Here is a 57671-nt window from a genome sequence, read left to right on the forward strand (position 1 = left end):
CAAGCTTCATCTTAAGCTCATCCAACTGATCGTCCGGCGTTACGGATGCGGCAATAACAAGGGGGGATTCCCGAGGATGAAGCTCAAGCATTGAATGATATGAGGTGCCATGAAAGGCGACAATGCCTTGAACTTTGCCTGCGAGCGGCCGGTCAACGTCGGACATGCTGATCGCAGCTCGGATTTTGTGCAGCATCAACCAGGCGGTTTTGTAAGTGACCCCGATGATCGAGCTGAGGTAGACAGCATTGATGCCCCTGTCAGAGCGGGAGACAAGCCAGAATGCCGTAAGCCATTTCCACAGGGCTGTGCGGCTGCCTTCCATGACCGTACCAGCGGTCAGTGAGGTCTGATGGCGGCAGGCACGGCACTCGTATAGAGGAAGCCGACGCGTTTGAATGACGTAGGCATTGGTGTGCTGACAGCGTGGGCAGACGAAGCCATGCGGCCATTTCATATGAAATACGAAGGAAACACATGAGGATTCCGTATGAAATTTACGCTTCAAATCCTCCAAAGTATCGATCGATTGCCAAGCCGTCATTATAAGTCCTCCTTTAAACTCTACTTGTAGTTCAATTTTTCATTGGATAGAGAACAAACGTTCTATACTTCGATTATACAGAACATAAGTTCTTATTTCAAGGATTTCTTCCCTTTAAAATGTGGTTTTCTTATGCAGTGCGTTTCTTACATAATATCGTTAGAACAAGCATCTCGTTCTGAGTTGTGGGGAGGGTGATGCAAAGGGCTTGTTAAGGATAGGAATGTAGCCTAGAGAGAGGCGAATTAATGACAATTTACTCATGTATAAGAGATAATTTTAGACCAAAACAGTCTCGGAGTATCCGATGTGTGAAGTAAAAGTCAATAGATACAATCAAATTTTATGAACTAAGAGTGGGCATGCAAATTGTGTTCGCGTGTTTTGGGACTATATGTTCATCGGGAGCATAAATCAATAACCTTATATTGCGAAAAAGATATAGATGACGATTTGTAGCCAATGACTGCTATTATCATGCTTGTATGCGTGTGAATAGTGAAAGAAAATAAAACAGGTCCATTTTCACATATATTTACGTATCTGCCGCAATTATAATGAAGTCACTTGTTCATTCCTGTCGAAATGTTGTCGAAGGGTGCAGGTGATTTTCTTGTTGCTGCCAAGAAAATAAGTCGTTTTATTATTCGGTCCATTGCTCAAACTGCATGATTGTCAGAAAAGAACGGAGGGATAGGATGGACAGACTTGCTACGCGTGCCGGCCTTCTGTTGCTGACGCTCGCCGCCGTATTCATGGTTGGTTTTTCTAAGCCAGAAGAGCCCAGGAAAGCAATCTGGATTTGGCAAGCTGATCGAATCGAGAACGAGTCGAATCAATTGTTGTCTTTTGTGAAGCAGAACGAGGTGAATTTGTTATATTTGCATGTTGATATGGACATCCCACAATCATCTTACCGTGAATTTATACGGGAAGCCGCTGCATCCGGCATCGAGGTTCATGCGCTTGCTGGACATCCCGCATGGGCGCTTGAATCGCGCCGGGACAGAATGATGAAGCTAATCCAGTGGGTTAAGTTGTATAACGGCAACGCATCGCCGGAGGAACGAATTCGAGGAATTCATTTAGATATCGAGCCGTATGTTTTGCCGGAGTGGGAGACGGATCGGGAAGCTCTAGTCACTTCGTGGATGGGAAATATGGAGTACTTTCTCCAGACAGCAAAAGAAGAGGTAAACGTTGAAATAAGCGCAGATATGCCGGTCTGGTTCGATTCGATTGTCGCCGCCGATATGCCCGAGGGTTCGCTTGCAGAGTGGATGATTAAAAGGTTCGACCACATCACGTTAATGGCTTATCGTCATGAACTGGAAGGCGATAATGGCATTTTGGAACTGGTCAAACACGAGATGGAGGTGGGTGATAGGCATCAAGCCAAGCTGCTCATCGGCGTGAACGCCAAGCCGATGGAGGAGAAGCATACCACTTTTTATGATAAAGGGACGACGGCAATGAAAAAGGCATTGCAAGAAGTGACGCAGAGGCTCGGAACCCACCCTTCCTTTGCAGGGACGTCGATTCATGATTACCGGTATTGGCAAAGCATGGAGGAGCGGGATACGGATTTACCGCCTGAACCAGACCCTGATCCGAATCCAGATCCGGTTCCGAATCCAGATCCGGTTCCGGACCCTGATTGGGTTCCTGTCCCGCCACCAGTCGAGCGCAATGGGCCGGTTGTCGCCACTTATGTGTGGCGTGCGGAGCTTGCCATCGAGCAACCGGACGAGATTATCTCCTTTGCGAAAGAACAAGGAATCAATCTGCTCTATGTCCGCCTTGATTTGGAGCAGTCGTACGATGCTTACCGTTCATTTGTGAAGAAAGCCCATGAAGCAGGTATTGAGATGCACGCGATGGGCGGACATCCTATATGGGCGCTTAGCGAGAATGAGCCGCGCATCCTGCGGCTGGTGAACTATGTTAAGCAGTATAACCGCTCGGTGGAGCCGGATGAGCGATTCCACGGCATTCATCTGGATGTGGAGCCGTATGTGCTGCCGGATTGGCAAAGCCGCAAGGATGACGTGTTGAAGCAGTGGACGGCCAATATGGACATGTTCGTACGGGAAACGAAGCGGAATTCAGACTTGTTGACGAGCGTCGATTTGGCCGTATGGCTCGACCGGACGTATGTGCCGGATCGACCGGACATGACGATTAGCGAGTATATGATAGGTCTGATGGATCATGTGTCTTTGATGGCATTCCGCAATACAGCAGAGGGATCGAACGGGATTGCCGCTGTCGTGAAGGAGGAGATGAAGATGTCTGACCGTCTAGGCAAGCAGCTTGTCGTCACAGTGGAAATGAAGGAGAACTTTGAGGGTAAGCATATTTCGTTCCACGAGCTAGGGGCCGAGGAAATGCAAAGACAACTGGAAAAACTGCCCGAACTGCTTCAGGACCATTCTTCCTATATAGGAAACGCCGTACATGCATATGATTATTGGCGTGATGCTATTCAATAATAAAAGTAATGGGGCTTCATCGTTTGTGGGAGTGGTTTTATGTAGTTGCCACGAATGGTGAAGTCCTTTTTTATATGAAATATAATGATTGATGGGAAGGACGTACATAATCAAAATCATGAGGTGTTTTTATGAAGAGATACAGTATTGGAGGGTTAGTTGATGCAACTGAATTTTATGATGAATTATATGATTGGGATGAGCATGTGAAAAAAGTCATTCTGTTCGCTGGGAGTGTCAGTAGCAGTGATTAGCTGGAATTCGATGAGGTAGGAGAAGAAGGATAAGATCACAAGATTGAAAAGAAAGTGGTCTTTCCTCCGATATCCGCTTGTAATCCGTTAGGGCATATGCTAAAATAACCTTTGTTGTTTGGAATACGGTGGTCCTCTACATACGATGAGGCTGACGCGCATTCGCGTCCTGAGATGTATGAACACCTGTGTGGAAGGAGGGAGTCCTAGATGAATATCGTACAAGCGATTACGCAAGAACAGCTTCGCAAGGATATTCCAAGCTTTCGTCCCGGCGATACTTTGAAAGTATTTGTAAAAGTTATCGAGGGATCTCGCGAGCGTATCCAGTTGTTCGAAGGTGTTGTTATTAAGCGTCGTGGTGGCGGAATCAGTGAAACGTTTACGGTTCGTAAAATATCCTACGGTGTAGGTGTTGAGCGTACGTTCCCGATTCATACTCCGAAAATCGATAAAATCGAAGTGGCTCGCCGTGGTAAAGTGCGTCGTGCGAAGCTTTATTATCTTCGCAGTCTTCGCGGTAAAGCAGCGAGAATTAAAGAAATCCGTTAAGGAACAACCGGGGGCTTGCTTAACCTGCAAGCCCCCTTTTGCTATTTGTACCCTGTTCGATTATGCGGAATTCGCATGACGCGAACTTCGGATACGCATCCTAGGAGAAAGCGGGGCACAGTCGATGGATCAAAACGATCAAATGATGCAACCGAATGCGCCGGAAGAGCCAAAAGAGAAGATGGTACGCTCGAAGAGTGAACTGTTGGAATGGATCAAAGCGATTGCAATAGCCGTTATCCTCGTTGTTATCGTGCGATGGCTGCTGTTTGCTCCGTTTATCGTTGACGGTCCTTCCATGGAGCCGAACTTCTGGACAGGTGAGCGTCTTATTGTTAACAAGATATTGTATGAATTTAGAGAACCTAAACGCGGTGAAGTCGTCGTCTTTCATGTGCCGCAAGAAAACCGGGATTTAATTAAACGGGTTATTGGCGTTGCCGGAGATACGATAGAGTATCGCGGGGATGATCTGTTCGTCAACGGACAAAAGGTGGAGGAGCCTTACATACAAGAGGCGCTGGATCAAGCTCATAAGAACGATGAATTGTACAATGACCGTAATTTTCCGAATGATTTGATACAGCAAAATAAAGTGCCGGAAGGTCAAATTTTTGTTATGGGTGACCACCGTAGTAACAGTACGGATAGTCGTATGCTCGGATTTATTCCGTTATCCGACGTCATTGGTCGTGCGGATGTTATATTCTGGCCGATCTCACATGTAAAGCTGATTCAACATCATTAATCGAGCTCAGGCTGAAATAGGAGGTGGATAGCGATGTCAATCCAATGGTTTCCCGGTCATATGACGAAAGCTCGTCGACAAATCCAGGAAAAGTTAAAGCTGATAGATGTAGCCATCGAACTATTGGATGCGCGTCTGCCGATGTCAAGCCGCAATCCAATGATTAACGATATTTTACACAATAAGCCGCGGCTTATTGTGATGAATAAGTCTGATCTCGCTGATCCGGATATGAATGCGCGATGGTTGAAGTTATTCCGTGGCGAAGGGCATGCTGCGATTGCCGTCGATGCGTCGACAGGCAGTAACGTATCCCAAATTCCGGTGGAAGCGCGCAAGCTGCTGGAAGAGAAGATTCAACGCCAAATTGCCAAAGGCATGAAGCCGAGACCGGTGCGGGCGCTTATTGTCGGCATCCCGAATGTGGGCAAGTCGACGTTGATTAACAAGCTTGCAGGACGTAGTGTCGCTGCAACGGGAGATCGTCCCGGCGTCACGAAAGGACAGCAGTGGATTCGAGTCGGCACGGAGATGGAACTTCTGGATACACCGGGAATTTTGTGGCCGAAGTTCGAGGATCAAGAGGTCGGTTATCGCCTTGCAGCTACGGGAGCAATTCGGGAAGAAATATTGAATGTGGAAGATATCGCGTTCTACGCGCTTAAATATTTGGCATCTCAGTACTGGGATCGGCTGGCGGAGCGCTATAGCTTAGAGCAGCCTCCTGTCGATATGGACAATCCGGATGAGATCCTGAACATCATGGAGGATATCGGTCGCAAACGCGGATGCTTGATGGGTGGCGGAAGAATTGACCTGGAGAAGGCTTCGGGCATTATTTTACGCGAACTGAGAGCTGGGAAGATGGGCCGTATTACGCTGGAAGAGCCGTATTCTTTCATGGTGGAATAATGTTCTAGGGAATCGGGTAGCGCCGTACGCCATTATGGCGTGCGGCGCTATTTTTTTGTTGTTCCTAAGGGTTGGATGTGTGGTATGAATAAGAGTAAGGACGGGATGGCGCAAGGTATACCGGAGAGGGGATTTTGCCATGGGGAAGAAAAAGGTTGAAGACAAGTCGGCGGAGTCTGTCGATTTGACGGCATGGGAGCGCCGGTATTGGGGAGAAGGGATTTGCCATATTGCGGGCATTGACGAGGTTGGACGCGGATGTCTATTCGGTGATGTCGTCGCGTCAGCCGTCATTTTACCGGAGGCGCTGATTATTGAAGGCATTAATGATTCTAAAAAGCTATCGGAGAAGAAACGCGACGAGTTATATGATGCGATTATTAATCAGGCTGTCGCGTGGTCAGTCGCCCGCGTCGACGCGAATACGATCGATCGAATAAATATTAAGCAGGCCGCGCGGCTAGCGATGAAACTGGCAGTGGAACAGCTCCATGTTCAACCGGAAGTGCTCCTTATCGACGCGGAGAAGGTGGATTGTCCCATCCGGCAAGAATCCATCATTAAGGGAGATGCGAACAGTCAGTCGATTGCGGCAGCGTCTATCGTTGCGAAGGTGACGCGGGATCGGCTCTGCATTAATGAGTGGGATGCGCTGTATCCAGGTTACGGCATGGCCGTACATAAAGGTTACGGTACTAAGCTGCACCGTGAACAGCTTCTCACTCTTGGGCCGACGCCGATGCACCGCCAATCGTTCCTGAGCTCTTTGTTTCCTGAGGAGGAACAATTGACGCTGTTCTAACGAGGTGTATCCTTAATCGGCGCCTCAAATTCTATTCGACGTGTGCCGATATAGTAATATAGCTGTCGGAATGAACGGAGGGTGGATCATTGAATATTTCACAAATGGTACGCGGGTTGGTCGGGGAGGCGAGACCCGGCGATAAGCGCACTCTGGAATTGAAATCAGGACAAGTCGTACGGGGAACGATCGCAAGTGTGTCCGAGAATGGACGTGATGCTGTCGTAAATATTAACGGCGTACCGGTACGTGCCGTATTGGAAACTCCGATGCAGCCGGGACAGACGACGTGGATGCAGGTGCAGGGACAGCAAGCCGACGGCATGGTGATAATGAAGCCGGCAGACGGACCGACGATGTCCGCGCTTCCCTCCATCGAGGAAGCGCTCAAGGAAGCGGGGCTGCCGAATGAAACATGGGCACGCCGTTTGCTGCATGATTTGCAGAAGGCAGGCATTCCGATGACGAAGGAGCTGACCACCAAGCTGGCGCAAGCATTGTCGCTAAAGCCGCCGAATGTCACGGCGGAAGAGTGGATGCAGGCGACAGGGGTGGCGATTCGGCGCCAACTGCCGCTGACTGCCGATTCGGTGCGCGGCTTGCAGCAGGCGCTGTTCGGCAAGCCGCTAACCGACCTGCTCGCGTTATTTGAGCGAGCAGGGGATGAGGCGCTGGGAACTGGCACCGCCTCATCTGTTGGCCGCTATGCGGCCGAAGCTGTGCGCGGCGCCGGATGGGCGGCACCGCTGCGGGAAGCGCAAGCGCTTGTGCGCGCGCTTCTGGCGGAGCTGCCGCGCGCGGAGGGGCTCCCTGGCACAGGGGGAGCCCCAGCGGGGGCCGCTTCGGGCGCAAGCGGCAGCCACGCCCAGGCGGCCATGGGCGGCAGCGTGAACGCAAGCGCCGCCGCTGGTGCGGGCGCCAGCCTGAATGGCAGCCAAGCGGCGGCCGCAGGCAATGCAGCGTCCGCAATGGCTGGCGCGGCAGAGCAAGGCGCAAGCGGCTCAGCCCAAGCAGCGCCTGCACCGCTTGCAGGTGGTGCGTGGATTGGCCGCATGCTTAGCCTGCTCGGCGTATCGCATGAGCAACAGCTGCACCGCGCCGCCATCTTGGACTTGACGCAGAGCGGCAAGGAACCGCAAGCAGCGGCCAATAGCGGGTCCAATTCGGCAGGCACAGCGACGGTGAGCCATGGACAAGCGGGGGCGAACGCCGCGTCGAACCAGGCACCAACAACAGCGGGCAGTGGGGCATCCGTAGCTGCAGGCCAAGCGGCTGCGACTTCAACGGCTGCCGGCAGTGTGAGCGCTAGTACGGTGCCGTTGGCTGGCGGTGCATCTTCTTCGCCGCCATTCTCCGTGACTGATGACGCGGCAGGCACAGGTGCTCGCGGTCAGCAGGCGCAAGAAGCGCTGAACGCGAATCAGCCGCAGGCGCAGCGCCTGTCCCAAGAGAGCCAAGCCGTCACTAGCCGGGCAGTTGGCGCGCATGCGGGACACGAGCCCGCTGCGGCCATGCCCCCGCATCCGGACGCTGCCCAACCGGCGGCGCCAGCGGAGTCGCTGAAGAGCACGCTGCTTCAGCTTCTCCAGAGCGACAACCTGCCGCCTGCCGTACGCGAGGCGGCGCAGCAGCTCGTGCAGCATGTCACGGGCCAGCAGCTGCTCCTCGCTTCAGACCGGCAGGCGCCGTTCTCGCACATCACCTTGTTCGTGCCGTTGTTCACACCGGACGGCAAGCAGACGGCTGCCGTCCACATCCAATCGCGGCAGAGCCGCCGCGGTGAGTTGGATGCCGACAACTGTCGCCTCTGGTTCGACTTGAACATGCGAGTCATCGGACGGACCCTCGTCGATGTCCAAGTCGTGGATAATGCGGTCGCGCTCAATATCCATCATGCCGATGAACGGCTGGGCGAATGGATAGGCGGCTTCCGCGCCGAGCTCGAGGCAGCAATAGAAGGAATCGGCTTCCAATTGTCGGCCTTCCGCACGCTTTCTCTGCCGGAGCGCGAGACGTTGGATACGAATTCCGTGAAGGAGCTCGTCGATATAGACGATTATGCAGCAAAGCCATATAAAGGAGTAGATATGCGGATATGAGAGACCCTGGGGAATCGACTCAACAGACAGGGCCGTATCAGCGGAAAAAGGCGGTCGCGCTGTCCTATGATCCTCAGCAAAGCGATGCGCCGGTCCTCGTTGCGAAAGGTCAAGGACAACTCGCGGAACGCATCCTCGATAAGGCGCGTGAAAGCGGGGTTCCAGTGCAAGAGGACGCCTCATTGGTTGAAGTATTGTCCAAGCTGGACATCGACCAGCAAATCCCTTCGGAGCTATATCACTTGGTGGCAGAAGTACTGACATTCATGTACCGAACAGATCAACGTGCCGAGAAGGGATGGATGAAGCATGAATGAAGCTGAAGCGAACAAGCCAAGTGTAAGCAAAGCATCGCTGCCGCCTTGTAAGTCTGCCGCTCCATCCGCCGGCACTCCTCGCTCACACACTGGAAGCAATCGGCGGGCGAGGGGAGCGAAGGCAGAGCGCTTTGCTCAAGAACGGCTTAAAGAATTGGGGTACCGTATCATCCACACGAACTGGCGCTGTAGAACGGGAGAAATCGACATTGTCGCCCGCCATGGAGCGTATTGGGTGTTTGTTGAGGTGCGGAGCCGACAGAGCCGCCGCTTTGGAACGGCTGCAGAAGCGTTCGACAGACGCAAGCAGCAGCAAGTTCGCGCTACGGCGCAAGTTTATTTGCATCAGCACGCGAAGTCGGACGTCCTGGTGCGATTTGACGCGGTGGCGGTTACGTTCCGCGAAGATGATGACCCCGAACCGGAGATTGTCATATATGAGGCGGCATTTTGATTGACCGCTTTATGAAAGCGCGTACAACTGAGCGCTGCAAAGAAGCCCCTTGCTTTGTCACTCGTGGGAGCGAGTTAAACCAAGGGGCTTCTATTCATACCTAGCTATAATGCTTCCGTATCCCATCTTCGATCCAGCGTGCGATAGCGTATGGCCTCGGCAATGTGGGCCAGCTCAATCGCTCCGCTGTTCTCCACATCTGCGATCGTGCGTGCCAGCTTAAGCAGCCGGTCATGGGCACGAATGCTTAAGCCAAGCTTGTCATAGGCTTGCTGCAGCGTCGATGCGGCTTCGGCAGTAATCGAACAATAGCGCTTCAAATAAGAACCGGACAGCTCGCTGTTGAAACGAATCGCTAGTCCGGCATAGCGTTCTGCCTGCTTCTCATGCGCACGCATCACGTGATCATGCATGTCCGATGAACTGAGAGAATTGCCCGTCCATTCTGCTAGCGGAGCACGGGGGACGTCGACCTGAAGGTCGATGCGATCGAGCAGCGGTCCCGAGATCTTGCCGCGGTATTGCTCTAAGCGTCTAGGGGAGCAGCGGCAGGTACCCGTTATGGAACCGGCAAAACCGCAAGGACAAGGATTCATCGAAGCAGCCAGCATCACATGGGCTGGGAAGCGGAATACGGCGCGGGCGCGGCCAATCGTTACACTGCGTTCCTCCAACGGCTGTCTAAGCACCTCCAGCGCTGTACGTGGAAACTCGGGGAACTCGTCGAGAAAAAGCACGCCGCGATGGGCCAGGCTGATTTCCCCTGGCTTAGGAACGGAACCTCCGCCGATAAGACCAGCCGGTGATATAGAATGATGCGGAGCACGAAACGGTCTGTGCCGCAACAGTCCTTGGCTTGCCTGCGTCCACTTTCCAGAAATGCTGTAAATTTTCGATACTTCCAACGCCTCTTCATCGTTCATTGGGGGGAGGATGGTCGGAAGCCGGCGGATCAACATCGTCTTCCCTGTTCCGGGCGGCCCGCTCAGCAAAATATTGTGCATGCCTGCAGCGGCTATCGTAATCGCGCGTTTCACGTGAAGTTGGCCGTGGACATCAGCGTAATCCTCAATGAACGAGGGTAACTCGTCCAAGCTGGAGTATCGGTCATCCGCCGCAGCTTCCTCCATGTGAAGACGTGGCAAATCCGCTGAGGTGCTAATCTCGCGAAGCTCCTGTAAATGCCGCATAGGGAAGATGTCGACTCCTTCGACAAGCTTCGCTTCGCCTGCATTGTCCGCGGGCACCATCACCTGCTTGAAATGTTCCCGTTTGGCTTCATCCACCAAGGACAGAACTCCTGGAATCGCTCTTGTTGATCCGTCCAATGCCAGCTCACCGATGAACACCATATTCTGAAACGGTTCACTAGGAATCTGCCCGCTCGTGCATAACAAGCCAATTGCCATGGCCATGTCAAATGACGTGCCTTCCTTGCGCAAATCGGCTGGAGCCAGATTAATGGTGATTCTCTCCAACGGGAACGTCCAGCCGCAGTTGCGGATAGCCGCACGCACCCGTTCTACGGATTCGCGTACCGCTGCGTCTGGCAAGCCGACAATTGTCACTTGCGGTAAACCAGGCGAAATATCAATTTCGACACGAATGAGTCGTCCTTCCACTCCATAAATAGAAGCGCTCCATAAACTGCCGTACATAACAAATAACACCTCTCCTTCCATCATTCCAGGCTCTGTGGCCAGAATGCGAGGGAAAGGTGCTTCCTTATCTACCGTCGCAAAGCGAATCACCTCATTTTAGAGGCTGTTCAAAAAGTTTCCTTTTGATTACGAAGTTCATCTGGTGCCATTTCGAAATCGAATCTTGCAATAACCCTTAAAGAGCTTATGCTTCTGAAGAAGTTTTCTTGCGAAACTTGTACTTCTAGGTGCCGAAAAGTAGTCTTTTGAACACACACTATTATAGATAAATAGAGAGAATTCGTCAATTTTTCAGCAATAAAAAGCTGGAAAAACGAGCATCGCTTCCTATTAATCTCAAAAAGAGATGATAATCATATCAAAAAAATGTACATTCTTGACGAAAATGAGAGGAAAGCGTTTTAAATTCATGATAGAATGTATTCGGATTGTATATATTTTCCGTTGTTCAAGGTGTGTCGAAGCAGAGTAAGCGCTTCCCAACCTTCACGGACGCTCCGCAAAGGCAAGAAGAGGATTTGAAGCGACTTTCGAATCGTCCTTCACGCTGTGCTTCACGTCGGAAACGGCCTATGAGGCAAAGAATCGGATAGGGGGATGCACAATGAATATTCATGAGTATCAGGGCAAAGAAGTATTGAAGCAATATGGCGTTGTTGTTCCGAACGGTAAGGTTGCTTTTACGGTAGAGGAAGCCGTCCAAGCGGCTGAGGAATTGGGAACGTCCGTTGTCGTTGTGAAGGCGCAAATTCATGCAGGCGGCCGTGGTAAGGCGGGTGGCGTTAAGATTGCCAAGAGCTTGGATGACGTGCGCTCATATGCGCAGGAATTGCTGGGTAAAGTGCTCGTGACGCATCAAACAGGTCCGGAAGGCAAAGAAATTAAACGCCTATTAATCGAACAAGGCTGCGACATCAAGAAAGAGTATTACGTCGGAGTCGTCGTTGACCGTGCAACAGGTCGCGTCGTTATGATGGCTTCTGAAGAAGGCGGAACAGAGATCGAAGAAGTGGCCGCAGCTACGCCGGAAAAGATTGTGAAGGAAGTGATCGACCCGGCAGTCGGTCTTCAGGTGTTCCAAGCGCGGAAGCTGGCATATGCAATCAATATTCCGTCCGAACTGGTCAACAAGGCGGTCAAGTTCATGCTTGCCTTGTACCAAGCCTTCGTCGACAAAGACTGCTCGATTGCAGAAATCAATCCCCTCGTCGTTACTGGTGACGGTCAAGTGATGGCGCTTGACGCGAAGCTGAACTTCGATTCGAATGCGCTGTTCCGTCACAAGGATATTCAGGCGCTGCGTGATTTGGATGAAGAGGACGAGAAGGAAATTCAAGCTTCCAAGTTCGATCTGAGCTACATCGCGCTTGACGGCAATATCGGCTGCATGGTAAATGGTGCGGGACTGGCGATGTCTACGATGGATATCATCAAATATTACGGCGGCGAACCGGCCAACTTCCTTGATGTAGGGGGCGGTGCGACGACGGAGAAAGTTACGGAAGCTTTTAAGATCATTTTGTCGGATGAAAACGTAAAAGGTATCTTCGTCAACATCTTTGGCGGCATCATGCGCTGCGACGTCATTGCGAACGGCGTAGTCGAAGCTGCTAAGCAAATCGGATTGGACCGTCCGCTTGTCGTGCGCTTGGAAGGGACGAACGTAGTTCTCGGCAAAAAGATCCTGAATGAATCCGGTTTGAATATCGTGGCAGCGGATTCAATGGCTGACGGAGCGCAGAAAATTGTCGCATTGGTTCAATAATTTCGCTGACGAGAGGATGAGTGTGCGATGAGCATCTTAATCAATAAAGATACGAAAATCATTACTCAGAACATGACTGGCGCTACAGGTATGTTCCACACAAAAGGCGGTCTGGAATACGGATCACAGATGGTAGCGGGGGCTGTTCCAGGCAAGGGCGGAACGACCGTTGATATAACGCTTGATAACGGTGAAGTGGTTACTTTGCCAGTTTATAATACCGTGCTTGAAGCAAAGACTGCGACAGATGCGACGGCAAGTGTTATTTATGTGCCGCCTGCGTTTGCGGCAGATGCCATCATGGAAGCGGTGGATGCGGATTTAGAGCTTGTTATCTGTATTACAGAAGGCATTCCGGTACTCGACATGATTAAAGTGAAGCGATATATGGAAGGCAAACGCACGGTTCTTATCGGACCGAACTGTCCTGGTGTCATTACGCCAAACGAATGCAAAATCGGCATTATGCCGGGTTACATTCATGCACCGGGCCACGTTGGGGTCGTATCCAGAAGCGGAACACTCACATATGAAGCCGTACATCAATTGACGACGCGCGGCATCGGTCAATCGACGGCAGTCGGAATCGGCGGCGATCCGGTTAAAGGTTCTGAATTTATTGATATATTGCATCTATTCAATGAAGATCCGGATACGCATGCCGTTATTATGATCGGTGAAATCGGCGGTACGGCAGAGGAAGAAGCGGCCGAGTGGGTGCAAGCGAATATGAAGAAGCCTGTAGTCGGCTTTATCGGAGGAGCAACAGCGCCTCCAGGCAAACGTATGGGTCACGCGGGAGCAATTATTTCCGGCGGTAAAGGAACTGCAGGGGAGAAGACGGCTAAGCTCGAATCTTGTGGCATCAAGGTAGCGCCGACTCCTGCGGAAATGGGCAGCACGCTCGTATCCGTGCTCGAAGAGCGCGGTTTGCTTGAGAAGTGCACCACTCACGTTCATAAGTAATAACGCAAGGTAAGCAACCTTTCGTACACCTACAGGTGTTGGAAAGGTTGCTTTTTATTTTTTTACCATTCATGTCATTAATTTCAATGGATTATATACTTGACGCTTGCAATCTGCGGGCATCTCAAGCAAAATAAGGGAAGCGGAGACGCGCTTCCCCACAAGGAAGGGAAGAATAAGATGGGCGATTGGACGGAACAACAACTATTGTTTGCTTTGCACGAAGCGCAAGGTATTGGATGGCATACGATTTATTCGCTACGCGAGAGAATAGGCATGATTGCCTTACATCATTGGCTTGACCGCTCCGTACAGCATTGGTTCGATTTGGGGTTGAAGCCCAGTATCGCCGAACGATTGGCTGCACAATTTCGCTCGGAACGATTGGAGCAAAGATTGATAGTAACAGAACAGCAAGAGATCGAATGGATCAGCATTTTGGATGACGAGTACCCATTTCTATTGAAGGAAACCGCTCAGCCTCCTTGGATTATTTACGGAAAAGGAGATTGGGACATACTATCCGAAACTTCAATCGCGATGGTCGGAACCCGCAACCCGACCGTGTATGGCAAGAAAGTAGCGGGGATGTTGGCAGAACAGTTAACGCAAGCTGGATTCATCGTAGTGAGCGGACTGGCAAAGGGGATCGACGCAGCGAGCCATGAAGGCGCTCTCAAGCAAGGTCGGACAGTAGCGGTAATGGGTACGCCATTTACCCATATTTATCCTCCTGAGCATCGAGTGCTTGCAGAGAAGATTGCCGCGAACGGTATAGTCATATCGGAATATCCACTCGATACCCCATCGCATCCAGGCTTATTCCCGCGGCGCAACCGCATCATTGCAGGTCTGACACTTGGTACGGTCGTCGTAGAGGCAGATGACAGAAGTGGAGCGTTAATTACTTCAGATAGCGCGCTTGAAGCATCCCGGGACGTATTTGCCGTTCCCGGCCCTATAACATCCCCCAAGTCTAAGGGCACGTTTCGACTGTTGAAACAAGGTGCCAAGCCGGTCGCAACGGCCAGTGATATCGTGGAAGAATACTCGGGCTGGTTGACAATGGTCCCTTCACCGTACAATAATGAAACGGTCGACTCTATATTGGAAGAACCACTTACGGATGAAGAGCAGCGAATGTATGAACTCATTAGTGAACAAGAAGCTTCTTTTGATGAACTTTTGCTTCGCAGTGGAGTGCCATTTGCAGAGCTGCATCATATTTTGTTATCCTTACAGTTAAAAAAGCGAATCCGAGAGGCCCAAGGGGCCGTATATTGTTCAGTATGGATGTAAAGGTGTGTTGGAGAGGAGGATGCGCCTATGGCGGATTCACTAGTCATTGTCGAATCGCCTGCGAAGGCCAAGACAATTGGTAAATATTTAGGCAGTAAATATATCGTAAAAGCGTCGATGGGGCATGTTCGCGATTTGCCAAAAAGTCAAATCGGCGTTGAAATAGAACATGACTTTGCGCCGAAGTACATTACGATAAGAGGAAAGGGCAGCGTCCTGAAAGAACTGAAGGACGCCAGCAAGAAAGTGAAAAAAGTCTATCTTGCAGCTGACCCCGATCGCGAAGGTGAAGCGATCGCGTGGCATCTGGCTCATGCTCTTGATTTGGATGAGTCGGAATCATGTCGTGTCGTGTTCAATGAAATTACGAAGCAAGCAGTGAAGGATGCATTCAAAACACCGCGTCAAATTAACATGGACCTCGTTCATGCACAGCAAGCAAGACGGATTCTTGATCGGCTGGTCGGTTATAAGATTAGCCCGCTTCTATGGAAAAAAGTAAAGAAGGGCTTGTCTGCAGGACGCGTGCAGTCGGTGTCTGTCAAGCTGATTATTGATCGGGAGAACGAAATCGATGCGTTCATTCCGGAAGAGTACTGGACGATCACTTCAAAGTTATGTGCCGGTAAATCGACGTTTGAAGCAAGGTTTTATGGGCTGAACGGAGAAAAGAAAGAGCTTAAGAACGAGTCTGAAGTAAACGAAGTGTTGGCTGCGATTAAAGATCAAGACTTTGTAGTTAGCGAAGTGAAGGAGAAAGAACGGCTCCGACATCCTTCTGCGCCGTTCACGACGAGCTCCTTGCAGCAGGAGGCGGCCCGCAAGCTGAACTTCCGTGCTGCAAAGACGATGTCCGTCGCTCAGCAGCTGTATGAAGGGGTAGACCTCGGTAAAGAGGGCACAGTAGGTTTGATCACGTATATGCGTACAGACTCAACCCGGGTTGCTCCTAGCGCTCAAGAAGAAGCGAGTGAGTACATTAAAGAGCAATATGGCGCAGCATTTGTACCTGAAACACCGAGACAGTACGTGAAGAAAGCTGCAAATGCGCAGGATGCGCATGAAGCAGTACGTCCAACCTCGATACTGCGTAGTCCAGAACAGATGAAGTCTTTTCTGAGCCGCGACCAATTTCGACTATATAAGTTAGTTTGGGAACGATTCGTAGCCAGTCAGATGACTTCAGCCGTTATGGATACGATGACAGTGGATATCAAAGCTGGAACGACGACGTTCCGTGCTAATGGATCCAAGGTTCGTTTTCCTGGTTTTATGAAAGTGTATGTCGAGGGCAGCGATGATGGGGCTGTGGAAGATGACAAGTATCTGCCGCCGCTTGCTGCTGGAGACAAGATGAAGCAGGACCAGATTGAACCGAAGCAGCATTTTACTCAACCGCCTCCGCGGTACACGGAAGCGCGTCTCGTCAAGACGCTGGAAGAATTGGGCATCGGCCGTCCGAGCACATATGCTCCGACGCTCGAAACGATCCAGAAGCGGGGCTATGTCGCCATTGAAGAGAAGAAATTCGTTCCGACAGAATTGGGAGAACTCGTCATTCAGCAAATGGAACAATTTTTTCCTGAAATATTGGATGTAGAATTTACTGCCCATATGGAGGAAGACCTTGACCATGTGGGAGAAGGACAGCAGGATTGGGTAAAGGTGCTTGCTGAGTTCTATGAGTCGTTCGAGAAGCGGTTGACCGTCGCGGAAGAAGAAATGAAAGAAATTGAAATTGAAGACGAGGTTTCGGACGAAATTTGTGAGAAATGCGGACGTCATTTTGTTTATAAAATGGGACGGTTCGGTAAGTTCCTTGCTTGTTCCGGGTTCCCGGATTGCCGCAACACTCGTCCGATTGTGAAGGATACAGGCGTAGCATGCCCGAAATGCAATGAAGGAAAGCTCGTTGAGCGCAGAAGCAAGAAAGGCCGTGTCTTCTACGGCTGCGACCGCTATCCGGATTGCGACCACGTCATGTGGGATAGACCTTCGCTTAAGCCATGTCCTGCCTGCAGCAGCTTGATGATTGAGAAGCGAAGCAAGCAAGGCACGAAGCTGCAGTGTACGCAATGCGAGCATTCGGAGATGGTGCAAGATTCTGATGATGAATAACGTAAGACGAGCATAGTGAAATGCATGTCCAAACAGGCCACTTTTTGAACTACCTACAAATATAATGGTTGGATGTTGCATCCAGGTTAAAGTCAACTGAGGGGGAAATAAATAAGATGGATAAGCCGAGGGTAACCGTCATCGGTGCCGGCTTAGCTGGTAGTGAAGCGGCATGGCAAATTGCAGAACAGGGTGTTGCGGTAACGCTGTACGAGATGCGGCCAGTGAAGCAGACACCTGCTCACCATACGGATCGCTTCGCAGAGCTGGTATGCAGCAACTCCTTGCGTGCGAATGGCCTGACCAACGCGGTCGGCGTATTAAAGGAAGAAATGCGCATGATGAACTCGCTCATTATGAAGGCAGCCGATAAGCACGCCGTTCCTGCGGGAGGCGCATTGGCTGTAGATCGGGAAGGCTTCTCCGACGAAATCACGCGTACGCTGAAGGAGCACCCGCTCGTTGATGTGCGGCACGAGGAAATGGGGGACATTCCGAGCGAAGGCATTACCGTAATTGCTACCGGGCCATTAACGTCACCATCGCTGTCGGAAAGCATCAAGGCACTGATGGGCGAAGAGTATTTTTATTTTTACGATGCCGCTGCCCCCATCATTGAGAAAGACACGATAGATATGAACAAAGTGTACTTGGCTTCACGTTACGATAAAGGCGAGGCTGCTTATTTGAACTGTCCTATGAACGAGGAGGAGTTCAACGCTTTCTATGAGGCGCTCATCACAGCGGAGACAGCCGAACTGAAGGAGTTCGAGAAAGAGGTCTATTTCGAAGGCTGCATGCCTATCGAAGTAATGATGAGCCGAGGCAGACAGACCGCTTTGTTCGGGCCGATGAAGCCTGTCGGTCTAATCGACCCGCATACGGGCAAGACACCATTTGCCGTGGTGCAGCTTCGTCAAGACAATGCTGCAGGTACACTGTATAACATGGTCGGCTTCCAGACGCATTTGAAGTGGGGCGAGCAGAAGCGTGTGTTCCAGATGATTCCGGGATTGGAGAATGCAGAATTTGTGCGATACGGAGTCATGCACCGCAACACCTTTATCAACTCACCTAAACTATTGGACCCGACATACCAATTCAAAGGGAAACCATCTCTCTTTTTCGCCGGACAAATGACCGGGGTGGAAGGGTACGTGGAATCAGCGGCATCGGGATTGATTGCCGGCCTTAATTCGGCACGCTATGCATTGCAGCGTGATGGTCTTCTCTTCCCGCAAGGAACGACCCTAGGGAGCATGGCGCATTATATTACGACGGCGGATTTCAAGCATTTTCAGCCGATGAATGCGAACTTCGGACTGTTCCCGCCGCTTGAGAAGCGTATTCGCAACAAGAAAGAGAAGAATGAAGCTATCGCTCATCGTGCGCTGGATATGCTGCGCGCGTACCAAGAAGAGCAAGGCATCATGTCGAAATAACAGCTAGACGAGGTGAGGAAGCAGCGGCCGATAATGTGCACGTCTGTTTCCTTTCCATTTTCATAAGACAGGAGGTTGAAGCATATGGAATATCAATTTCATGCGACAACGATTTGTGCGGTAAGACATAACGGTCAAGCTGCGATCGCTGGCGACGGACAAGTGACGTTTGGGAATAACATGGTGATGAAGCAGCATGCGCGCAAGGTTCGCCGTTTGTTTCGCGGTCAAGTGTTGGCTGGTTTCGCGGGTTCGGTCGCCGATGCCATAACATTATTCGAAAAATTTGAAGGCAAATTAGAAGAGCATCATGGCAACCTGCAGCGGGCTGCTGTAGAGTTAGCTAAGGATTGGCGCCAGGATCGAGTGCTGCGCAAGCTAGAGGCGCTCATGATTGTGATGGACGGCAGTCATATGCTGCTTGTATCCGGCGGCGGCGAAATTATTGAACCGGATGATGACGTCATCGCGATCGGCTCTGGAGGCTCATTCGCATTGGCGGCGGCTAGGGCGTTGAAGCGTCATTCTCCACAGATGACGGCGCGAGAAATGGCTGAGGCCTCATTGCATATTGCGAGTGAAATATGCGTGTACACGAACGATAATCTGGTGATTGAGGAACTATAATACCGTGAGGATGAAACGAGCGGAGGGATAACAATGAATCAACAAGCATGGACACCACGACAAATTGTCACGGAATTGGATAAGTATATCGTCGGCCAGAAAAAAGCGAAGCGTGCAGTTGCCATCGCACTTCGCAATCGCTACCGCCGCAGCTTGCTGGACGAATCGATTCAAGACGAGATTGTGCCAAAAAATATTTTGATGATTGGGCCTACCGGAGTCGGGAAGACAGAGCTTGCCCGCCGTCTGGCAAAGCTGGTTAATGCTCCTTTCGTGAAGGTCGAGGCGACCAAATTTACCGAAGTCGGCTATGTGGGCCGAGATGTGGAATCGATGGTGCGCGATCTCGTAGAGACTGCTATCCGCATGGTGAAGCTGGAGCGAACGGAGAAAGTGAAGGATAAGGCCGAAGAAATGGCCAACGAGCGTATCGTCGATTTGCTTGTTCCATCCTCCAGCACGAACAAGAACGGGCGCAACCCGTTCGAGATGCTATTCGGCCAGAATAATCAGAATCAAACAGCAGAACAAGAAAAACAGCCGGATCCGAACATACAAGAGCAGCGCCGTAAAGTTCGTTTTGATTTGTTGTCGGGAAATTTAGAGAACGATACGATCGAAATCGATGTCGAAGAAGCGGCTCCTAACATGTTTGATTTCCTCTCTGGACAGGGTAATGAACAGATGGGGATGAATATGCAGGAGATGTTCGGCAACTTGCTGCCAAAGCGGATGAAGAAGCGCAAGCTGACCATCAGAGAGGCTCGCAAAGTGTTGACCCAGGAAGAGGCCGCTAAGCTGATCGATATGGATGATGTCATTCAAGAGTCGATTCGCCGTGCGGAGCAATCCGGGATTATTTTCATTGACGAAATCGACAAGATCGCCTCCAGCGGTCGCGGCTCAGGCCCTGACGTATCCCGTGAAGGCGTACAGAGGGACATATTGCCAATAGTTGAAGGCTCCACGATAATGACTAAGTACGGGCCGATTAAGACCGACTATGTGCTGTTCATGTCCGCGGGTGCTTTCCATATCGCGAAGCCGTCCGATCTCATTCCTGAATTGCAGGGGCGCTTCCCGATTCGTGTCGAATTGAGCAGCTTGACCTTGGATGATTTCGTTTCTATCTTGACGGAGCCGCAGAACGCTATGACGAAGCAATATGTGGAACTTCTTAAGACTGAGAACTTACATGTTGAATTTACAGACGAAGCAATCCGGGAAATCGCGCGGACGGCAGCTGCGGTAAACCAAAATATGGAAAATATTGGTGCGCGACGTCTCCATACAATTATGGAGAAGCTACTTGAGGATTTATCCTTTGAAGCGCCTGAACTTACGTTGGAACAATTCCAAATCACACCAGAGTATGTACGCGAGAAATTGTCAGATATTGCTCAAAATCGAGATTTAAGTCAGTATATCCTTTAAATTTTTGTGAAAAATGTGACGAATTTCATAGAAGTTTGTCGTCGACAAATTGTTCGACAAACTATTCGAAAAATGCCCTGACTTTCAGACTGAAAGATAGGGCTTTTTTCTTATTGTGTTATAACTCAAAGTTTAAGATGATAGGTATGGCGTTAATTATCTTCTTCTGTCACATTATGAAGAACGTTAAATGTTTTTATCAGAATATGATTTTGCGAACATACAAGGCCCTTAGTCTCATGTAAAAGAAATAAATATTTTGTCGAAAAAGAAGGAGAAACGTCAGAAAAGTGGAATAGTTTTTTTAGTTGCTTTAAATTTAAACTAGATCAGGAGGGGTCATCGTGAACTTATTGAATGGCGTTCATGCGCAACGGTTAGAAGGGGCCATTCAAGCTTCCGTAGCAAGGCAAAATGCGACAGCTAACAACATTGCGAATGCCGATACACCTTATTTCAAGCGTTCAGACGTTCAATTTGAATCTATTTTGCGTGATCAGATGAGCGGCGGCAGCCTCCAGGGACGTCGCACAGACGAGAGACATTTTTATATCGGTCCTGTTCAGTCGACACCGACCCCACGGATCGTTCAAGATCAGATGACGACAATGGGGAATAACAGGAATAATGTCGACATGGATCGGGAAATGTCAGCGCAGGCGGAGAATCAGTTGAGATATTACACGTTTGTCAAGCAATTGAACCACCAGATTAATATGGTGAGAACCGCTATGGACGTTAGGAGGTAGACATAAGCCATGCAGATCAGCAATAGCTTTCAAATTAGCGCGTCCGGCTTAACCGCCCAAAGATTGCGTATGGACGTAATCTCCTCTAACATTGCCAATGCAGACACGACGCGAGCACAATTTGTAGACGGGAAGTTCGTGCCATATCGCCGCAAGGTCGTAGTGATGTCACCAACGGAATCGTCATTCAAACAAACTCTGCAGTCTGCTATGGAAGGGCAATCCGCAACCAGAGGTGTCAAAGTGACGCAAATTAAAGAAGATGCATCTGATTTTAAACTGGTATACAATCCGACCCATCCTGATTCAGATGAGAACGGCTACGTCTCTTTGCCAAATGTCGACATGGCGAAAGAGATGGTCGATATGATTGCGGCAACACGCTCTTATGAAGCGAATGTGACGGCGCTCAATGCGTCCAAGTCCATGGTCATGAAAGCATTGGAAATAGGCAAAGGATAATTGACTACTAATGCGAGTTGAACAACCTCTGCTAACAACGTAAAGAGCCGTTCATCACCATAGGAGGAGAAGAGAATGATACAGAATACGATGCTACCATTGCAAATGATAACACCTACTACATCCTCTGCAGCAGCGTCATTGACCAATAAAGCTGCTACACCTGCAGAAGTGACAAAGTCCTTTGGGAATTTTCTTTCAGATGCTCTTCAGCAAGTCGATACTCAGGAACAGCAAGTACAGGCAATGAATGACCAGTTTATTCTTGGTGAAGTTGATGTCGATCAACTCATGATCGCCTCAGAGCGTGCGCTTCTAAGTTTGCAGCTGACAACGCAGGTACGCAACAAGGTTATCGAAGCGTATCAAGATATTATGCGCATGCAGATGTAACGGCGTTTTGTCTTACATAGTTTTGGTGGGGTGACGTGGAGTGAGTGAAAAAGTGAACCAATATCGAGAGCGAATCTCGCAATATTGGACTCAATTTAGTAAGAAACAAAAAATATTACTGTTTTCGACCGTTGGATTTCTGATTTTAGCTGTTATTATTTTAACTTATCAGTTTTCTAAGACTGAGTATGAACTTGCTTTCAAAGATTTGAATTCTAACGATGCGGCTGGCATTATCGAATATTTAAACGGCAACAGCATCCCGTATCAATTGAGTACCGACGGATCGCAAATTTCCGTTCCAAGCGCCTCAGCAGCGAAGGTAAAAGTGGATGTCGGAGCCCAAGGGATTGTGAAGAATGGATCGATTGGCTTCGAATCGTTCGGTGCTGACGGATTAATGGGCGGTATGACGGACAACGTATTCGATGTTCGCTACAACAATGCCCTTAACGGTGAAATTGAGCGCTTGCTTCGTCAAATGCAAGGGATACAGGACGCAAAGGCAATTGTAAACCTGCCTAAAGAAACCGTGTTTGCGACACCTGATCAAGAGCAAGCTTCCGCTTCGATTGTGATGAAGTTCAAACCAGGATATCAACCGAACCAAGCTGCCGTAGACGGCTATTTCAATCTCGTAAAGACTGCGGTTCCACATCTCGCCATTGATAATATTACTATCTCTAGCGATGAAGGCCCTATCTTTGCCTCGGATACTATCGGAGGCGGTTCGAAGAGCATCTTCGGAGAAGTAGACGAGCAGCTAAAGATACAACGTAAATTTGAAAACGACATACGCATGAAAGTGCAAGATTTCTTGAATGGATTTATTCCTTCAGACAAGATCAGCGTGCTTGTGTCGGCAAAATTGAACTTCGACAAAGTTGTCAAGCAAGAAGACCTGGTCACTCCTGTGAATACAGAAGAGATGAAGGGTATCGAGATAAGCGTTCAAGAGCTTCAGGAATCATACAGCGGCAAAGGCGCACAAGAAAGCGGAGTTGCCGGTGTTGGTGACGGAGAAGTGACAAATTATCCGTCAGCTGCTGGAAGCGGAGACGCGACATCCGAGAAATCTCAGCGCACTATTAATTACGACGTGAATCGAATCAAGAACACGATTGAAGCTAGTCCATATGCTGTTAAAGATTTAACCATTCACGCCGCGGTTGACTCCGTTGACGTGAGCGCCGAGCAAATCCAAGCGATTGAAAAAGTGCTGCGAAACATCGTTGGCGCACAATTGAAAGATTCCGGCACTACATATACAGACGTTGATCTAACGCAAAAAGTTTCTGTTATGACTCAAAATGGTGCTAAAGATGGAACAGTATCGGACAATAAGAGCATCTCCAACTGGGTATGGTATGGCGCGGGTGCGCTTGCATTACTAGCAGTTGTGGGAGGAATTGCCTATGCGGTCGTACGTCGACGCAGACGTGAGGAAGAGGTCTACGAGCCAGATCTGTCGCTGCCGACGCACGTAGAGCTTCCATCGATAGATTTGGAAAATGTAACAGGCGAGCATCAAGTGCGCAAACAATTGGAAGGCTTGGCAAAGAAAAAGCCGGACGAATTTGTCAAATTGCTGCGTACATGGCTAGTTGATGAATCGAGGTGAGCACAATGGTCAAAAGTAGTTACGGCTTAACGGGCAGACAGAAAGCGGCGATTTTGCTCATCACGCTCGGGCCGGAAGTGTCAGCCCAAATATTTAAACATTTGAGAGATGAAGAAATAGAGCAGCTGACTCTGGAAATAGCGAATGTGCGTAAAGTCGACGCGGCTGAAAAAGAATCCGTGATGGGCGAATTCCATCAAATTTGCTTGGCACAGGAATACATTTCGCAAGGCGGCATCAGTTACGCGAAGGAAATATTGGAGAAGGCGTTAGGGCAGCAAAAAGCGGTTGATATTATCAATCGCCTTACTGCAACGCTGCAAGTGAGACCGTTTGACTTTGCCCGTAAAGCGGATGCGTCACAAATTTTCAACTTTATTCAGAACGAAAATGTTCAAACGATTGCATTGGTGCTGTCTTACTTGCAAACGGAGCAGGCTTCGACCATTCTATCTTCCTTGTCACCGGAGAAACAAGCGGATGTCGCTAGACGGGTGGCACTGATGGACAGCACATCGCCAGAAGTCATCAATCAGGTCGAACGCGTGCTGGAGCAGAAGCTCTCCTCTACAGTGACGCAAGATTATACGAGTGCCGGCGGCATCGAGTCTGTCGTTAAGATTTTGAATGGTGTCGACCGTGGTACAGAACGGACGATTTTGGATTCTCTCGAAATTCAAGATCCGGAGCTGGCAGAAGAAATCAAGAAGAGAATGTTTGTATTCGAGGATATTGTCAATATCGACAATCGCTCAATACAGCGCATTATTCGTGACATTGATAATGCAGATCTTCAATTGGCGCTTAAAGTGGCAAGTGAAGAAGTTCGCGAAGTTATTTTCCGCAATATGTCGAAACGTATGGCGGATACCTTCAAAGAAGAAATGGAATTTATGGGTCCTGTACGGCTGCGTGATGTGGAAGAAGCACAGACCCGTATCGTATCTACTATTCGCCGCTTAGAGGAAGCAGGCGAGATCATCATTGCGCGTGGTGGAGGAGATGATATCGTTGTCTAACGTCATCAAATCATCTCAGTATGTCCCTGTAGAACAGATGAGAATGCTGGAAGCGGTTCGTCGCCATCAGCAACAGCAGGTGGCGGATGACGTTCCCGCTCCCCAACCACTGACGGAAGAAATCGTCCTTAATCAAGATGAAGAGCTGGCCAACCTGCGCCAATCGATTTTGGATGACGCGCAGTCGTTTGCCGAAGAACATCTGAAGAGCGCTACGGAAGAAGCCGAACGCATGTTGGAAGAGGCGCGTTCTGAGATCGATGCCTGGTGGGAAGAACGGCGTGGAAGTGACGAGGCGTTAGTAGAGTCGAAGCGGGAAGCAGGCTATGCGCAAGGTTATCAAGAAGGAATGCAGCAAGCGGAGCAGGAAATTCAGCAGGCTTATGAACGCAAGCTGTCCGAGGCGCAGGCTGTATTGGAGCAAGCCTATAAGGCGAAAGAACAGATTATTCAAGAGGCGGAGCCATTTGTAGTATCGCTTAGCTGTTCGGTAGCTGAAAAGGTCATTGGGCGGCAGTTGGCATTGGAACCCGATATTGCCGTCGAAATGGTCCGCAAGACACTCTCCCGCAAACGGGAGAGCGGAACGATTACTGTATGCGTGTCGCCTCAACAATTCGCTTACGTTCATGCGGCGCGCGAAGAGTTGAGTCTGGCAGTGGATTCGCAAGCGGAACTGCAAATTATTCCGGATTCCAGTGTCCATGATAGCGGATGTGTCGTACGTTCAGCATTGGGCAGTATTGATGCACGAATCGATACGCAGCTTGCCGAAATCAAAAAGGCGTTAATGCAGGTTGCAATGCAGCATGAGGAGCGCGACGGCGATGAGTCTTGATTACAAATGGAATTCAAACAAGTACATAGATTATTTGCAGCGCATCGATCCTGTCCGCGTAAATGGCAAGGTGACGCAAGTAATCGGCTTGATGGTGGAATCCGAAGGACCGGACGCCAGCGTAGGTGAAGTCTGTCACATCTATCCAAGCAAGGGCAGTGAGCCGTTGCTGGCCGAGGTGGTTGGATTCCGGGATAACAAAGTGCTGCTTATGCCTTTGGGAGATCTGCAGTCGATCGGTCCCGGCTGCGACGTAGTCGGGACCGGAAAGCCGTTAAGTGTCTCCGTCGGTTCGGAGCTGCTTGGTAAAGTGCTGGACGGATTAGGGCAACCGTTGGACGGCTCGTTTTTGCCGACACGGATGCCGCACTATTCGACGACGAATATCCCTTCCAATCCGCTCCAGCGCCCGCGTGTTCGCGAACCTATCGGTGTCGGCGTACGAGCGATCGACGGACTATTGACGATTGGCAATGGTCAACGTGTAGGTATCTTTGCCGGCTCTGGCGTGGGAAAGAGCACGCTGCTCGGCATGATTGCCCGCAATACGGCTGCCGATGTCAACGTCATTGCTCTCATTGGTGAACGCGGCCGCGAAGTGCTTGAATTTATCGAGCGGGATTTGGGTCCGGAAGGGTTGGCTCGTTCGGTCGTCATCGTCGCTACTTCGGACCAGCCGGCTCTCGTGCGCATTAAAGGGGCGCTCATTGCTACGACCATTGCCGAGTATTTCCGGGATCGGGGCATGAATGTCATGCTCATGATGGATTCGGTCACTCGGTACGCGATGGCCATGCGCGAAGTCGGACTAGCTGTCGGTGAACCGCCTGCAACGCGGGGATATACCCCTTCCGTATTTGCGAGCTTGCCTAAGCTGTTGGAACGTTCCGGAACGGGCCCGAGCGGTTCGATTACGGCGTTCTATACCGTATTGGTGGACGGAGACGATATGAACGAACCGATTGCCGATGCAGTGCGTGGAATTTTGGACGGTCATATCGTGCTGAATCGCAATATCGCGAACAAGGGACACTTTCCGGCGATTGATGTACTATCAAGCATCAGCCGGGTCATGAAGGATATCGTACCACAGGAGCATCAGCTTGCGGCTGAACGGCTTAAGCGACTATTAGCGGTCTACCGCGAATCGGAAGATTTAATCAATATCGGCGCCTATCAGCCGGGCAGCAATCCGGCAATTGATGAGGCCATGCAATATATCGAAGACATTCATGCCTTTACGAAGCAGCGCATTGAAGAGCGTGCTCCGTACGAAGAGACAATCGAACGACTACTACTGCAATTTCCGGGGAGTTGACTAGACGGTGCGGGCTTTTCAGTATTCGTTTCAAAAAGTTCTTGATCTAAAGACAAACGAAAAAAAGCAAGCGGAATGGATTTTGTCAGAAGCGATGGGACGCTTGCAAGCGGAAGAGAAGCAATTGCAGCATTGCCTTCTGGAAATGGAGTCAGTCAGGAAGAAAATGCAGCAAAGCATCGACGCATGTGCGCCGGCTGCGGACATACAAGCATGGCAGCAGTACATATCTCACCTGGAAGGTCAAGTTCATCTTGCTCGCAAGCGGGTCTATTCGGCTGAAATACAAGTTCGTGACAAGCAAAGCAAGCTTGCCGAACGAATGACCGATGAAAAGGTATGGACAAAGGCTCGAGAAAAAGCGGAGACAAACTTTAAACGTCAAATGGCGTTATGGGAGCAAAACGAATTGGACGAACTCGCTACCGTCCGTTATCATATGGCCGCTCGCTAGAACAACGACGGAAGACGGTTCGACCCCGCCGCTTCAGCAGGAGGGATGACGGTGTCAGAGATGAAGACAGAAGAAAAGGAAAGCAATTATTCGGGTTTTGAACGGTTTTTGTTCTTTGCGACCCCCATTTTGTTTACGATTGTGCTCATAGCTGTGCTGCTTACATTGTTTAATGCGAATTGGCGCAATCATGTGCTGTCCTTAGCTGAGCAAATTCCAATTGTGAACGAATGGATCTCCTCTGATCAAGATAAGTCCGACGATAAGAAGGATGAAAAGAAGGATGAAAAGAAGGAGAAAAAAGAGAAGAAAGACGTGGAGAAGGAACAAGCCGAACAAATTACGGAATTAAAAGCGTTATTGGCCTCGAAGGACGCGGATTTACGCAACTTGGCAGACGAGCGCAAGTCGCTTGAAGGCAAAGTGGGCGATTTGTCCAAGCAACTGCAAGAGGTGAAGCAAAAACGCCAAGAAGAAACGGCTTCATCTGAAGAGTACGATCGGCAAATTAAAGACTTAGCGAATATGTATGCGAAAATGATGCCGAGCAAAGCCGCTCCGGTATTAGAAAATTTGTCGAAAGAAGAGCTCGTTCTCGTCCTTGACGCGATGAAGCAAGAAGACCGCGTGAAAGTGCTGGAGAAGATGAATCCGAAGGTGGCTGCTGAAGCTTCCATTATGCTAAAAGACGTAAAGCCAGCTGACGATTTGAAAATTAAGGCGCTGCAGTCAAGGCTGAAAAAGAATGAGACTGCGAAGCAAGCCAGCACAGGGCTGGATCGTACGCAACTTAGCCAAACGTTTGCTAATATGACGCCAAAGAGCGGTGCCAGCATTTTGTTGGAAACGGCTAAGATCAGCCCGGATAAAGCATTGGCGGTGTTGAACGCTGTAGACGATGCAGCGCGTTCCAGACTGCTTAATGCGATGACCGATGCAGACAAGGAAGCGACGGCCAAATTGGTGTCGAAGCTGCTGCCTAGCAATTAAAAAGCATTAACGGAAGGAGGTGAAATAAATATGTCAGGAGCAATATCCAACGTGTCAGCCAGCAATGCGGCTTCGTTTCTCGGTGGTGTACAAGCCAAAGGAACCGGAGCAGGTGAGGGGAACTTCTGGGTTTCCTTGTCGCAATGTATGAATGGCACTGGAGAGCAGGCTGCTTTCGCTAACAATTCCAACGGGTTATTCGTCACGCAAGAAGGATTGGGCAATCTGCTTCAAGGGGAAACAGAACAATTAGCAGCTGCGTTGGACCAATTATTTGCCGAACCGTTGAAGTTGGCGGATGAGCAGCTGGAAGCAAACCCGGAGTTATTGGCTGCGCTGCAGCAATGGGTGCTTCAGGCACAGCAATGGCTATCCGCCCAACCATCTGCAGAAGCAAATGCAACGGGTAATATTCAAACGCTGACGGAGCAGCCTGAGACGATTACTCTTGCTGTCCGCGATGTTATGCAACAGCTGTCTGAGCTTATGGCCCAAGGAGAAGGTGAAGACGGACAATCCGTACAACACTTGCTGAATGGAACATTAACCGCAGCTATTGTGAGCAACGAGCATGCATCTGGTTTAACTCAACGGAAAGACCAGTCTGCATTGCAGCAAACGAATGACGAAGGCTTTGAACCGCTCGTTCAAGCTTCTATCACTAATAATGGACATGTTGGACGTTCGGCCGAGGCAGTTAAGTGGATTCAGCAGCTGTCCAACGTATTGAATCAAGCTGTGGGAAGCAACACTAGCACACCTGTGCAAGGCACGACCTTTACAGCTCATCTCAATGGCGTACAGAATAACATGCTCGGAACTGTATTGAACGCCCCGGCTGTACAGAGCAATGCATTGACGGCCGATTCAAGCGACAGCACGGCAGACGTGGAGCTTCAGGCTCATCCTAACCAGGTCACGACAGCAGGCCAGTGGGCGCTGCGCCAAGAAGGGATTAACACTGCGAAGCAAATCCCAGTCGTGCACGCAGATCGGTTCGCCGACGAAATGGCTGGCTTCGTGGTGAAGCAGCTTCGCTTCAGCAAGCTGGGTAATGTGTCGGAAGCGAAAATATCATTGTACCCAGAGCACTTAGGTCAGGTTGATGTCCGCCTAACGATGCAAAACGGTCAATTGACGGCACGCTTCATGACGGAACACGGCATGGCCAAAGATATGCTTGAACAGCAAATGTCGCTCTTGCGCGGCGCTCTTCAAACCCAAGGCATTCAAGTAGACAAGCTTGAAGTGTCGCAGCAGCCGGCTTCTGCTCTGTCATCCTCGATGTTCCAGGAACAGAGACAGCCGAATGCCAATCGTCAGCAAACCTCTGAGCGAAGCTCGAAGCAACGCAAAGCATCGGAAATCGATGAACTGAATGAAGCGCTTGAAGGTAAAACTCAGCAAGATTTGCATGAGAACTCAACGTTTACTGCCAGCGTGTAAATGAACACATGCGCTGCCATTCAAGAAACGGGTAAGGAGGTGTAGGATGGCTTCTGACGTTACATTCAATAAAGTCACCTGGCCGAACTATAGCGTGGAGAACTCCAAACTAGTCAAAAAGAAGGACGGCAACAACACACTGGGAAAAGACGAGTTCCTGAAGATACTCATCGCACAGCTCCAAAACCAAGATCCGATGCAGCCGATGCAGGATCGGGACTTCATTGCGCAAATGGCGCAGTTCAGTTCGGTGGAGCAGCTGATGAACATTCAAAAGCAATTGGGCTCGATGCAGCAGGCGCTCGGGATGTCTTCCAGTTTGATAGGCAAAGAAATCACATGGATTGCATCGGAGAAAGAATCGATGACCGTCAAGATCGGAAACGGCCAGAACAAGCCGAAGGAAAGCGTAAAGACGGGCATCGTCGAATCGATCATTGTCCGAGAAGGCATCACTTATGCCAAGGTAGGAAAAGACGAGGTCGATTTGAACACCATTTCCGAAATTCGGACACCGGAAACAGAGGGCAACCCGGACGAAGGCAACAATGAAGTACCGCCTGCTCCGGAACAGCCAGAGCAGCCGCAGCAGCCGGAAGGAAACGCATGAACATCCACGGGGCAATGGGGCATATAGGCATTGCGGGACCCATCCAGGGAACGAGCGCCCAGCGGACACCGCAGCGAGAGCAGATTGGTAAGGACACTTCCTTCCAGCGAATGCTGCAGCATGAGCTGACACGTACAGAGGATGTGCAGTTCAGCCACCATGCGAAGGTAAGAATGCAGGAACGCGGCATGGTCATGTCTGCGGACATGATGAACAAGATGCAGCAAGCGGTCAAACAGGCGGAAGACAAAGGGTCGCGTCAGTCGCTTATCATCGTCGATAACCAAGCGTTTATCGTAAACGTCAAATCGCGCACCGTCATTACGGCCTTAGATCAAGCATCTCAGCAGAACCATGTGTTTACGCAAATCGACAGCGCCATTTTAATGAAATAAGCAAGCAGTGCATGAAACAAGGCCGGACCGAGCAGGAGGCCATGGGCTCATGGAACGACAGAAGTGAGCCAACAATTTGGGGAGGTATTAATAAATGATTCGATCCATGTATTCGGGTGTTTCAGGTATGCGCGGTTTTCAAACCAAACTTGACGTTATCGGGAACAACATCGCGAACGTGAACACGGTCGGCTTCAAACAAGGGCGCGTCATGTTCAAGGACATCATGAGCCAGACGATGAGCGGAACGACAGCGCCAAGTGACGAAGGCAGCGGCGGTATTAACGCGAAGCAAGTCGGCTTGGGTGTTGCGATATCGGCTATCGATAACGTGCATACCCAAGGCAGCGCCATGATGACGTACCGTCCGCTTGACTTGCGTATCGACGGCGACGGCTTCTTCGCCCTCTCGCTAGGTGAAGATCAGGAAGCGCCGTTCCTGACTCGCGCAGGCGACTTCCACCTTGATGCAGAACGCAACCTCGTTAATGTGGATGGTCTGAGAGTGCTTGATTCCGGCGGCGCTCCGATTCAACTGGAAGAAGATATCGTCGAGTTCTCGATCTCGCAGAACGGGGAGATTATGGCGAAGCGTGCCGACGGAACCACCGAAGGGACCGGCACCTCTATCGGGATCGTCAAAGTCGTGAACCCGGAAGGCTTGGAGAAGATCGGCGGCAATCTGTACCGCGCAACTCCGAACGCGATCGCGGATGGTGAAATCACGGTTGGTGCAGCAAACGATCCCGAAACGGGCAGCGGCGCAATCATTGCCGGGGCGCTGGAAATGTCCAACGTGGACTTGACGGCAGAATTTACGGAAATGATCGTAGCGCAGCGCGGTTTCCAAGCGAACTCACGTATTATTACGACGTCCGATGAAGTCCTCCAAGAGGTTGTTAACTTAAAACGATAAACTTATAGACTAATCGCACCCATCTCCTGATGCCGCACGGCATCGGGAGATACGGACGGTTCATTAAGGGAGGAATAGGATGATATCCGTTACACGGCTGAATGGGTCGCCCATTTGGGTGAACGCACTGCTCATTGAATCTGTCGAAGAAACACCGGATACGTACATTTCGTTAACGACAGGGAAGAGAATCATTGTGCTGGAAAAAGGCCCTGAAGTCATTAGCCTTATTGAACAATACATACGTTCCGTCGGAATTATTGCCGGGACGAAGAAGACTGATTTATCGGAGGGACAACCATGAAACGAATGTTGCCGTGGATGATTACATTGCTGCTCGCACTGACGCTTATCGCTCTTGTCGTCATTATGCTCACTAATTCGGGCGGCAAGCCGCAAGCGGGACAAGCACAGCAGGGGAATGTTCATATCGCAAGATTATCGGCCGATGAGATTGTGGAGATGACATCGATCATGAGTGACATCAAAACAAACCTGGCTGACCGCGACTATGTCGCATTGACTGGCTTTGCGTTCCAGTTGGACAACAAAAAGACAAAAGAGCAATTCGACAAGATTAAAGATTTGCGCATCAAACCGTTAATTTTGAGAACTTTGGCTGATATGAAACCGGAAGAGTTGCAAGGAATGAAGGGTCAAGATCAGTTGTGTGCGAAGTTGCTCGACCTTATTAACAAACAATTGCCTGAAGGCAAAGTAATTCAAGTCGATTTAACTGATTTCATCATGACTCGCATTTAAAGGCATTTGAGCATGACACACATGTTGCAGCTGAATCCTGTAAGGGGGTGAAACGATTGGTAGACGTGCTATCGCAGAACGAGATTGACGCCCTGCTTGCGGCGCTGTCCTCTGGTGAAATGGATGCGGAGGAACTGAAAAAAGAGGAAACCCAGCGTAAAATCCGTTCGTACGATTTCAAGCGTGCCGTTCGTTTTTCAAAGGACCACATTCGCAGTTTGACACGCATCCATGAGAATTTTGCCAGATACTTAACGACTTATTTTTCCGCACAATTACGTACATTTGTGCAAATCAACGTCGTTCAAGTCGAACAACTGCCGTATGATGAATTTATCCGGTCTATTCCAAAAATGACGATTTTGAACATTTTTGAGGCAGAGCCGTTCAAAGGCCGGATGGTATTGGAAGTGAATCCGAACGTCGCATATGCGATGCTGGATCGCATGCTGGGCGGTGCTGGCACGGCACCCTCCAAGATTAATGCTTTAACCGAAATTGAGACGACGGTGATGGAACGCATTTTTAGCCGGGCGTTCGATAGCTTGCAGGAAGCTTGGAAGAACGTGCTAGATATTCAACCAAGACTCGAAGCGCTTGAGACCAATCCTCAATTTATGCAAATCGTATCACCGAACGAGACGATCGCACTTATCTCTCTAAGCACTAAAATCGGAGATACGACGGGGATGATTAACTTATGTATTCCGCACGTCGTGATTGAGCCAATTATGCCGAAGCTTTCGGTGCATCATTGGTTCGTATCAGAGAAAAAAACGCGGGAACCGATTGAAGTCGAAAAATTACGCCAACGGGTGACAAAAGCAAAACTGCCTATCTCCGTTGAACTGGGCACATCTCAAATTACGGTGCAGGAAATGATGCAGTTATCCATCGGAGATGTCATCGCATTGAACAAACCGGTTGACAACGGCTTGATGATTCGAGTGGGTGACCGCGTGAAATATATAGGTTCTCCTGGCGTGATAAAAGATCGTGTAGCTGTACAAATCGAGCAAGTCGTGGATGAGGGAGTGGAAGAGCATGACGAGTAAGGATTACTTGTCGCAGGAAGAAATCGACGCATTGTTAAAAATATCGAGTGATGGACCGTCTGCTGAGGAAGCTGAGACTCCTTCCATAGAAAAATATTTAAATCCGATCGAGACCGATGCACTTGGTGAAATTGGAAATATTACGTTCGGCAGTGCGGCAACGGCGCTCTCTACGCTATTAGGCAAAAAGGTAGAAATCACGACGCCGCGGATTACGCTTTTGAAGCGTGAAAACTTGGAAAATGAGTTTCCAAAGCCGCACGTGGCGGTGCACGTTCGATATGTAGAGGGATTTGAAGGCGTCAATTCTTTAGTCATCAAAACCTCGGATGCCCAAGTGATCGCTGATTTGATGCTTGGCGGTGATGGGACGAATCATAGCGAAGAATTGAATGAAATTCATATTAGCGCTGTTCAGGAAGCGATGAATCAAATGATGGGATCGTCGGCCACTTCGATGTCGACTATCTTTAATCGAATGGTTAACATTTCGCCGCCTGGTATTGGTATTTTGAATATGTCGAACGGACAGGGTGTTGAAACGCTGCCCGATGACAATGTTCTCGTCAAAATATCGTTCCGCTTGACGATCAGCGACTTGATTGATTCAACCATTATGCAAATATTAACGGTTCCATTTGCTCAGAACATGGTTCGCATGTTGATGGGGGATACGACAGAAGCAGCTGCAGAAGCAGCCGCATCTGCTGTGCAAGTCGAACCAGACATTCCGATGGCTCCTCCAGCTCAGCCTGCTAGTCATGCAGCTCCAGAAGCGGCTGCACCGCAGCAAATGGCAGGGTATGACCATCCAATGATGGGAGGAGGGCATGTCATGCAGCAGCCTTATGGATCGGCTCCGATGCCTTCGGGAAATATGGAGGCACATGGTGGCAATGCGTCGGCTTTTGGCTCGACACACCATCGCAATTTGAATGTGCAGCCAGTTCAATTTGCAAATTTCCAACCGGCACAGTATGTACAAAATGATGAATCTAATCTAAATTTATTGTTGGACATCCCGCTCAAAGTCACAGTAGAATTAGGTAGGACGCACAAACAGATCAAAGACATTTTGGAGCTCTCGCAAGGTTCCATTATCGAGTTGGACAAGCTGGCAGGTGAACCAGTCGACATTCTCGTGAACAACAAACTGATTGCAAAAGGGGAAGTTGTCGTCATAGATGAGAATTTCGGCGTGCGTGTCACAGATATCATCAATCAGTGGGATCGTATTCAGAAACTACAATAAGATTTAGGGAGGATTCTCAACGATGGCAAAGCGTATTTTGATCGTAGACGATGCAGCATTCATGCGAATGATGATTCGAGACATTTTAACAAAGAATGGTTTCGATGTCGTAGGAGAAGCATCGGATGGTGCACAAGCGATCGAAAAGTACAAAGAACATAAACCAGACCTCATTACAATGGACATTACGATGCCGGAAATGGACGGAATTACGGCATTGAAAGAAATCCGTAAAATAGATCCTAGTGCAAAAGTCATTATGTGCTCCGCGATGGGCCAGCAGGCGATGGTTATCGATGCGATTCAAGCGGGTGCGAAGGACTTTATCGTCAAACCGTTCCAGGCTGATCGTGTAATTGAAGCCATTAACAAGACGTTAGGATAATCTTATGGAAGACAACGGTCAAATGATGCAAACATCCGGTGTCGGGGACTACATATCCAGCTTATTGACCGTGTTGTTGTCGCTTGCTGTAATCATTGTACTTATCGTGCTCTTGATTAAGCTGTTAAGTCGTAAGAACCGTATATGGCAAATGAATCAAAGTATCCGTACTTTGGGCGGCACCGGGCTCGGACCGAATAAGTCTTTACAAATCGTAGAAGTTGGCGATGTCGTCTATGTGTTGGGGATCGGGGAAGATATTACGCTTATCGATAAAGTAAGTGACCCTGAACAAGCGGAGCGTCTTATCGCGTTTCTCGAGGGCGCACAGTCATCCAGACAAGCGGCATGGCCAACCTCTTGGTCAGAGCTGATGAACCGTATGCGAGCAGGGCGTAAAGCCTCAAGCAACAACACTAAGCAAGAGGATGCGGAACCGTCTTCCGTATCGTTTCACGAAATGTTTCATGCCAAGCTTGATCAATTGCCGAAGCGCAGTGATCAAGTAGAACAATTGCTGAAAGATGATACCAATGAAGATCGGTAGATGGATTCATGAATAAAAAATTGCTACTATCTGTAACTGTCACGCTGCTGTTATCCAGCTTTGCGGCTCATTGGGCGGTAGCATCTCCTGTCATTCCGGACATCGACATTAAAGTCGGCGGCGGTGGCGGGCAGCCGGGGACGGCATCATTGTCTATCCTGCTCATGATTACCGTGCTGAGCTTGGCTCCGGCCATACTTATCCTGATGACATCGTTCACGCGTATCGTGGTTGTGCTCGGATTCGTCCGGACCTCTCTTGGTACGCAGCAGATGCCGCCCAATCAAGTATTGATTGGTCTAGCGCTCTTTCTTACATTGTTTGTGATGTCCCCAACGATTGGAACTGTGAATGAAGTCGCCTTACAGCCTTATCTAAAAGGCGAGATGAATCAGACCCAAGCGTTGGAAAAAGCGGTTGTCCCTATAAAAAAGTTCATGTTCTCGCATACGCGCGAGAAAGATTTGCTTTTATTTATGAAATACACCAAAACTGAAAAACCGAAAACCTATGAGGAAATTCCTTTAACTGTGCTCGTGCCCGCGTATGCAATCAGTGAATTGAAGACGGCGTTTCAAATGGGCTTTATGATTTTCATTCCTTTTCTAGTGATTGATATGATCGTCGCCAGTACGTTGATGGCGATGGGGATGATGATGCTGCCGCCGGTCATGATATCGCTGCCGTTTAAAATATTGCTGTTTGTACTCGTGGATGGTTGGTATCTCGTTGTGAAATCACTCCTCGCGAGCTTTAACACGTGAGACTTCAATTGACGCACGGGAGGGAATGGAATGAGTGCTGAGTTTATTATCGGCTTGGCAGGGCAGGCAGTGTTTACTGTACTGAAAGTGAGTGCTCCAATGCTGGCCATTGCTTTGGTTGTAGGTCTTCTCATCAGTGTATTTCAAGCAACGACCCAAATTCAAGAGCAGACGTTGGCTTTTGTGCCTAAGATAATTGCGGTCATGGTAGCCATATTGGTGTTCGGACCGTGGATATTGACTACGGTCGTTGATTTTGCGCATAACATCTTAAATAATTTGCATCTTTATATCGGTTAGGCTGTGAGGTCATGGAAACGCTCGTACAAGCTTTCCCTGTTTTTTTGCTCACGTTGTGTCGAATCTCGGCATTCTTTGTCGCCGTTCCTGTCTTTTCTTCGCGAGGCGTGCCGTTTCGCTTCAAGATCGGGCTCGCGTTTTTTATCAGCGTGATTGCATATTTGTTGTTCGGGCTTGGAAAAACGGTTCCGGCTGATGGCACGTATATCGTTATTATCGTGCGTGAGGTATTAATTGGCCTGCTCATCGGTTTCTTGGCGCAATTGTTTTTTACGGCAGTGCAAACGGCGGGGTCGTTCGTCGACATTCAGATTGGCTTCGGTATCGCGAATGTCATTGACCCATTAACCGGGACCAGCGCACCTGTCATGGGTAACTTCAAGTACATATTTGTCGTGCTATTGTTTCTTGGAATGAACGGCCACCATTACTTTATCGACGGAATCATGAAAAGTTTTGAGTGGTTGCCGCTGGATGACAATTCGTTCTTCCAGCAGATTGCCAACGGAAATATTACAGAATTTCTGGTTCAGTCGTTTACGCAAGCGTTCATTATCGCCTTTCAAATTTCTGCGCCGCTTATCGTCGCGTTGTTTCTTACCGATGTGGCGCTTGGATTTTTGGCGCGGACTGCACCGCAATTCAACATTTTTGTAGTCGGGATTCCGATTAAAATCATCGTAGGTCTTGTCATGCTGTTTCTCGTCGTGCCTGGCCTCGTTTATGTATTGCAGCAACTGTTCGCTTCTATGTTTGAGGCGATGGAGCAACTGCTGCGCATGATGCAGGGGGCGAGCTGATGCCAACACCAGGTTCAGAAGAATGGATTGTGCCGTGCGCTACTACTCGTACGCTGCGGCACAAACTTTCACTGCAGATGTTCTCGCAGGAGAAGACGGAAAAAGCAACGCCAAAGAAAAAGCAGGAAGCTCGAAAAAAAGGTCAAGTCGCCAAAAGCACGGATCTTTCCAGCTCGTTCATTTTGCTGGTCAGCTTCTTCTCCTTCTTGATGCTTGGCGGGTTTTATAAAGAACGAATTATCGATTTGTTCGCTGATTCCTTTCGGCACCGGCTTTCCATGGATGTGACCATTTACAACGTTACGGACTATTTCGGAAGCCTTTTTGTAAAGGCGTTAATCATCTTGGCGCCCGTATTTATCGTTTCTGTTGTCATTGCACTCATTGTGAATTATATGCAGGTTGGATTTTTGTTTACGGGCGAACCGCTCAAGATGCAGTTTTCCAAGATTGATCCAATAAAGGGATTTAAAAAAATATTTTCTATTCGCTCGGTTGTAGAATTTTTAAAATCAATTTTAAAGATGACGATCATCGGAACTGTTGTGTATTTGTCGATATGGGGAGAACGGGAGCGCATCATTATGATGTCTCATGTGCCGTTAAGTGAAATATTAGGCTATACCGCACATTTGACCGTTATGCTAGGGATTAAGATTGGCGCAGCTCTCTGTATTCTGGCCGTATTTGATTACATGTATCAGCGTTTCGAATTCGCGAAGAGTTTGCGTATGTCCAAGCAAGACATTAAAGATGAGTACAAAAAGTCAGAGGGTGACCCCCTCATCAAAGGTAAGATTCGAGAGCGGCAGCGTCGGATGGCCTTGATGCGTATGATGCAAGAGGTTCCAAAAGCCGATGTCGTCATTACGAACCCGACACACTTTGCTGTCGCACTTCGCTATGACGGCAATGATATGGAGGCTCCGCAAGTGGTAGCCAAGGGGCAGGATTACGTCGCGCTTCGAATCAAACAAATCGCCAAGGAACATGGCGTACTGACCATGGAAAACAAGCCGCTCGCCCGGGCCTTATTTCAACGGACAGAGATTGGCGATGCAGTTCCAGCCGATTTGTTCCAAGCCGTGGCAGAAGTGCTGGCTTACGTATACAAATTGAAGGGCAAAGTCAATTGAGCGAACAGGATGGAGGGTGCACTCCGTGAAAACGAGAGATTTAGTCGTCTTAGTCGGTATCATCGGTATCGTGCTCATGATGGTCTTGCCTATACCGACTTGGTTGTTAGACATCTTGCTCGTAATCAACATCTCCATAGCATTAATGATTCTTCTTATTGCCATGAATACGAGAGAGATACTGCAGTTCTCGATTTTTCCAGCTTTGCTGTTGATTACGACGTTATTCCGACTCGCCCTCAACATTTCCACAACGAAGCTCATACTCGCGCACGGTGAAGCCGGCGATGTAGTTGCAACGTTTGGACAATGGGTGGCGCAAGGAAATATAGCTGTCGGATTGGTTGTATTCCTGATTCTTGTCGTCGTGCAGTTCATTGTCATTACAAAAGGGGCGGAGCGTGTAGCTGAAGTGGCAGCTCGCTTTACGCTCGACGCGATGCCAGGTAAGCAGATGGCGATTGATGCCGATTTGAATGCAGGCTTGATCAATGAGCATCAGGCGCGTGAACGCCGCGAGAAAATTGAAAAACAAGCGGACTTTTATGGCGCAATGGACGGTGCCAGTAAGTTCGTCAAAGGGGACGCCATTGCCAGTATCGTCATCCTCCTGATTAACTTAATCGGCGGATTTATCATTGGGATGGCCATGCATGGCAAGAGCTTCGGGGATGCGGCTTCTACATACTCGATTCTGTCCATTGGGGACGGGCTCGTCAGCCAGATTCCGGCATTGCTTATTTCGACGGCTTCAGGTCTCATCGTAACCCGGGCCGCTTCCAATGGTAACTTGGCGGAGGAATTAAGCACGCAAATGCTTGCCTATCCGAAGCTGTTGTATATTGTCGCTGGAACGATAAGCATGCTCGGCTTGCTCACGCCGATCGGTCCAGGCCCGACGATTCCATTTGCGGTCATTCTCGCTGTTGCCGGTTATCGAATGCAGAAAAATATGGACGTTCGCCAAATGGAAGAGGAACAGCTCGAGGAAGAACAGCAAATCGAGGAAGTGCGCAGTCCGGAGAGTGTCATTAATTTGCTGCAGGTGGATCCGATCGAGTTCGAATTCGGTTACGGGCTCATTCCGCTGGCAGATGCCCAGCAAGGGGGAGACCTGCTAGACCGCATCATTATGATACGCCGGCAATGCGCATTGGAGCTTGGGCTGGTCGTTCCGGTCATTCGCATTCGGGATAACATACAATTGAAGCCGAACGAATATGTCATCAAGATCAAAGGAAATGCCGTTGCTCACGGAGAGCTCTTATTGAATCATTATTTAGCTATGAATCCAGGGTATGAGGATGATTCGGTAGCAGGTATCGAAACGATGGAACCTGCATTCGGCCTGCCGGCCCTCTGGGTGGATGAGACGATGAAGGAGCGTGCGGAACTTGCTGGCTATACGGTAGTAGATCCGCCATCCGTCGTCGCTACCCATCTGACAGAGATTATTAAGAAGCACGCGCACGAGTTAGTTGGGCGTCAGGAGACCAAATCTCTTATCGAGACGGTCAAAGAGCAGTATCCGGCACTTGTTGAGGAGCTTATCCCGAACGTTCTGACTATCGGTGACGTGCAGAAAGTGTTGGCGAAGCTGCTGCGGGAGAAAATTTCGATTCGCGATTTGGTGACCATCTTCGAAACACTGGCTGATTACGGCACGTATACGAAGGATCCGGATGTGCTTACGGAATACGTTCGTCAGGCGCTGGCGCGTCAGATTACGCAGCAGTATGCCGTACCGGGTGAAACGCTGCGTGTCATTACGGTAGGGCCTTCACTTGAAAAGAAAATAGCCGAAAGCGTGCAGCAGAATGAGCACGGATCGTATCTCGTCATGGATCCAAGCATGACTCAGCAAGTGTATCAACGGGTCAGCGAGCAAGTACAGCGGCTGCTGCAATCGGGGCACTCCCCAGTCGTACTTGCATCACCTACGATACGCATGTATTTGCGCCAGTTAATGGAACGAGCTATGCAGGATATCCCGGTGTTGTCTTACAATGAGCTCGAACCGAATGTTGAAATTCAAAGCGTCGGAGTGGTGAATGTATGAGAGTAAAAAAATACATCGTTGACACCATGCCCGAGGCAATGAGCCAAATTCGCCATGAATTAGGGCAGGATGCGGTCATTGTCAGCACGAAGGAAGTACGAGCGGGCGGATTTCTCGGTATGTTCCGCAAGCGTTGCATCGAAGTCGTTGCCGCTGTGGACGAACAGGAGAAAACGGAACGGACGCGTTCAAGCGCGTCTTCGCTTCAGGAGACAGCAGGCGCAAAGTCATACGTGTCGTCCTCCATGGCGCGCTCGGCGTACAGCGGTAAGAGAGAAGCTCTTACCGCTGTACGGCCTGCCGGACCTCGACACGATTCGGCACAAACCATGAACCGCGCGCCCACAGAACATTCGTCAGCTGCACCAAGTCCTGTCGGCGTATTGCCGTATTCCAGGGAGGAAGAAGAGAGACAGCGGGATCTGAACGCATTCCAAGATGCGGTAATGCAGGCTCGTCTGCAGGAAGCCGCCTCTGCGAGCTTGCCTGCAGATGACGGCTGGCAAAACGAATTTAATGAAATGAAGCTTATGATGCGTAAAGTGATGCAGCGTGTCAATCACGACAATTGGCCAGACAGTATGCATGAAATGAAGCAGAGCTTGCTAGATCAGGGCGTAGCGAACGAGCTAGCTTACCGAATCGTGCAGGAAGCATGGGAGAAATGCCAAATCAACCGGATTGAGCAGCCCGAAATATCGGTGATAAGGTCCTATGTCCGCGACATTGTAAAAGAACAGCTGCAGTCTCATGAAGTGAACGGCTTAACATCCGCAACGCGAATCGTATACATGGTCGGACCTACGGGTGTCGGTAAGACGACGACCATTGCAAAGCTTGCTGCAGATCAGATGTTCCATCATCAGCGGCGGGTTGGCCTTATCACATCGGATACTTATCGGATCGCGGCCGTTGAACAGCTTAGAACGTATGCTTCCATATTGAATGTGCCGATCGAAGTCGCCACCTCGCCGAGCGATACGGGGCGGGCACTGCAAGCGCTCCAAGGCTGTGACCTCATCCTAATGGACACTGCGGGGCGCAATTTCCGTAACGACATGTTCGTTAACGAGTTGAACACGATGCTCAAGCCGCTGCCTGACAGCGAGACCTTTTTAGTGCTCAGCTTGACGTCGAAGACGGAAGACATGATGTCCATTCTGGAACGTTTCTCAAGACAGCGTGTCGACCGAATCATTTTTACGAAAGCCGACGAGACGGACACCTACGGTTCAATGCTTAACTTGGCGGATCGAACATCGATTCCGTTCAGTTATATCACTACAGGTCAAAACGTGCCTGATGATATCAAATCGTTTCATGTGGACGAGGTCGTGCGTTGGATCGTAGGAGATTAACTTATGATGAACGACCAGGCGCAAGCATTACGAAGATTAGTGAAATCAAAGCGGTCGGACGCGAATGATGCGCCGCCGCACGAGCATCCGAAGTCAGGTGGAGCACGGGTAGTTACGGTAACCAGCGGAAAGGGCGGTGTGGGGAAATCCAATTTTACATTGAATTTTGCCCTATCGCTGCAGGAAGCGGGTTACCGCACTCTCGTCTTTGATGCTGATATTGGTATGGCGAACATTGATGTCCTTCTGGGGAGCACGGCATCGTCGAATCTGGTTCACGTTGTGCAGCAGCGCAAGACGCTGCAGGATATCATCCAGATTGGGCCCTTGGGCATGCATTACATTCCAGGCGGTTCAGGATTTCAAGATTTGCTGGAACTGCCTTCCGAGCAAATCGACAGGCTGCTCACCGAGATGGAGAGCTGGTCCGAGCGTTATGACATCATCTTGTTTGATACGGGGGCCGGTCTAAGCAAAGAAACGATTCGCTTTATTCTGGCGGCAGATGAAACGTTTGTCGTAACGACCCCTGAGCCGACGGCAATCGCGGATGCTTACGCATTAATCAAAATCGTGAACGGCATGGGTCACGGCACAGACTTTAGGCTGGTCGTCAATCGGGCGGCCGATTGGAAGGAAGGCAGTCAGACCGCTGAACGTCTATCGTCTGTCGCCCGGAGGTTCTTGCATCAATCGATACCGACTTTGGGAGTTCTGTATGACGATCCTCATGTCATGCAAGCCGTGAAGAAGCAAACGCCATTCTGCTTGTTGTATCCGCAGAGCAAGGCGTCCCTGCAAATCCGCGAGCTTGCGAAGTCCTACATCAATGGATCGGACCCGGCGGAACCGAACGGCGGAGTAAAGCAATTTATTCGAAATTGGCTGCGGCGCTGGTCATCATAGACAGATGTCCACACCATAAGGGAGCGTGATGAGAATTGGCAACGAAGAAGAAAGTGCTCGTCGTGGACGACTCGGCCTTCATGCGAACTATTATTTCGGATTTAATTGTGCAGGATCCTTCTTTCGAGATTGCGGGTACAGCCCGTCATGGATTGGAAGCGGTAGATAAGGTGAAGGAATTAAAGCCTGATGCGGTAACTCTTGATGTGGAGATGCCCGTCCAAAATGGACTTGAGGCACTGCGCCGTATTATGGCTGAAGCACCAACACCGGTAATCATGTTATCGAGCTTGACCGAAGAAGGACGTTCGGAGACGCTATCCGCTCTGGAATACGGCGCATATGATTTCGTATGCAAGCCGAGTCCAGCGGGAGGTACCGGGGACATTCATAAAGTAGGCGAAATGCTAATCGAGAAGCTGCATACGGCTATCGCTTCCGAGGAGCGAAGACGGCAGCTTGAGGAGCTTCGACAGCAGAGACTTGCGAGGGAAGCGTCTCTCACCTCCAAAGCTATGGAGCCTTCCCGACCCATTCCACGAGAGAAGAAGCCGTTGTCTCTGCCGGATAGGAGCCATCAAGCAGCTAACAACCGCGATGAAATAACGTCGAGCAGGTTGGCGAAGAAGGCAGTTCCCCAACGCCTGCACGGATATCGTAAGGGGGCAGATCAAGAGCTGGATGTGAACCATCGCTCTATGAAGCCTGTAGCGGATCCCGTTCCGGAAGCGAAACCGCTATCCCGATCCAACGTGGAGAAGCCAGGAGTCAGAGGGATGAAAGGGCGTACCACTTCCTTTGAACATATCATTGCGATCGGAACGTCAACCGGCGGACCGCGCGCGTTAAAGCAGTTATTGACTGATTTGCCGAAGGGATTGCCTGCTCCGATTCTCATCGTTCAGCATATGCCGCCGAACTTTACGAAGTCGCTAGCCGAGCGATTAAATACATACAGCGAGCTAGAGGTAAGAGAAGCTCAAGATGGGGAAGTCTTGCAAGCGGGCGTGGCGTATATCGCTCCTGGCGGTTTGCACATGACTGCCACCAAGAAAACCGATGGCAACTATGCCATTTCATTAAATAAATCAGAACCGCGATCTGGACATCGTCCTTCCGTTGACATGTTATTCGAATCGCTGTTGCCGTTCCATCAGCTTGAGCGCCATATCGTGCTCTTGACTGGGATGGGGAGTGACGGCGCCAGGATGATGCGCCAATTGGCCGATGAAGGCGTAACTTCCACCTTCGTGGAGAGTGAAGAAAGCTGTGTCGTATTCGGCATGCCGCGTGCAGCCATTGAGCTCGGGTGTGTGTCGCATATCGTTCCATTGAGAGACATGGCAGGCGCTATCATGAACGCGGTGAAATGAAGACGCAAAGTAGTGCAAATCGTTAAAGGGGGTGTTCGAACATGGATTTAAACCAGTATTTATCCATGTTTATTGACGAAGCGAACGACCATTTGCAAGCGTTGAACGAGCACATGCTAGAGTTAGAGAGTCAGCCGGACGATGTCAGCATTGTTCAAGTCATCTTCCGTTCCGCTCACACATTAAAGGGTATGTCGGCGACCATGGGCTTTGAAGACTTGGCATCCTTAACCCATCAGATGGAAAATGTGCTTGATATGGTGCGCAATCATCAGCTATCGATGGATGACTTCATCTTCGATACGCTCTTCCGCAGCTTGGATGCGCTGGAAGCAATGGTCGGAGATATTACGAACGGCGGCGAAGGAAAGGCGGATGTGACTGAGATTGTCGCTTCGTTGCAATCCATCGTATCGGGTGATTACAAGAAAGAAAAGAGTGCTGACGAGTCTGCTTCCGAGCAAGAAACGTCAGCCCAAAGCGAGTCCTTAGACGAGTTCCAGCGCAGCATTCTGGAACAATCGCTTGAAGCAGGGATGCACGTCTACCATATTCGAGTCGAGCTGAGAGAAGACTGCGTGCTGAAAGCAGCGCGGGCGTACATGGTATTTCAAGTGCTGAGTCAGTATGGGGAAGTGGTGAAATCCGCACCGCCAGCTCAGGATATCGAGCAGGATAAGTTCGACAGCGGCTTCTCTATATTTTTCGTCAGTCAAACCGAGGTGGAGCAGCTTAAGCACGAAGTTGGACAAGTGTCCGAGCTTGAGTCTGTAGAAATCAAAGATATGACGCTGGAAGATGTGCGTCAATGGAATCAGCGTGCAGATGAAGTCCATACTTCAGCCAAAGAGACGGCGGCGACTGCAGTGAAGCCTGCTGTAGAGCAAGACAAGCCGAAGTCTGCTCCGACGGCATCACCAGCTAGCACGACGCAGGATGCGGCCAAGAAAAGCTCGGCGTCACCTGCACCGAACAAAGCGGTTCAGAATCGCACGATTCGAGTAGACATCGAGCGATTGGATGTACTGATGAATTTATTAAGCGAGATGCTGATCGATCGCGTACGCTTGGAGCAATTGGCAGGCGAGTTGAAACAGCACGATTTGACAGAAACCGTCGAACATTTAGTGCGTGTCAGTTCAGACTTGCAAAATATCGTCTTGAAGATGCGGATGGTTCCGGTAGATGTTGTATTCAGCCGCTTCCCGCGTATGGTTCGCGACTTGGCGAAATCACTCGATAAAAAAGTCGATTTTATTATTACGGGTGCCGATACCGAGATGGATCGGACCGTTATCGATGAGATTGGCGATCCGCTTGTGCATTTGCTTCGGAATGCAGTCGACCATGGTGTCGAGTCCATCGAGGAGCGCATTGCGAAGGGGAAATCAGAGACAGGCACGGTGCAATTGCGTGCGTACCAAAGCGGAAATCATGTCTTCATCGAAATTGAGGAAGACGGTCACGGCATTGACCGTGACAAAATTTTGAGCAAGGCAATGAAGAACGGTATTGTCAGTCCTGACAAAGCGGCTTCTCTAAGCGATGAACAAGTGTATCAGCTTTTGTTCGCTTCTGGATTCAGTACGGCGGACAAAGTATCCGACGTCTCCGGACGCGGAGTGGGTCTAGACGTGGTGAAATCCAAAATTGCGTCACTCGGCGGACATGTCATTGTCGAATCGAAGTTGGGACAAGGCACGACATTTATCGTTCAGCTTCCGCTCACGCTTTCTATCTTGTCGGCGATGCTGTTCACGCTGGGCACTGAGAAGTACGCGATTCCGTTAACCTCGATTGTAGAGACCGGATTGGTACAGAAAGACGATATTCGCCGACTTCATGGCGGCATTCGCATGATTGATTACCGCGATAGCGTCATTCCGCTCTTATCGCTTAGTGCGTTGTTCGATTGTGCCAGCTATTCCGATATGGATGAAGATGAAATCGAGATTATTATCATTCGCAAAGGGGAGCGCCTTGCAGCGCTTGCCGTCGATGACTTCGTCGGTCAAAACGAAATTGTGTTGAAGCCGCTTGGCAACTACTTAAAGAACACCCCGGGCATTTCGGGCGCGACGATTCTGGGAGATGGACAAGTCGCATTAATCATCGATCCGAACGCGTTGCTTAAATAAGAAGGCCCACTCGTTGCATATCAAGCTTGAGGAGGATATGACATGGCAGAGGAAATTAAAGTCGTTGTCTTTACGTTAGGACAGGAAGAGTATGGTATTGAAGTAGAAAAGGTGAAGACGATCGAGCGCATGATGCCGATTACCCGCGTGCCGAAGACGTTTGATTTCATTAAAGGCGTTATCAATCTCCGGGGCGTAGTCGTGCCTGTCATTGAACTGCGCGGCAGATTCGGGATGGCTGAAGAAGAGCATACGGATCAGACGCGAGTCATTATCGTCGCGCATGATGAAATGGAAGTCGGCTTCATCGTTGATAGTGCGAGTGACGTCATAGACATCACTTCAGATGATATCGAGCCCGCTCCTGAAGTCGTCGGAGGCATTCAAGCGAAATATTTGCGCGGCGTCGCCAAATTTGGAGATAATCGCTTGTTGATTATGCTGAACTTGGCCGAAGTATTAAACAAAAGCGAAATTATTAAGTTAGAACAACTCGAGGCATAAAGCTGTGCATTTGTACGAACGTCTCGGAGAATACAAGATGGATGTGTTAAAGGAAGTGGGCAATATTGGTGCCGGCAACGCCGCAACGGCACTCTCCCACCTCCTTAACCGTCCTATCGACATGGCGGTTCCTAAAGTAAGGTTGGTCCCGTTTGAGTGCATCGCCGATGAAGTCGGGGGTGCAGAACAGGTTGTGATAGCCATCTACTTTCGTGTGGAGGGTGAAGCATCGAGTCATCTCTTTTTTATGTTTGAACTGGAACCGGCAAAGAAGTTGTTGTCGAATTTGGAGTTCTTCCCTGCAGGAGAAGAACAAGCGTTCTCAGAAATGGAAATATCCGCGCTTTCCGAGATTGGCAACATTTTAGCCGGGTCGTATTTGTCTTCCCTGGCAGATTTCACCCGTCTGTCGATGTCGCCGACCGTGCCACAACTGGCGATTGACATGGCAGGGGCCGTGCTGAACTACGGTATTTTGCAATATGGGGAGATGGGAGACAGTGCACTATTAATCGATACAAAGTTTTTGGAAGGCTGCGATGAAGTGCAAGGAACCTTTTTCTTAATACCTGACCCGGACTCTTTTTCAAAAATATTTGCTGCATTGGGAGTGCCATTCGAATGATTGAAGAGTCCACGGTTGTTAAAGTCGGCATGGCCGACTTGAATGTGTGCCTTACAGGCTCCATACGCACGACCGGTTTAGGCTCTTGTGTCGGATTGACTTTGTATGACCCCGTTGCCCATATTGCCGGCATGGCGCATGTCATGCTGCCATCTTCGGACATTGCACGCGAAGGCGTGCGCAACATTGCGAAATATGCCGACACTGCTGTTCCTGAACTGATTCGACGTATGACGCTAGAAGGAGCCAAATTAACACGATTACAAGCCAAAATGGCGGGCGGTGCGCAAATGTTTGCGTTCGCTTCTAACAATGACATGATGCGCATCGGACCGCGTAATGTGGAATCATGCAAGCAAATGCTGCAAAAACACGGTATACCTCTTTTGGCAGAGGATACGGGCGGAAATTACGGACGTACAATTGAACTGCGCTGCGGAGATGGAATGTTGAACATTCGCAGTGTACAGTTAGGTGTAAAGGAAATATAAGCCATGATAGGAACAATACGCTGGAATATTATTTTTGGAGCTGTCGGATTTGTCGTTACATTTCTTGCTTCTTCGAGCAACAATGTATGGACGACTAGCCTCATAAGAGGAATCATTGCCCTTTGTATCTGGTTTGCGCTTGGATTTGCGCTCAGATTTATCGCCGGTCTATTGCAGCAGCCACAGCAAGATAAAGGCTCCGACCACGAGATGGCGGACAAAGGACAGACGGTGGATATGACAACACCAGATGAAAGTGATATGCTGCATGATTTGTTAAGGACGAAGCCGAGCGAAGAGAAGCATGCCGATCGGGAAGACGATAACGGAAACGCCTTTCAGCCGTTAAACCCGCCCAAGCTCGTGACCAATCCGCAGATGGACGCGGAACAATTGGCGCAAGCTGTTCGTCACCTGACACAAAAGTAAGGAGGCTGACTGTCGGTGAGCGTACAGAAATTAAACCCATGCTCGCATGTTGAGCTATGGGAACGTTGGAAAGAACATGGAGACCTTGACGCGAGGAAACAATTAATCGAAATTCATTTGCCCATCGTTGACTTTGTCTCGAATCGGCTTGCCGCCGGTTTGCCCCGCAACGTTAGTAAAGATGATCTCGCCAGTCATGGGGCGATGGGCCTGATCGATGCTATCGAGAAATTCGATCATCGCAGAGGATTGCAGTTCGAAACGTATGCTTCTTGGCGCGTCCGCGGAGCCATCCTAGATGGGCTCCGTCAAGGAGACTGGGTTCCACGCTCGGTACGTGAGAAGGCGAAGAAGATCGAAGAAGCGTATCAACATTTGGAACAGCGTTATTTGCGTACTGCAACCGATGAGGAGATGAGTACGTATTTAAACATAGGTGAGAAAGAATTTCAAAGCATGGTTCAGGATGTATCCATCATGTCCGTATGCTCTTTGGAGGACCCGATACGGGAAGATGAGTCGGAGACGCGTATTTCATTGTTAATCGATGAAAAGGCCAAAAATCCGGAAAGCAAAGTAAACGAGCATTACTTAAAAGAATCCTTGGTACATGGAATTGATAAGCTGACAGAGAAAGAGCGCACTGTTATCTCACTGTTCTATTACGAAGATTTGTCATTAAGTGAAATTGCTGAAGTCATGTCCTTATCTCCATCCCGCATTTCCCAGCTGCATTCTAAGGCGATTATACGCTTGCGAACTACATTAGAGAAACATAAGAGTATGCTGCTGGAAGCGTAATCAAGCACTGGCTGGCAAGGCTTTAAATCGAGTAGGTGGAAAGGGGGATTTTTCATGAGTATGACGTTGGCCTTGGAACAATATTTGGAAGTGACGATTTCTGAGGACAAGCTTCATGCCTATGTGCAGTTTGTTAAGTTCGATGCAGCATTTCAATGTACGGCAGATAAGTTGGAAACTTTGCTCCACAGCAATGGCGTTCGATTCGGAATTCAGGCGAGAGTGCTTCAAGAAATTGCTTCTAATCCCAAAGCCTTTGCACGCGGTGCAACGATGATTGCTCATGGAAAAGCGCCCATAGCGGGTGAGGACGGACGAATTAATGTTTTGTTGCCAAAGAGAGAGCGGGAGACAAAACCAGCTGAGCTTGAGGATGGTACGGTTAATTTTAAAGAGGTCAAACAGTTAGATAATGTGAAAAAGGGCCAAATCATTGCGGAGCGAATTCCGAGCAAAGAAGGAATACCCGGCATGGCGGTTACAGGCGAGACGATTCCGGCGAATAAAGTACGCGAGGCCCGATTTAAAGTGGGAAAAAACGTCGTCGTTGATCCGGAAGAGCGGGCGATGTATGCAGCCATTGACGGGCTGGTCTCCAAAATGGATAAGGATCGCATTCATGTGTTCCCGGTATATGAAGTGAACGGGGATGTCGATTATCGGACCGGAAATATTAATTTCATTGGCACGATTGTCATTCGCGGCAATGTGTTGACTGGATTCCGTGTTCAAGCTGCCGGTGATATCCGCGTATACGGAGGCGTTGAAGGCGCGGAGATGGAAGCTGCCGGCTGCGTTGAAATTAGCGGGGGGATCATTGCTGGCAACAAAGGGTATGTCAAAGCGGGACAACATGTAAAGTGTTCTTTTATACAAGAAGCGAATGTAAGCGCGGCAACGGACGTCATCGTGACGCAAAGCATCATGCATGCCAATATTCGCGCAAGTAGACAGGTGATTTGTAAAGGAACGAAAGGACTCATTGTCGGAGGAATCATACAGGCTGGCGATCGTGTCATTGCTCGTACGATTGGTAATACAATGTCAACGGGGACAACGATTGAGGTTGGCGTACTGCCGGATTTACGAAACGAATTAACGGAACTGCGTTTAAAGCTGCGCAGCAGCATCGATAGCTTAGAGAAGACAGAGAAGGCCTTGCGCATCTTAGATCAGATGGCTGCAGCAGGTCAGTTAACCGGAGAAAAGCTAGGAATGCGTATTAAGCTGAACTCGACGAAGAAGAAAGTAACGCAAGAGCAAACAGAAATTAGGGAACGCATGCTGGAAATTGAGAAGACGTTGGAAGAAACCGCATTGGCTTCGGTCGATGTGATAAATGTGATATATGGTGGCGCAAAGATCGTGATCGGCCGCAATACGCGCTTTATTAAGGATGCAGTACAGAGAATCTCTCTCCGAATGTCAGAAGGGGAGATCGTGATGTCGCCTTATTATTAATTTGACATGATTCAATCGAATCAGATGAGGTGATAAGATGAATGTTAAGCCGGTGGAAATGCAGATCGCAATTCCGCGCACTCAGGATGCTTCGGCAATTCATCAACAGCTGCAGCAGCGCCCGATTACAGAACAATCGCTGTTGAATGATCAAGCGGAGAAGATGATTAGGAAATCAAGTCAACGCAACGAAGAAGTGCAATCATCACAGGAAAGCCGCATTCGTGATCAGGAGAAAGAGGACAGACCGGATTCGGAACGGGAAACTGCCGAAGAACAGCTCGAGGCAGCGGAAAATAGCGAAACGCTTATAGTTTCCAAGCCTGCGGAACATCCCTATAAAGGTAAGCATATTGATTTCATGTGTTAGAGGTTGATAGTTATGACGCCGGGTGCCCGTGGTAATGAGGTTCGCGGCGTTTTCATTTTCAATATATAATGGTTTGTGCGCGAGGAGGACTGAGATGGAACCGTGGATGTACATTTTGCTGCTCGGAGCAGCAATCGTAGTTGTCGGAATGCTGCGGCCGAAGGTTGTGCCAGAGGGCAATTCAACCGAACTGCGCCGCAATATGGAGGAAACGCTCGAGCATTACATGAGAGAGTTGGAAGTGGAAAATGAGAAGCTCATTACAGTAATCGAGCGTATGAAGAAAGAGAGTGATTTGCGCGATGACGCGTTGAGAAGAAGAATGGACAAGCTGGAGCACAATTGGAGCAGCTTCGAAGAACGACTTGCATCCGCGAATGAAGATGTGAAGGATGAGAGCGGCAAGCAGGAACAGAAGGCACCGCCAGAACCCCCTTCGATGCCGCAAGCGATCGTAGAGGAAGTATTATTTGAGACGAGTGAAGTGGACGACTTCGTAGAGACATTCCTGGATGACTTGCCTGAGGCGCCGGCCGCCGTGCCGCTGCGCGCCCGATACCCGGAGCTGTTCGCCTTGTTGGAACAAGGTTACTCGGAAGAAGAGGCAGCACAGCAGTTAGCGATGCCGAGAGGTGAAGCGCAATTAATTATTAAGCTGGAGCAGCAGGAGGTTCGCCGTGTTTAAAGATCGTCGTTTTTTAATCGGACTTGGAGCGGGAATTATTATAGGCGGACTGCTGCTTCAAATGATATTCATCGGGCAAAAATATGCGGTGCCCGTGTCGGAGCAGGAGCTGCGTGAGGCGGCGGAACGGGCTGGACTAGAGCTGGTGCCCCGGAATAACCAGGTGAACGAAAGCACTGACCAAGGACAACCGAAGCCAGTGAATAAGGATAATAAGTGAGTTGTTTTTGCTGGCGTTGATCAGGTCCAACTTCTCTTGCTAAAGAGATAGCGGGGATGGAGGTCTGGCTGGACTGCATTGGATTATTTCCGATGAACGGCACGCCAGATTCTGTTGGACCTTTTCCAGTGGTTCTCCATATAATCGCCCTCTAACTGCGAAAACATTGGATAGAATCCAATCTCCTCCGTAAACGACTCGGCAAAATGACTGACAACCTCTCTCCTGTTAACGAATTTCAGATATAGAATGTAGGCTCCATGGGGGCTATGTTGCTGTACAACGTTGTTCTCGCCGTATCTGAATCAGTAGGAGAGTGGAACGAAGGGTGAAATATTTGGCTCATCATTGTTGGCTGGACCAATATTGATGATTATCCTATTGGCTAGCCCGACAAAACGGTTGCAACTCGCATGGCGTTATGGTATATTAATTGACGGTGTTAAGAACACACGTCGATTAATTTCTACAAGGGTGCTTTCTGTCGCGACAAGTGCGGAAAGTCTTGGGGAAAGATGATATCGGCGGCGGATAAATAACCATATTGGGAGGTGTAGTGAAGATGGCAGTTATCTCCATGAAACAGCTGTTGGAAGCTGGGGTACACTTCGGTCACCAGACTCGTCGTTGGAACCCTAAGATGGACAAATATATCTTCACAGAACGTAACGGTATTTACATCATTGACTTGCAAAAGACAGTGAAAAAAGTAGAGGAAGCTTACAATTTTGTAAAATCCCTCGCAGGAGACAACGGAACAGTATTGTTCGTTGGTACGAAGAAACAAGCTCAAGATTCCGTTAAGGAAGAAGCAGAGCGTTGTGGAATGTACTATATCAACCAACGTTGGTTGGGTGGTACGTTGACTAACTTCCAAACGATTCAAAAGCGTATTGATCGCTTGAAGTTGCTTGAATCGATGGAAGAAGACGGGACATTCGAAGTATTGCCTAAGAAAGAAGTCATCTTGCTCCGCAAAGAGAAAGATCGTCTTGAAAAATTCTTGGGCGGTATTAAAAATATGAAGGGCCTGCCTAGCGCATTGTTCGTCATCGATCCTCGCAAAGAGCGTATTGCAGTTGCAGAAGCTCGCAAATTGGGTATCCCAATCGTTGGTATCGTTGATACGAACTGTGACCCGGATGAAATCGATCATGTTATCCCTGGTAACGACGATGCTATCCGTGCAGTGAAATTGTTGACTTCCAAGATGGCTGATGCAATCGTTGAAGCTCATCAAGGCGAAGAAACAACAGCTTAAGTTTGAAATTATAATTGGATGAACAAAGGGTGGTTGGCAGGTGGTTCACCTCTCACCGCCCTTTTTTTAAGGCGTATACACTATCCGGCAGCATGCCTCCGGCGATACATACGAGAGGCGGCCAAATCATTAATGGAGGGAACACGACATGGCAGTAAGTGCAAGTGCAGTAAAAGAATTGCGCGAAAAAACAGGCGCAGGGATGCTTGATTGCAAAAAAGCATTGGATGCAACGAACGGTGATTTGGAAAAAGCGATTGAACTTCTTCGCGAGAAAGGTTTGGCAGCCGCAGCGAGTAAAGCAGGGCGCGTAGCAACAGAAGGCGTTGTTGAGTCCTACATCCACGCTGGCGGACGAATCGGCGTATTGGTTGAAATCAACTGTGAAACCGACTTCGTTGCAAAAACAGATCAATTTAAAGATTTTGCACGCGATATCGCAATGCAAATTGCAGCAGCTTCTCCAAAATACGTTCGTCGTGACGAAGTCCCTCAAGACGAAATCGAAAAAGAGAAGGAAATTTTGAAAGCTCAAGCTTTGAACGAAGGCAAGCCTGAGAAGATCGTTGAAAAAATGGTTGAAGGCCGCATCAGTAAATACTATGAAGAGTTCTGCTTGTTGGAGCAGTCCTTCATTAAAGATCCGGACAAAACAATCGAAACATTGGTGAATGAAAAAATCGCCACAATCGGTGAAAACATCTCGATCCGTCGCTTTGTTCGTTACGAGCTGGGCGAAGGCTTGGAGAAAAAAGTGGATAATTTTGTTGAAGAAGTCATGGCCCAAGCAAATATGAACTAACCTTTCATTACAGGTTCTCATAGGGATACGCGGCTGATACGTAATCAACAGACGCGCTAAAAAGTTGGAACACATTGTGTTCCTTCTTTTTTAGCGGCCGTTAGGAAAAGTGGAGGGTAAACATTGAAACAACCGGTTTATAAACGCATCGTATTAAAAGTAAGCGGGGAATCATTATCAGGTCAAGCCGGCTACGGCATCGAATCTGGAGTTATTAATTCTATTGCCGAACAAGTCCAAGAGGTCGTAGAGCTTGGTGTTGAAGTCGCGATTGTGTGTGGTGGCGGCAACATCTGGCGTGGTATCGCAGGCAGCGAAAAAGGCATCGACCGCGGTACAGCCGATTATATGGGGATGCTTGCAACCGTAATGAACTCACTTGCATTACAAGATGCGCTCGAACAAATCGGCGTGCCGACACGCGTGCAAACTTCGATTGCGATGCAGCAAATCGCTGAACCTTATATTCGCCGCCGCGCTATCCGTCATTTGGAGAAGGGACGCGTCGTCATCTTCGCGGCTGGAACAGGGAATCCGTTCTTCTCGACGGACACGACGGCAGCACTGCGCGCTGCAGAAATCGAAGCCGATGTCATCTTGATGGCAAAAAATAAAGTCGACGGGGTTTACTCTGCCGACCCATTCAAGGACGAGACTGCAGAGAAATTCGAACAACTGACTTACATGGAAGTGCTAAACCGCAACCTGGGAGTTATGGATTCTACCGCATCTTCGCTTTGTATGGATAATAACATTCCGCTTATCGTTTTTGCCATTACGGAACAAGGCAATATTAAACGCGTCGTACTCGGCGAGAAGATTGGAACCATAGTAAAAGGGAGTGTAAACTAGTGCCACAAGCAGTGAAAAAGAACGCAGAAGAACGTATGGAAAAAGCTATTTCCGCCTTGAAACGCGAACTTGCTACCCTGCGTGCAGGACGCGCTACACCTGCTTTGCTTGATCGTGTGCAAGTTGAATACTACGGTGCGATGACTCCAGTGAATCAGTTGGCTAACATCAGCACGCCTGATTCTCGAACGCTAATCATTCAGCCGTGGGACAAATCGTCCATGTCCGAAATTGAGAGAGCGATTATGAAATCAGATCTCGGCTTGACGCCAGCAAATGACGGCACAATTATTCGCCTGTCCATTCCGCCATTGACGGAAGAACGCCGTTCGGACCTCGTTAAGCAAACAAAAAAATACGGTGAAGAAGCAAAAGTTGCCATTCGTAATGTTCGTCGTGATGCGAACGATGATATTAAGAAATTGGAAAAAACGACGATTTCTGAAGATGAATCTCGTCGTCATCAGGAAGACATTCAGAAGTCGACGGACAAATATATTGCCGAAGTCGATAAAGTATTGGCGATAAAAGAAAAGGAAATTATGGAAGTGTAATATACGGGAACGAGATTAGCGATTTGTTCTTTATGCCCCTCCGCACGGTGGGGTTTATTGTCTTTTTTTCATCACCGGGTTGGAGGAGACCGAATGATTAAGCGATTCCAAGCGTGGTTGCAGCAAAGGGGAAGCCGCAAACCGCCGGAACTGATGCCCGAAAATATCCCACAGCACGTGGCGATTATTATGGACGGCAACGGGCGTTGGGCGAAGAACCGTGGATTGCCGCGTGTCGCAGGCCATCATACAGGAATGAAAGCTGTGAAACGTGTCACCATCGCCGCAAACGACATCGGCATCAAGGTGTTGACGATGTATGCATTTTCCACTGAAAACTGGAAACGCCCGAAAGATGAAGTTGATTTTCTTATGAAGCTTCCTCAGGAATTTCTGTCTATTGAGCTGAATGAGCTGATTGAGAAAAATGTTCAAGTTCGTATGATGGGGTACCGCGATCGCTTGCCGCAGCATACAGTTCAGGCGCTTGAAGAAGCAATTGAAAAAACGAAACACAATACAGGGCTCATCCTGAATTTTGCGATGAACTATGGCAGCCAGCGTGAACTGATAGAAGGCTTTCGCGACATTATGCGAAAGATTGAGGAAGGAACGCTTCATGTCGATGATATTGATGAAGACACGATTCATAATCATTTGCTGTCACACAATTTACCAGATCCGGATTTGCTCATACGGACTAGCGGGGAAATGCGGTTAAGTAACTTTATGTTATGGCAGCTTGCTTACAGTGAATTGTGGTTCACCGATGTGTATTGGCCTGAGTTTACGGAACGGCATCTCATGGAGGCGGTTCTGGAATATCAACGCCGTTCTCGCAGATACGGTGGATTACACTAAGTTGGAGGAACAGTCTTTATGAAACAGCGAATCGTTACGGGACTAATAGCCGGCTCGTTATTCGGTGTATTGTGCGTCATCGGCGGTATGCCTTATGAATTGCTGCTCCTCGCGTTAGCCTTTGTGGGGTACTATGAGTTTGCCCGTATGCATCATGTGAAGCGATTCGATGCAACGTCCATCGCCGGCTATGTAACTTTAGCCCTAATCGCGATTCCTTGGGCGCAATGGTCTCTACCGTGGTCGATGTCGATGGAGACGGTCGTGTGGTTAAGCATGTTCGTAATGCTGTGTATGACGGTCATCACCAAAAATAAAGTGTCGATTGAGATCGTATCCCAACTGTGGCTTGGCGCATTTTACATTGGAATTGGTTTTAAATATATGATGTTGACACGTACGTCCATGGGAGATGAAGGTCTGTTTTGGACTTTGATGCTGTTTTCTTCCATTTGGGCGTCGGATATTGGCGCTTATTTCGTTGGACGGGCTGTCGGCAAGCATAAGCTATGGCCTGCAATCAGTCCGAACAAGACGGTTGAAGGAGCGATAGGAGGCGTCATGACCTCCATCATCATCGCCTTTATGTTCCATTTCATTCGACCGGATCTCGTAAGCTTGACATTAGCTCTTGGCTTAGGAATCTCGGCAGCAGTCATCGGACAAATCGGAGATTTAATACAGTCTGCCTATAAACGGGTTCGCGGAGTAAAAGATTCCGGAACATTGCTTCCAGGTCACGGTGGTGTGCTGGATCGGTGCGACAGTTGGCTTATCGTCTTTCCTTTCGTCCATCTGATCGGACTTTTAACGTTGTAAATTGAACTTCAGTTCTGAAGTTATTACCGAATAGATATAAATAAAAAAGAGGTGGAAGGATGAAACGGATTGCCGTATTAGGCTCGACAGGTTCCATCGGCACGCAAACGTTGGACGTTGTGAGACATCATCCAGAACATTTCAAGATTGAGGCAATGGCAGCAGGACGCAATGCTGCATTAGTTTTAGAACAAGTGCACGAGTTCCGGCCACGGAAAGTATCTGTTCAGGATAAAGAGGTTGCAGACCGCATCCGCCATCAGCTTCCGGCCGGTGTCGAATTGTTTTATGGTGCGGAAGGCTTGATCGAAGTTGCGGCGAATCATGAGGCAGATATGGTTATAACAGCTGTAGTAGGCAGTGTAGGGCTGCAATCGACGCTGGCGGCCATCGAAGCGGGCAAG

The 57671-nt window shown here is 49.3% G+C and carries 61 protein-coding genes (2 of these 61 only partly in view); 59 read left to right on the top strand and 2 right to left on the bottom strand.

Translation table 11 applies throughout. The features are described from left to right. A protein-coding gene (locus tag A372_RS0131625) for a transposase (RefSeq protein ID WP_019424961.1) crosses the window boundary here: on the bottom strand, positions 1–544 show its 5' portion. Its footprint begins 374 nt before the window's first position; 544 of the gene's 918 nt are visible here — the first part of the coding sequence; its start codon is at positions 542–544; its stop codon lies beyond the left edge, outside the window. A 698-nt stretch (positions 545–1242) separates the two neighbouring features. Here A372_RS0131625 and A372_RS37830 point away from each other — a divergent pair. The 8 genes from A372_RS37830 to A372_RS35145 all read left to right on the top strand — a co-directional run bounded on the left by A372_RS37830 (position 1243) and on the right by A372_RS35145 (position 9174). Next, on the top strand, positions 1243–3036 hold the full coding sequence (locus tag A372_RS37830) for a hypothetical protein (protein WP_019424962.1): 1794 nt from the start codon (positions 1243–1245) through the stop codon (positions 3034–3036). Between the two features lie 464 nt (positions 3037–3500). Next, a complete protein-coding gene (gene rplS, locus A372_RS0131640) occupies positions 3501–3842 on the top strand; it encodes a 50S ribosomal protein L19 (RefSeq protein ID WP_019424964.1) in 342 nt (113 codons plus the stop codon). Between the two features lie 124 nt (positions 3843–3966). Beyond that, a complete protein-coding gene (gene lepB / locus A372_RS0131645; protein ID WP_019424965.1) occupies positions 3967–4590 on the top strand; it encodes a signal peptidase I in 624 nt (207 codons plus the stop codon). 33 nt (positions 4591–4623) lie between these two features. Beyond that, on the top strand, positions 4624–5502 hold the full coding sequence (gene ylqF / locus A372_RS0131650; protein WP_019424966.1) for a ribosome biogenesis GTPase YlqF: 879 nt from the start codon (positions 4624–4626) through the stop codon (positions 5500–5502). Between the two features lie 139 nt (positions 5503–5641). After that, a complete protein-coding gene (locus A372_RS35140) occupies positions 5642–6304 on the top strand; it encodes a ribonuclease HII (RefSeq protein WP_019424967.1) in 663 nt (220 codons plus the stop codon). 89 nt (positions 6305–6393) lie between these two features. Further along, entirely contained in the window at positions 6394–8403 is a 2010-nt protein-coding gene (locus A372_RS0131660) for a hypothetical protein (protein WP_019424968.1), read from the top strand. Then, positions 8400–8720, top strand: coding sequence for an EscU/YscU/HrcU family type III secretion system export apparatus switch protein (locus A372_RS0131665; RefSeq protein ID WP_019424969.1), 321 nt, complete (start codon positions 8400–8402; stop codon positions 8718–8720). The genes A372_RS0131660 and A372_RS0131665 overlap by 4 nt, the downstream gene beginning before the upstream one ends. Next, positions 8713–9174 (top strand): YraN family protein, encoded by a 462-nt coding sequence (locus A372_RS35145; protein ID WP_019424970.1) that lies wholly within the window; start codon positions 8713–8715, stop codon positions 9172–9174. The genes A372_RS0131665 and A372_RS35145 overlap by 8 nt, the downstream gene beginning before the upstream one ends. 104 nt (positions 9175–9278) lie before the next feature. Here the strand turns inward: A372_RS35145 and A372_RS0131675 are convergent, their stop codons facing one another. Then, on the bottom strand, positions 9279–10832 hold the full coding sequence (locus A372_RS0131675) for a YifB family Mg chelatase-like AAA ATPase (RefSeq protein WP_026011415.1): 1554 nt from the start codon (positions 10830–10832) through the stop codon (positions 9279–9281). 607 nt (positions 10833–11439) lie between these two features. On the opposite strand from A372_RS0131675, the gene sucC reads away from it, so the two are divergent. From sucC to A372_RS0131930, 51 genes are all read left to right on the top strand, one after another. Next, positions 11440–12600, top strand: a complete 1161-nt coding sequence (sucC, locus tag A372_RS0131680; protein ID WP_019424972.1) for an ADP-forming succinate--CoA ligase subunit beta — start codon at positions 11440–11442, stop codon at positions 12598–12600. Between the two features lie 27 nt (positions 12601–12627). Further along, entirely contained in the window at positions 12628–13566 is a 939-nt protein-coding gene (sucD, locus tag A372_RS0131685; RefSeq protein ID WP_019424973.1) for a succinate--CoA ligase subunit alpha, read from the top strand. A 99-nt stretch (positions 13567–13665) separates the two neighbouring features. Further along, positions 13666–14865: a DNA-processing protein DprA gene (gene dprA / locus A372_RS0131690; RefSeq protein WP_237728729.1), complete on the top strand. Its 1200-nt coding sequence runs from the start codon at positions 13666–13668 to the stop codon at positions 14863–14865. 27 nt (positions 14866–14892) lie between these two features. After that, positions 14893–16983, top strand: a complete 2091-nt coding sequence (gene topA, locus A372_RS0131695; RefSeq protein ID WP_019424975.1) for a type I DNA topoisomerase — start codon at positions 14893–14895, stop codon at positions 16981–16983. 116 nt (positions 16984–17099) lie between these two features. Continuing rightward, positions 17100–18425: an FADH(2)-oxidizing methylenetetrahydrofolate--tRNA-(uracil(54)-C(5))-methyltransferase TrmFO gene (gene trmFO / locus A372_RS0131700; protein ID WP_019424976.1), complete on the top strand. Its 1326-nt coding sequence runs from the start codon at positions 17100–17102 to the stop codon at positions 18423–18425. A gap of 84 nt (positions 18426–18509) precedes the next feature. Further along, positions 18510–19052: an ATP-dependent protease subunit HslV gene (hslV, locus tag A372_RS0131705; protein ID WP_019424977.1), complete on the top strand. Its 543-nt coding sequence runs from the start codon at positions 18510–18512 to the stop codon at positions 19050–19052. 33 nt (positions 19053–19085) lie between these two features. Beyond that, positions 19086–20486, top strand: a complete 1401-nt coding sequence (gene hslU, locus A372_RS0131710) for an ATP-dependent protease ATPase subunit HslU (RefSeq protein WP_019424978.1) — start codon at positions 19086–19088, stop codon at positions 20484–20486. A 344-nt stretch (positions 20487–20830) separates the two neighbouring features. After that, a complete protein-coding gene (gene flgB, locus A372_RS0131715) occupies positions 20831–21235 on the top strand; it encodes a flagellar basal body rod protein FlgB (protein WP_019424979.1) in 405 nt (134 codons plus the stop codon). Positions 21236–21244: 9 nt separating this feature from the next. Continuing rightward, a complete protein-coding gene (flgC, locus tag A372_RS0131720; RefSeq protein WP_019424980.1) occupies positions 21245–21697 on the top strand; it encodes a flagellar basal body rod protein FlgC in 453 nt (150 codons plus the stop codon). 75 nt (positions 21698–21772) lie between these two features. Continuing rightward, positions 21773–22090: a flagellar hook-basal body complex protein FliE gene (gene fliE, locus A372_RS0131725; RefSeq protein ID WP_019424981.1), complete on the top strand. Its 318-nt coding sequence runs from the start codon at positions 21773–21775 to the stop codon at positions 22088–22090. A 40-nt stretch (positions 22091–22130) separates the two neighbouring features. After that, positions 22131–23711, top strand: coding sequence for a flagellar basal-body MS-ring/collar protein FliF (gene fliF, locus A372_RS0131730; RefSeq protein ID WP_026011416.1), 1581 nt, complete (start codon positions 22131–22133; stop codon positions 23709–23711). A 5-nt stretch (positions 23712–23716) separates the two neighbouring features. Then, positions 23717–24730, top strand: a complete 1014-nt coding sequence (gene fliG, locus A372_RS0131735) for a flagellar motor switch protein FliG (protein WP_019424983.1) — start codon at positions 23717–23719, stop codon at positions 24728–24730. Further along, on the top strand, positions 24723–25568 hold the full coding sequence (locus A372_RS0131740; RefSeq protein ID WP_019424984.1) for a FliH/SctL family protein: 846 nt from the start codon (positions 24723–24725) through the stop codon (positions 25566–25568). Before fliG ends, A372_RS0131740 begins: the two co-directional genes overlap by 8 nt. Beyond that, complete coding sequence (fliI, locus tag A372_RS0131745; RefSeq protein WP_019424985.1) at positions 25558–26886, top strand: flagellar protein export ATPase FliI; 1329 nt, start codon at positions 25558–25560, stop codon at positions 26884–26886. Before A372_RS0131740 ends, fliI begins: the two co-directional genes overlap by 11 nt. Before the next feature lie 7 nt (positions 26887–26893). After that, on the top strand, positions 26894–27340 hold the full coding sequence (fliJ, locus tag A372_RS0131750) for a flagellar export protein FliJ (RefSeq protein WP_019424986.1): 447 nt from the start codon (positions 26894–26896) through the stop codon (positions 27338–27340). A gap of 45 nt (positions 27341–27385) precedes the next feature. Beyond that, on the top strand, positions 27386–28330 hold the full coding sequence (locus A372_RS0131755; RefSeq protein ID WP_026011417.1) for a MotE family protein: 945 nt from the start codon (positions 27386–27388) through the stop codon (positions 28328–28330). A 30-nt stretch (positions 28331–28360) separates the two neighbouring features. Beyond that, entirely contained in the window at positions 28361–29776 is a 1416-nt protein-coding gene (locus A372_RS0131760; protein WP_019424988.1) for a flagellar hook-length control protein FliK, read from the top strand. Between the two features lie 46 nt (positions 29777–29822). After that, complete coding sequence (locus tag A372_RS35150) at positions 29823–30386, top strand: flagellar hook capping FlgD N-terminal domain-containing protein (RefSeq protein ID WP_019424989.1); 564 nt, start codon at positions 29823–29825, stop codon at positions 30384–30386. Further along, positions 30383–30781, top strand: a complete 399-nt coding sequence (locus A372_RS0131770) for a TIGR02530 family flagellar biosynthesis protein (RefSeq protein WP_019424990.1) — start codon at positions 30383–30385, stop codon at positions 30779–30781. The genes A372_RS35150 and A372_RS0131770 overlap by 4 nt, the downstream gene beginning before the upstream one ends. 94 nt (positions 30782–30875) lie before the next feature. Further along, on the top strand, positions 30876–31697 hold the full coding sequence (flgG, locus tag A372_RS0131775) for a flagellar basal body rod protein FlgG (RefSeq protein ID WP_019424991.1): 822 nt from the start codon (positions 30876–30878) through the stop codon (positions 31695–31697). Positions 31698–31776: 79 nt separating this feature from the next. Next, complete coding sequence (locus A372_RS0131780) at positions 31777–32001, top strand: flagellar FlbD family protein (protein WP_019424992.1); 225 nt, start codon at positions 31777–31779, stop codon at positions 31999–32001. Continuing rightward, complete coding sequence (locus A372_RS0131785) at positions 31998–32459, top strand: flagellar basal body-associated FliL family protein (RefSeq protein ID WP_019424993.1); 462 nt, start codon at positions 31998–32000, stop codon at positions 32457–32459. Before A372_RS0131780 ends, A372_RS0131785 begins: the two co-directional genes overlap by 4 nt. 56 nt (positions 32460–32515) lie before the next feature. Further along, positions 32516–33514 (top strand): flagellar motor switch protein FliM, encoded by a 999-nt coding sequence (gene fliM / locus A372_RS0131790; protein WP_019424994.1) that lies wholly within the window; start codon positions 32516–32518, stop codon positions 33512–33514. Beyond that, a complete protein-coding gene (fliY, locus tag A372_RS0131795) occupies positions 33504–34766 on the top strand; it encodes a flagellar motor switch phosphatase FliY (protein ID WP_019424995.1) in 1263 nt (420 codons plus the stop codon). Before fliM ends, fliY begins: the two co-directional genes overlap by 11 nt. Positions 34767–34788: 22 nt before the next feature. Continuing rightward, entirely contained in the window at positions 34789–35151 is a 363-nt protein-coding gene (locus tag A372_RS0131800; RefSeq protein ID WP_019424996.1) for a response regulator, read from the top strand. 4 nt (positions 35152–35155) lie between these two features. Next, positions 35156–35698 (top strand): flagellar biosynthetic protein FliO, encoded by a 543-nt coding sequence (locus tag A372_RS0131805; RefSeq protein ID WP_019424997.1) that lies wholly within the window; start codon positions 35156–35158, stop codon positions 35696–35698. Positions 35699–35706: 8 nt separating this feature from the next. Beyond that, positions 35707–36462 (top strand): flagellar type III secretion system pore protein FliP, encoded by a 756-nt coding sequence (fliP, locus tag A372_RS0131810; protein WP_019424998.1) that lies wholly within the window; start codon positions 35707–35709, stop codon positions 36460–36462. Positions 36463–36492: 30 nt separating this feature from the next. Then, the gene (fliQ, locus tag A372_RS0131815; RefSeq protein ID WP_019424999.1) at positions 36493–36762 is read left to right on the top strand and encodes a flagellar biosynthesis protein FliQ; all 270 of its coding nucleotides are present in this window, start codon (positions 36493–36495) and stop codon (positions 36760–36762) included. An 11-nt stretch (positions 36763–36773) separates the two neighbouring features. Continuing rightward, positions 36774–37562 (top strand): flagellar biosynthetic protein FliR, encoded by a 789-nt coding sequence (fliR, locus tag A372_RS0131820; RefSeq protein WP_019425000.1) that lies wholly within the window; start codon positions 36774–36776, stop codon positions 37560–37562. Then, complete coding sequence (gene flhB, locus A372_RS0131825) at positions 37562–38698, top strand: flagellar biosynthesis protein FlhB (protein ID WP_019425001.1); 1137 nt, start codon at positions 37562–37564, stop codon at positions 38696–38698. Before fliR ends, flhB begins: the two co-directional genes overlap by 1 nt. Before the next feature lie 25 nt (positions 38699–38723). Then, positions 38724–40757, top strand: a complete 2034-nt coding sequence (flhA, locus tag A372_RS0131830; protein ID WP_019425002.1) for a flagellar biosynthesis protein FlhA — start codon at positions 38724–38726, stop codon at positions 40755–40757. Continuing rightward, on the top strand, positions 40754–42115 hold the full coding sequence (flhF, locus tag A372_RS0131835; protein WP_019425003.1) for a flagellar biosynthesis protein FlhF: 1362 nt from the start codon (positions 40754–40756) through the stop codon (positions 42113–42115). The genes flhA and flhF overlap by 4 nt, the downstream gene beginning before the upstream one ends. Before the next feature lie 3 nt (positions 42116–42118). Next, on the top strand, positions 42119–43021 hold the full coding sequence (locus tag A372_RS0131840) for a P-loop NTPase (protein WP_019425004.1): 903 nt from the start codon (positions 42119–42121) through the stop codon (positions 43019–43021). 35 nt (positions 43022–43056) lie between these two features. Next, on the top strand, positions 43057–44394 hold the full coding sequence (locus A372_RS0131845) for a protein-glutamate methylesterase/protein-glutamine glutaminase (RefSeq protein WP_019425005.1): 1338 nt from the start codon (positions 43057–43059) through the stop codon (positions 44392–44394). 41 nt (positions 44395–44435) lie between these two features. After that, complete coding sequence (locus tag A372_RS0131850; RefSeq protein ID WP_019425006.1) at positions 44436–46532, top strand: chemotaxis protein CheA; 2097 nt, start codon at positions 44436–44438, stop codon at positions 46530–46532. A gap of 42 nt (positions 46533–46574) precedes the next feature. Continuing rightward, a complete protein-coding gene (locus tag A372_RS0131855; protein ID WP_019425007.1) occupies positions 46575–47036 on the top strand; it encodes a chemotaxis protein CheW in 462 nt (153 codons plus the stop codon). Between the two features lie 37 nt (positions 47037–47073). Next, entirely contained in the window at positions 47074–47661 is a 588-nt protein-coding gene (locus A372_RS0131860; RefSeq protein WP_019425008.1) for a chemotaxis protein CheC, read from the top strand. Further along, on the top strand, positions 47658–48152 hold the full coding sequence (locus A372_RS0131865) for a chemotaxis protein CheD (RefSeq protein WP_019425009.1): 495 nt from the start codon (positions 47658–47660) through the stop codon (positions 48150–48152). Before A372_RS0131860 ends, A372_RS0131865 begins: the two co-directional genes overlap by 4 nt. Before the next feature lie 3 nt (positions 48153–48155). Next, positions 48156–48581, top strand: coding sequence for a hypothetical protein (locus A372_RS0131870; RefSeq protein WP_019425010.1), 426 nt, complete (start codon positions 48156–48158; stop codon positions 48579–48581). A gap of 15 nt (positions 48582–48596) precedes the next feature. Beyond that, positions 48597–49382, top strand: a complete 786-nt coding sequence (locus A372_RS0131875; RefSeq protein ID WP_019425011.1) for a FliA/WhiG family RNA polymerase sigma factor — start codon at positions 48597–48599, stop codon at positions 49380–49382. A gap of 54 nt (positions 49383–49436) precedes the next feature. Next, a complete protein-coding gene (locus tag A372_RS0131880; RefSeq protein WP_019425012.1) occupies positions 49437–50843 on the top strand; it encodes a DUF342 domain-containing protein in 1407 nt (468 codons plus the stop codon). Between the two features lie 37 nt (positions 50844–50880). Next, a complete protein-coding gene (locus A372_RS0131885; protein ID WP_019425013.1) occupies positions 50881–51213 on the top strand; it encodes a hypothetical protein in 333 nt (110 codons plus the stop codon). A gap of 94 nt (positions 51214–51307) precedes the next feature. Then, positions 51308–51898, top strand: coding sequence for a hypothetical protein (locus A372_RS0131890; RefSeq protein WP_019425014.1), 591 nt, complete (start codon positions 51308–51310; stop codon positions 51896–51898). Further along, positions 51891–52118, top strand: coding sequence for a hypothetical protein (locus A372_RS0131895; protein WP_019425015.1), 228 nt, complete (start codon positions 51891–51893; stop codon positions 52116–52118). Before A372_RS0131890 ends, A372_RS0131895 begins: the two co-directional genes overlap by 8 nt. A 562-nt stretch (positions 52119–52680) precedes the next feature. Beyond that, complete coding sequence (gene rpsB, locus A372_RS0131900) at positions 52681–53379, top strand: 30S ribosomal protein S2 (RefSeq protein WP_019425016.1); 699 nt, start codon at positions 52681–52683, stop codon at positions 53377–53379. A gap of 148 nt (positions 53380–53527) precedes the next feature. Next, the gene (tsf, locus tag A372_RS0131905) at positions 53528–54181 is read left to right on the top strand and encodes a translation elongation factor Ts (protein ID WP_019425017.1); all 654 of its coding nucleotides are present in this window, start codon (positions 53528–53530) and stop codon (positions 54179–54181) included. Positions 54182–54304: 123 nt separating this feature from the next. Beyond that, complete coding sequence (gene pyrH / locus A372_RS0131910) at positions 54305–55033, top strand: UMP kinase (RefSeq protein ID WP_019425018.1); 729 nt, start codon at positions 54305–54307, stop codon at positions 55031–55033. Then, positions 55033–55587, top strand: coding sequence for a ribosome recycling factor (gene frr / locus A372_RS0131915; RefSeq protein ID WP_019425019.1), 555 nt, complete (start codon positions 55033–55035; stop codon positions 55585–55587). The genes pyrH and frr overlap by 1 nt, the downstream gene beginning before the upstream one ends. Before the next feature lie 93 nt (positions 55588–55680). Beyond that, positions 55681–56448: an isoprenyl transferase gene (locus tag A372_RS0131920; protein WP_019425020.1), complete on the top strand. Its 768-nt coding sequence runs from the start codon at positions 55681–55683 to the stop codon at positions 56446–56448. Positions 56449–56466: 18 nt separating this feature from the next. Then, positions 56467–57267, top strand: coding sequence for a phosphatidate cytidylyltransferase (locus tag A372_RS0131925; RefSeq protein ID WP_019425021.1), 801 nt, complete (start codon positions 56467–56469; stop codon positions 57265–57267). A 59-nt stretch (positions 57268–57326) separates the two neighbouring features. Next, positions 57327–57671, top strand: the beginning of a protein-coding gene (locus A372_RS0131930; RefSeq protein ID WP_019425022.1) for a 1-deoxy-D-xylulose-5-phosphate reductoisomerase. It continues 798 nt past the right edge of the window; only the first 345 of its 1143 coding nucleotides appear in the window; the start codon lies at positions 57327–57329; its stop codon lies off the right edge, out of view.

This window comes from Paenibacillus sp. OSY-SE (genome assembly GCF_000283315.1).
Taxonomy (GTDB): domain Bacteria; phylum Bacillota; class Bacilli; order Paenibacillales; family Paenibacillaceae; genus Paenibacillus_B; species Paenibacillus_B profundus.

Coding starts and splice junctions, on each gene's coding strand:
- A372_RS37830 (WP_019424962.1), top strand. CDS start 1,243: ATGGACAGACTTGCTACGCGTGCCGGCCTTCTGTTGCTGACGCTCGCC.
- rplS (WP_019424964.1), top strand. CDS start 3,501: ATGAATATCGTACAAGCGATTACGCAAGAACAGCTTCGCAAGGATATT.
- lepB (WP_019424965.1), top strand. CDS start 3,967: ATGGATCAAAACGATCAAATGATGCAACCGAATGCGCCGGAAGAGCCA.
- ylqF (WP_019424966.1), top strand. CDS start 4,624: ATGTCAATCCAATGGTTTCCCGGTCATATGACGAAAGCTCGTCGACAA.
- A372_RS35140 (WP_019424967.1), top strand. CDS start 5,642: ATGGGGAAGAAAAAGGTTGAAGACAAGTCGGCGGAGTCTGTCGATTTG.
- A372_RS0131665 (WP_019424969.1), top strand. CDS start 8,400: ATGAGAGACCCTGGGGAATCGACTCAACAGACAGGGCCGTATCAGCGG.
- A372_RS35145 (WP_019424970.1), top strand. CDS start 8,713: ATGAATGAAGCTGAAGCGAACAAGCCAAGTGTAAGCAAAGCATCGCTG.
- A372_RS0131675 (WP_026011415.1), bottom strand. CDS start 10,832: ATGTACGGCAGTTTATGGAGCGCTTCTATTTATGGAGTGGAAGGACGA.
- sucC (WP_019424972.1), top strand. CDS start 11,440: ATGAATATTCATGAGTATCAGGGCAAAGAAGTATTGAAGCAATATGGC.
- sucD (WP_019424973.1), top strand. CDS start 12,628: ATGAGCATCTTAATCAATAAAGATACGAAAATCATTACTCAGAACATG.
- topA (WP_019424975.1), top strand. CDS start 14,893: ATGGCGGATTCACTAGTCATTGTCGAATCGCCTGCGAAGGCCAAGACA.
- trmFO (WP_019424976.1), top strand. CDS start 17,100: ATGGATAAGCCGAGGGTAACCGTCATCGGTGCCGGCTTAGCTGGTAGT.
- hslV (WP_019424977.1), top strand. CDS start 18,510: ATGGAATATCAATTTCATGCGACAACGATTTGTGCGGTAAGACATAAC.
- hslU (WP_019424978.1), top strand. CDS start 19,086: ATGAATCAACAAGCATGGACACCACGACAAATTGTCACGGAATTGGAT.
- flgC (WP_019424980.1), top strand. CDS start 21,245: ATGCAGATCAGCAATAGCTTTCAAATTAGCGCGTCCGGCTTAACCGCC.
- fliE (WP_019424981.1), top strand. CDS start 21,773: ATGATACAGAATACGATGCTACCATTGCAAATGATAACACCTACTACA.
- fliG (WP_019424983.1), top strand. CDS start 23,717: ATGGTCAAAAGTAGTTACGGCTTAACGGGCAGACAGAAAGCGGCGATT.
- fliI (WP_019424985.1), top strand. CDS start 25,558: ATGAGTCTTGATTACAAATGGAATTCAAACAAGTACATAGATTATTTG.
- A372_RS0131755 (WP_026011417.1), top strand. CDS start 27,386: ATGACGGTGTCAGAGATGAAGACAGAAGAAAAGGAAAGCAATTATTCG.
- A372_RS0131760 (WP_019424988.1), top strand. CDS start 28,361: ATGTCAGGAGCAATATCCAACGTGTCAGCCAGCAATGCGGCTTCGTTT.
- A372_RS35150 (WP_019424989.1), top strand. CDS start 29,823: ATGGCTTCTGACGTTACATTCAATAAAGTCACCTGGCCGAACTATAGC.
- A372_RS0131770 (WP_019424990.1), top strand. CDS start 30,383: ATGAACATCCACGGGGCAATGGGGCATATAGGCATTGCGGGACCCATC.
- flgG (WP_019424991.1), top strand. CDS start 30,876: ATGATTCGATCCATGTATTCGGGTGTTTCAGGTATGCGCGGTTTTCAA.
- A372_RS0131780 (WP_019424992.1), top strand. CDS start 31,777: ATGATATCCGTTACACGGCTGAATGGGTCGCCCATTTGGGTGAACGCA.
- A372_RS0131785 (WP_019424993.1), top strand. CDS start 31,998: ATGAAACGAATGTTGCCGTGGATGATTACATTGCTGCTCGCACTGACG.
- fliY (WP_019424995.1), top strand. CDS start 33,504: ATGACGAGTAAGGATTACTTGTCGCAGGAAGAAATCGACGCATTGTTA.
- A372_RS0131800 (WP_019424996.1), top strand. CDS start 34,789: ATGGCAAAGCGTATTTTGATCGTAGACGATGCAGCATTCATGCGAATG.
- A372_RS0131805 (WP_019424997.1), top strand. CDS start 35,156: ATGGAAGACAACGGTCAAATGATGCAAACATCCGGTGTCGGGGACTAC.
- fliP (WP_019424998.1), top strand. CDS start 35,707: ATGAATAAAAAATTGCTACTATCTGTAACTGTCACGCTGCTGTTATCC.
- fliQ (WP_019424999.1), top strand. CDS start 36,493: ATGAGTGCTGAGTTTATTATCGGCTTGGCAGGGCAGGCAGTGTTTACT.
- fliR (WP_019425000.1), top strand. CDS start 36,774: ATGGAAACGCTCGTACAAGCTTTCCCTGTTTTTTTGCTCACGTTGTGT.
- flhB (WP_019425001.1), top strand. CDS start 37,562: ATGCCAACACCAGGTTCAGAAGAATGGATTGTGCCGTGCGCTACTACT.
- flhF (WP_019425003.1), top strand. CDS start 40,754: ATGAGAGTAAAAAAATACATCGTTGACACCATGCCCGAGGCAATGAGC.
- A372_RS0131840 (WP_019425004.1), top strand. CDS start 42,119: ATGATGAACGACCAGGCGCAAGCATTACGAAGATTAGTGAAATCAAAG.
- A372_RS0131850 (WP_019425006.1), top strand. CDS start 44,436: ATGGATTTAAACCAGTATTTATCCATGTTTATTGACGAAGCGAACGAC.
- A372_RS0131855 (WP_019425007.1), top strand. CDS start 46,575: ATGGCAGAGGAAATTAAAGTCGTTGTCTTTACGTTAGGACAGGAAGAG.
- A372_RS0131860 (WP_019425008.1), top strand. CDS start 47,074: ATGGATGTGTTAAAGGAAGTGGGCAATATTGGTGCCGGCAACGCCGCA.
- A372_RS0131865 (WP_019425009.1), top strand. CDS start 47,658: ATGATTGAAGAGTCCACGGTTGTTAAAGTCGGCATGGCCGACTTGAAT.
- A372_RS0131870 (WP_019425010.1), top strand. CDS start 48,156: ATGATAGGAACAATACGCTGGAATATTATTTTTGGAGCTGTCGGATTT.
- A372_RS0131880 (WP_019425012.1), top strand. CDS start 49,437: ATGAGTATGACGTTGGCCTTGGAACAATATTTGGAAGTGACGATTTCT.
- A372_RS0131885 (WP_019425013.1), top strand. CDS start 50,881: ATGAATGTTAAGCCGGTGGAAATGCAGATCGCAATTCCGCGCACTCAG.
- A372_RS0131890 (WP_019425014.1), top strand. CDS start 51,308: ATGGAACCGTGGATGTACATTTTGCTGCTCGGAGCAGCAATCGTAGTT.
- rpsB (WP_019425016.1), top strand. CDS start 52,681: ATGGCAGTTATCTCCATGAAACAGCTGTTGGAAGCTGGGGTACACTTC.
- tsf (WP_019425017.1), top strand. CDS start 53,528: ATGGCAGTAAGTGCAAGTGCAGTAAAAGAATTGCGCGAAAAAACAGGC.
- A372_RS0131920 (WP_019425020.1), top strand. CDS start 55,681: ATGATTAAGCGATTCCAAGCGTGGTTGCAGCAAAGGGGAAGCCGCAAA.
- A372_RS0131925 (WP_019425021.1), top strand. CDS start 56,467: ATGAAACAGCGAATCGTTACGGGACTAATAGCCGGCTCGTTATTCGGT.